This window comes from Aequorivita sediminis (assembly GCF_032080575.2).
Taxonomy (GTDB): domain Bacteria; phylum Bacteroidota; class Bacteroidia; order Flavobacteriales; family Flavobacteriaceae; genus Aequorivita; species Aequorivita sediminis.
On sequence record NZ_JAVLSO020000001.1, the window covers coordinates 346,029 to 403,699 of the forward strand.

The 57,671-nt window shown below is 34.5% G+C and carries 46 protein-coding genes (2 of these 46 cut by a window edge); 23 read left to right on the forward strand and 23 right to left on the reverse strand.

From position 1 onward, the window contains the following. Positions 1–5,228 carry the 5' portion of a T9SS type B sorting domain-containing protein gene (locus tag RT250_RS01630; RefSeq protein WP_313111540.1) on the reverse strand. Its footprint begins 589 nt before the window's first position, so 5,228 of the gene's 5,817 nt are visible here — the first part of the coding sequence; the start codon lies at positions 5,226–5,228; its stop codon lies beyond the left edge, outside the window. Positions 5,229–5,376: 148 nt separating this feature from the next. Here RT250_RS01630 and folE point away from each other — a divergent pair, with 148 nt between their 5' ends. The 5 genes from folE to RT250_RS01655 all read left to right on the forward strand — a co-directional run bounded on the left by folE (position 5,377) and on the right by RT250_RS01655 (position 9,669). Continuing rightward, a complete protein-coding gene (gene folE, locus RT250_RS01635; protein WP_271392579.1) occupies positions 5,377–6,054 on the forward strand; it encodes a GTP cyclohydrolase I FolE in 678 nt (225 codons plus the stop codon). Between the two features lie 284 nt (positions 6,055–6,338). Then, on the forward strand, positions 6,339–7,811 hold the full coding sequence (gene cysS, locus RT250_RS01640) for a cysteine--tRNA ligase (RefSeq protein ID WP_313111544.1): 1,473 nt from the start codon (positions 6,339–6,341) through the stop codon (positions 7,809–7,811). Between the two features lie 25 nt (positions 7,812–7,836). Continuing rightward, positions 7,837–8,070, forward strand: coding sequence for a membrane protein insertion efficiency factor YidD (gene yidD, locus RT250_RS01645; RefSeq protein WP_313111546.1), 234 nt, complete (start codon positions 7,837–7,839; stop codon positions 8,068–8,070). Between the two features lie 61 nt (positions 8,071–8,131). Further along, positions 8,132–9,061, forward strand: a complete 930-nt coding sequence (lgt, locus tag RT250_RS01650) for a prolipoprotein diacylglyceryl transferase (RefSeq protein WP_313111548.1) — start codon at positions 8,132–8,134, stop codon at positions 9,059–9,061. A 113-nt stretch (positions 9,062–9,174) separates the two neighbouring features. Next, positions 9,175–9,669, forward strand: coding sequence for a DUF192 domain-containing protein (locus RT250_RS01655; protein ID WP_313111551.1), 495 nt, complete (start codon positions 9,175–9,177; stop codon positions 9,667–9,669). 145 nt (positions 9,670–9,814) lie between these two features. Here the strand turns inward: RT250_RS01655 and secDF are convergent, their stop codons facing one another. The 5 genes from secDF to RT250_RS01680 all read right to left on the reverse strand — a co-directional run bounded on the left by secDF (position 9,815) and on the right by RT250_RS01680 (position 17,094). Then, on the reverse strand, positions 9,815–12,853 hold the full coding sequence (secDF, locus tag RT250_RS01660) for a protein translocase subunit SecDF (protein ID WP_313111553.1): 3,039 nt from the start codon (positions 12,851–12,853) through the stop codon (positions 9,815–9,817). A 196-nt stretch (positions 12,854–13,049) separates the two neighbouring features. Continuing rightward, positions 13,050–13,664, reverse strand: a complete 615-nt coding sequence (locus RT250_RS01665) for a hypothetical protein (protein ID WP_313111555.1) — start codon at positions 13,662–13,664, stop codon at positions 13,050–13,052. A 95-nt stretch (positions 13,665–13,759) separates the two neighbouring features. Continuing rightward, positions 13,760–14,614, reverse strand: a complete 855-nt coding sequence (locus tag RT250_RS01670; RefSeq protein ID WP_313111556.1) for a hypothetical protein — start codon at positions 14,612–14,614, stop codon at positions 13,760–13,762. A 21-nt stretch (positions 14,615–14,635) separates the two neighbouring features. Next, positions 14,636–16,672 (reverse strand): TonB-dependent receptor, encoded by a 2,037-nt coding sequence (locus tag RT250_RS01675; protein WP_313111558.1) that lies wholly within the window; start codon positions 16,670–16,672, stop codon positions 14,636–14,638. Between the two features lie 80 nt (positions 16,673–16,752). Further along, a complete protein-coding gene (locus tag RT250_RS01680) occupies positions 16,753–17,094 on the reverse strand; it encodes a hypothetical protein (protein WP_313111560.1) in 342 nt (113 codons plus the stop codon). Positions 17,095–17,417: 323 nt separating this feature from the next. Here RT250_RS01680 and RT250_RS01685 point away from each other — a divergent pair, with 323 nt between their 5' ends. Then, on the forward strand, positions 17,418–19,973 hold the full coding sequence (locus RT250_RS01685; RefSeq protein ID WP_313111561.1) for an adenosylcobalamin-dependent ribonucleoside-diphosphate reductase: 2,556 nt from the start codon (positions 17,418–17,420) through the stop codon (positions 19,971–19,973). A gap of 160 nt (positions 19,974–20,133) precedes the next feature. Here RT250_RS01685 and mdh read toward each other — a convergent pair whose 3' ends face one another. Both mdh and gyrB read right to left on the reverse strand, forming a co-directional pair. Further along, a complete protein-coding gene (mdh, locus tag RT250_RS01690) occupies positions 20,134–21,060 on the reverse strand; it encodes a malate dehydrogenase (RefSeq protein WP_313111562.1) in 927 nt (308 codons plus the stop codon). A gap of 221 nt (positions 21,061–21,281) precedes the next feature. Continuing rightward, positions 21,282–23,222, reverse strand: coding sequence for a DNA topoisomerase (ATP-hydrolyzing) subunit B (gyrB, locus tag RT250_RS01695; RefSeq protein WP_313111564.1), 1,941 nt, complete (start codon positions 23,220–23,222; stop codon positions 21,282–21,284). Between the two features lie 301 nt (positions 23,223–23,523). Between gyrB and RT250_RS01700 the strand changes: the two genes are divergently transcribed. After that, entirely contained in the window at positions 23,524–24,066 is a 543-nt protein-coding gene (locus RT250_RS01700; RefSeq protein WP_313111566.1) for a DUF2911 domain-containing protein, read from the forward strand. A 79-nt stretch (positions 24,067–24,145) separates the two neighbouring features. Here the strand turns inward: RT250_RS01700 and RT250_RS01705 are convergent, their stop codons facing one another. After that, on the reverse strand, positions 24,146–24,775 hold the full coding sequence (locus RT250_RS01705; RefSeq protein ID WP_313111567.1) for a 7-carboxy-7-deazaguanine synthase QueE: 630 nt from the start codon (positions 24,773–24,775) through the stop codon (positions 24,146–24,148). 172 nt (positions 24,776–24,947) lie between these two features. Between RT250_RS01705 and RT250_RS01710 the strand changes: the two genes are divergently transcribed. The 6 genes from RT250_RS01710 to RT250_RS01735 all read left to right on the forward strand — a co-directional run bounded on the left by RT250_RS01710 (position 24,948) and on the right by RT250_RS01735 (position 29,627). Continuing rightward, positions 24,948–26,477, forward strand: coding sequence for a helicase HerA-like domain-containing protein (locus RT250_RS01710; RefSeq protein ID WP_313111569.1), 1,530 nt, complete (start codon positions 24,948–24,950; stop codon positions 26,475–26,477). A gap of 60 nt (positions 26,478–26,537) precedes the next feature. Further along, entirely contained in the window at positions 26,538–27,104 is a 567-nt protein-coding gene (locus RT250_RS01715; RefSeq protein WP_313111571.1) for a hypothetical protein, read from the forward strand. A gap of 89 nt (positions 27,105–27,193) precedes the next feature. Then, positions 27,194–27,379, forward strand: a complete 186-nt coding sequence (locus RT250_RS01720) for a hypothetical protein (RefSeq protein WP_313111573.1) — start codon at positions 27,194–27,196, stop codon at positions 27,377–27,379. Positions 27,380–27,439: 60 nt separating this feature from the next. Next, a complete protein-coding gene (locus tag RT250_RS01725) occupies positions 27,440–27,679 on the forward strand; it encodes a DUF7218 family protein (RefSeq protein ID WP_313111575.1) in 240 nt (79 codons plus the stop codon). 365 nt (positions 27,680–28,044) lie between these two features. Then, positions 28,045–29,097: an AI-2E family transporter gene (locus RT250_RS01730; protein WP_313111576.1), complete on the forward strand. Its 1,053-nt coding sequence runs from the start codon at positions 28,045–28,047 to the stop codon at positions 29,095–29,097. An 89-nt stretch (positions 29,098–29,186) separates the two neighbouring features. Beyond that, positions 29,187–29,627, forward strand: coding sequence for a YkvA family protein (locus RT250_RS01735; RefSeq protein WP_313111578.1), 441 nt, complete (start codon positions 29,187–29,189; stop codon positions 29,625–29,627). A gap of 3 nt (positions 29,628–29,630) precedes the next feature. Here the strand turns inward: RT250_RS01735 and RT250_RS01740 are convergent, their stop codons facing one another. Together RT250_RS01740 and ffh are read right to left on the reverse strand one after the other, a co-directional pair. Continuing rightward, positions 29,631–30,512, reverse strand: a complete 882-nt coding sequence (locus RT250_RS01740) for a bifunctional 5,10-methylenetetrahydrofolate dehydrogenase/5,10-methenyltetrahydrofolate cyclohydrolase (RefSeq protein ID WP_313111581.1) — start codon at positions 30,510–30,512, stop codon at positions 29,631–29,633. A 260-nt stretch (positions 30,513–30,772) separates the two neighbouring features. Next, a complete protein-coding gene (gene ffh, locus RT250_RS01745; protein ID WP_313111583.1) occupies positions 30,773–32,101 on the reverse strand; it encodes a signal recognition particle protein in 1,329 nt (442 codons plus the stop codon). A 268-nt stretch (positions 32,102–32,369) separates the two neighbouring features. On the opposite strand from ffh, the gene nhaA reads away from it, so the two are divergent. After that, entirely contained in the window at positions 32,370–33,710 is a 1,341-nt protein-coding gene (gene nhaA, locus RT250_RS01750) for a Na+/H+ antiporter NhaA (protein WP_313111585.1), read from the forward strand. A 52-nt stretch (positions 33,711–33,762) separates the two neighbouring features. Here nhaA and RT250_RS01755 read toward each other — a convergent pair whose 3' ends face one another. Further along, a complete protein-coding gene (locus tag RT250_RS01755; RefSeq protein WP_313111587.1) occupies positions 33,763–34,869 on the reverse strand; it encodes a sensor histidine kinase in 1,107 nt (368 codons plus the stop codon). Next, complete coding sequence (locus RT250_RS01760) at positions 34,869–35,648, reverse strand: LytR/AlgR family response regulator transcription factor (RefSeq protein WP_313111588.1); 780 nt, start codon at positions 35,646–35,648, stop codon at positions 34,869–34,871. The genes RT250_RS01755 and RT250_RS01760 overlap by 1 nt, the downstream gene beginning before the upstream one ends. Positions 35,649–36,002: 354 nt before the next feature. Here RT250_RS01760 and RT250_RS01765 point away from each other — a divergent pair, with 354 nt between their 5' ends. From RT250_RS01765 to RT250_RS01785, 5 genes are all read left to right on the forward strand, one after another. After that, on the forward strand, positions 36,003–37,745 hold the full coding sequence (locus tag RT250_RS01765) for an FG-GAP-like repeat-containing protein (RefSeq protein WP_313111590.1): 1,743 nt from the start codon (positions 36,003–36,005) through the stop codon (positions 37,743–37,745). A gap of 180 nt (positions 37,746–37,925) precedes the next feature. Further along, positions 37,926–38,255, forward strand: coding sequence for an ArsR/SmtB family transcription factor (locus RT250_RS01770; protein WP_313111591.1), 330 nt, complete (start codon positions 37,926–37,928; stop codon positions 38,253–38,255). Between the two features lie 34 nt (positions 38,256–38,289). Further along, the gene (locus tag RT250_RS01775; RefSeq protein ID WP_313111593.1) at positions 38,290–39,180 is read left to right on the forward strand and encodes an arsenite methyltransferase; all 891 of its coding nucleotides are present in this window, start codon (positions 38,290–38,292) and stop codon (positions 39,178–39,180) included. A 256-nt stretch (positions 39,181–39,436) separates the two neighbouring features. After that, the gene (locus RT250_RS01780; RefSeq protein ID WP_313111594.1) at positions 39,437–40,156 is read left to right on the forward strand and encodes a BamP family beta-assembly machinery protein; all 720 of its coding nucleotides are present in this window, start codon (positions 39,437–39,439) and stop codon (positions 40,154–40,156) included. 171 nt (positions 40,157–40,327) lie between these two features. After that, on the forward strand, positions 40,328–42,169 hold the full coding sequence (locus RT250_RS01785; protein WP_313111596.1) for a PLP-dependent aminotransferase family protein: 1,842 nt from the start codon (positions 40,328–40,330) through the stop codon (positions 42,167–42,169). Positions 42,170–42,243: 74 nt separating this feature from the next. Here RT250_RS01785 and RT250_RS13600 read toward each other — a convergent pair whose 3' ends face one another. From RT250_RS13600 to RT250_RS01795, 3 genes are all read right to left on the reverse strand, one after another. Further along, positions 42,244–42,714: a GtrA family protein gene (locus RT250_RS13600; protein WP_353963211.1), complete on the reverse strand. Its 471-nt coding sequence runs from the start codon at positions 42,712–42,714 to the stop codon at positions 42,244–42,246. 100 nt (positions 42,715–42,814) lie between these two features. Further along, positions 42,815–44,083, reverse strand: coding sequence for a DEAD/DEAH box helicase (locus tag RT250_RS01790; protein ID WP_313111597.1), 1,269 nt, complete (start codon positions 44,081–44,083; stop codon positions 42,815–42,817). A 269-nt stretch (positions 44,084–44,352) separates the two neighbouring features. Then, the gene (locus RT250_RS01795; protein WP_313111599.1) at positions 44,353–45,030 is read right to left on the reverse strand and encodes an RNA polymerase sigma factor; all 678 of its coding nucleotides are present in this window, start codon (positions 45,028–45,030) and stop codon (positions 44,353–44,355) included. Between the two features lie 104 nt (positions 45,031–45,134). Between RT250_RS01795 and RT250_RS01800 the strand changes: the two genes are divergently transcribed. Together RT250_RS01800 and RT250_RS01805 are read left to right on the forward strand one after the other, a co-directional pair. Further along, on the forward strand, positions 45,135–45,518 hold the full coding sequence (locus RT250_RS01800; protein WP_313111601.1) for a hypothetical protein: 384 nt from the start codon (positions 45,135–45,137) through the stop codon (positions 45,516–45,518). Between the two features lie 186 nt (positions 45,519–45,704). Continuing rightward, positions 45,705–47,594 (forward strand): tetratricopeptide repeat protein, encoded by a 1,890-nt coding sequence (locus tag RT250_RS01805; protein ID WP_313111603.1) that lies wholly within the window; start codon positions 45,705–45,707, stop codon positions 47,592–47,594. A 195-nt stretch (positions 47,595–47,789) separates the two neighbouring features. Here the strand turns inward: RT250_RS01805 and RT250_RS01810 are convergent, their stop codons facing one another. The 6 genes from RT250_RS01810 to RT250_RS01835 all read right to left on the reverse strand — a co-directional run bounded on the left by RT250_RS01810 (position 47,790) and on the right by RT250_RS01835 (position 52,987). Further along, positions 47,790–48,296, reverse strand: a complete 507-nt coding sequence (locus RT250_RS01810; RefSeq protein ID WP_313111604.1) for a hypothetical protein — start codon at positions 48,294–48,296, stop codon at positions 47,790–47,792. 733 nt (positions 48,297–49,029) lie between these two features. Further along, a complete protein-coding gene (locus RT250_RS01815) occupies positions 49,030–49,836 on the reverse strand; it encodes a T9SS type A sorting domain-containing protein (protein WP_313111605.1) in 807 nt (268 codons plus the stop codon). 9 nt (positions 49,837–49,845) lie between these two features. Further along, positions 49,846–50,001, reverse strand: a complete 156-nt coding sequence (locus RT250_RS01820; protein ID WP_313111607.1) for a hypothetical protein — start codon at positions 49,999–50,001, stop codon at positions 49,846–49,848. A gap of 170 nt (positions 50,002–50,171) precedes the next feature. Further along, entirely contained in the window at positions 50,172–50,726 is a 555-nt protein-coding gene (locus RT250_RS01825; protein ID WP_313111609.1) for a hypothetical protein, read from the reverse strand. A 9-nt stretch (positions 50,727–50,735) separates the two neighbouring features. Beyond that, positions 50,736–51,284, reverse strand: coding sequence for a hypothetical protein (locus tag RT250_RS01830; RefSeq protein WP_313111611.1), 549 nt, complete (start codon positions 51,282–51,284; stop codon positions 50,736–50,738). Between the two features lie 98 nt (positions 51,285–51,382). Next, the gene (locus tag RT250_RS01835; protein WP_313111613.1) at positions 51,383–52,987 is read right to left on the reverse strand and encodes a hypothetical protein; all 1,605 of its coding nucleotides are present in this window, start codon (positions 52,985–52,987) and stop codon (positions 51,383–51,385) included. Between the two features lie 673 nt (positions 52,988–53,660). On the opposite strand from RT250_RS01835, the gene RT250_RS01840 reads away from it, so the two are divergent. Together RT250_RS01840 and RT250_RS01845 are read left to right on the forward strand one after the other, a co-directional pair. Beyond that, positions 53,661–55,178, forward strand: coding sequence for a tetratricopeptide repeat protein (locus RT250_RS01840; protein ID WP_313111615.1), 1,518 nt, complete (start codon positions 53,661–53,663; stop codon positions 55,176–55,178). A 106-nt stretch (positions 55,179–55,284) separates the two neighbouring features. Continuing rightward, a complete protein-coding gene (locus RT250_RS01845; RefSeq protein ID WP_313111617.1) occupies positions 55,285–57,309 on the forward strand; it encodes a ComEC/Rec2 family competence protein in 2,025 nt (674 codons plus the stop codon). Positions 57,310–57,335: 26 nt separating this feature from the next. Here the strand turns inward: RT250_RS01845 and RT250_RS01850 are convergent, their stop codons facing one another. Beyond that, a protein-coding gene (locus RT250_RS01850) for a thioredoxin family protein (RefSeq protein ID WP_313111618.1) crosses the window boundary here: on the reverse strand, positions 57,336–57,671 show its 3' portion. The gene runs 198 nt beyond the window's last position; the window shows 336 of its 534 coding nt (coding positions 199–534); its start codon lies beyond the right edge, outside the window; the stop codon is at positions 57,336–57,338.

Genomic DNA, 57,671 nt, shown 5'->3' on the forward strand with positions numbered 1-57,671 from the left:
CCAGTTTCACCTGGAATCATTACTCCATTCAACATCCACTGGAAAGTATAATTGTTAGGGTTTAGCCCTGTATCGATTAATGGAGGAGAAGTTTGGCCATCTTCGTTTTCAATAGGATTGCCATTCTCATCCACACACAACCTGTATTCGTCTTCTAAATTTACTTTAGGTAATTCTTGCACTTTTAAAATCACCTCAACTACTTCAAAACATTTTGGCTCGTATTGGTTTTCGCTATTGGTAACTCTAGCATAAATTACTTGAGGATTGATTACGTTATAGTAAGGGAATGAAATTGCGTTTACATTATTTAAAGCATTTTCATAAGTTTCAAAATAACTAATTAAATAAATGTTTGGATCTTGTCCAACCAATATTTGATTACGAAGCGTTACAACATCAGGGTTCGTTAGGTCTTCTAAATCAAATTCGGCAATGCCATCATTTGCCTCAAAGTTGTCACACACAATAAGTGGGTTTGGTGTGTTTGCGAGAGCGCCTTCTTGAACAATTAATTCAAAACTTTGATTTCCACCTATAAAACAACCTGTTAGTGAATTTTCAATTCGCGTGTAAATAGTTTGTGGAGATTCTGGGTTACCAGCTAAATCTCTGTTTTGATGTGCAGTTGTATTTACAATTTGATTAATTCCGTTGGCAGCATCAGTAGGATCCAAGTAAAAACTTACCATTAAACTAAAAGGTGATTGTTCTCCCAATATTTCTGGAATCTTAGTGGTTAGATCGAATTCTGCTACTCCATCAGTATTAATTTCACATATCATATATGGTGATACTATAGCACTATCATCTGGTACAGGATCTACAATTAATTCTAGTTTTACAAGTTCAAAACAAGAACTATCTGGATTACTCCCTTTAACATATACAGTCTGTGGATTGCTTATATTTTGATAGCTTTCTGGATTAGGAATTTGATCTATTCCGTTGAATGCATCGTCGTAACTTTCATAATACGTAATATCCCAAGTACCACCATTAAGAATTTGGTCTTCTCTTATAGTTAAATCAAATATTTCAACTTCATCATCAGGACCAGGACCAACCACAATATTCTCATCACACAATCTTATAGGTTCTGGCACTACTAAGTCTGGGTTAGGTAATACTCGTAACAATAATGTTGTGAATGCAACACATTCTGTTGAACCATCTTCTACTCTTACATATAGCGTCTGAGGATTTACAGTATTTACAAATGCAGTATCTGGATCAATTTTGTTAGAATTGTTTAAGGCATCGTTTTCATTTAAAAAGTAACTAACTCCCATTCCTGGAGCACCATTTGCTATTTCGGAATTCTTAAGCGTTAAATCAAATGTCGTAAACCCATCGTTTATAGGACCTAAATCCTCACAAAGCTCAAAAGGAGTAGGATCTACTATAGAAACAGCTCTAGAGACTATAAGTGTAAACTTTCCTACAGTATAACAATCAGATCCATCGATAAAAGCCAAACGAACAAAAATATCTTGTGGGTTTGTAACGTTTGTATAAGTTTCAGGCTCACCAATTGGATTCAGACCAGATTGAGCATCTGCAAGAGTCGTGTGGTACGACAATTCAAGTTGCGTAGGATCTTGTGAGCCATAAATTAATGGCTCTTGCACCGTTAAATCAAACTCCGCAAAACCGTTACCATCAGGATCACAAGCTACCAGGTCTGGTAAATCTAATGGTACTATCGGACTTGGTTTAACAATTAAATCTAATGGCACTACTTTGAAACACCCACTTGTATTGGGAGGTAAATCAAAAGAGGCTCTTGCGTAAATTGTCTGGTTAAAAGCAACAATATTTTGAAATGGAGATGCCAATGGGAAAGTTCCATTATTTGCATCGTTTAAAGTTTCGTGATAAGTCACAACTATAGAAGGGTCCCCTCCTGCAATCTCTTCGCTTTTTAGGGTCAAATCAAATTCAGCAAAACCATCGTGGTCTGTATCACATACTTCTAATGGAGTAGGCTCTACAACTGTAGGAACAGGAAGCACCCTTAGAATCAACTCTGTAGTTGCCACACATCCGGTTTGACCTTCTACAGCCACGTAAATTGTATACGGTGTAATTCCAAATCCACCACCATCAACTGGGTTTGTGTATGTTGTTGGGTTTAGAATTGGATTGTCATTTTGTAAATCGATTAAAGTTTCAAAATACTTAACAGTTAATGTGGCATCGCCATTTGTGATAAATGCGTTATTAGTTGTAAGGTTGAAAGTTGAAATTCTATCCGTATCACTCCCACTTTCCAGATCATCACATAGCTCCATTGCATCAGGCTCTTGAATTATTGGAAATTCACCTAGAATTAAATCAAACTCACTGATTCTTGCACAAAGCGTGATATTATTTTCTAAGCGAACCCATATTGTTTGTCCAGCACTCGTAAAAGCATTTGGAGTTAATATAGGGTTTTGATCATCTATTGCTTCTTGTAAAAGGGTGTGATATGAAATAGTAAAGTCCGTTGTTGATTGAGTTCCATAAACAAAAGGAGTGTTTATAGTAAGATCAAATACTGCCTCACCACTTCCATCTGCATCACAAGCAAAAAGATCTCCAAATTCTGAAGTAGGTTGATTTGGCAATGGGTTTACAATTAGTGTAAGCTCAACAACAGCAAAACAACCTGTAGAGGTATTTTCTACTCGAGCCCAAACGGTATCAGTAAAAGGGATATTATTTAAATATGGACCAGTAATTTCACCAGCTCCACCTGCTTGGGCAAGTGCTTCCAGTGGGTAATACTTAACTATTACATCTGGTTCACCTCCTATTATCTCGTCATCTTTTAAGGTAAGGTCGAATTCTGCAAAACCATCGTTATTATCATCACACACTTCTAAAGGTGTTGGTGCAACAGGTGTAGGTAATTGATCTACTACAAGAGTTAGCGTAACAAGTTTTTTACAACCAAAACCGTTGGAAACACGAGCAATTACAGTTTGCGGATTACTAGGTGCTGGTGGAATTGCTCTGTTTTGATAAGCTTGTGGATTGACAATTGGATTGTCTGCCAATTCATCAGCTGCAGTTTCGTACCAGGTAACAGTTACGTTAGTATTCCCCCCAGTAATTTCAAAATTTCTTGATGTTAAATCGAATGTACTAAGCTGATCGGTTGGGGTACTTCCATTTACCGTATCATCACATAAATGATAATCTTGAGGCTCGATAGCTATAGGCTCTGGATCTACAAATAATTCGAGTTCTACGATATCATAACATCCAAAACTTCCATTATTAGGTGTTGTATTAGTAGCATTTCCTACCCCAAGAACATAAATTATCTGAGTGTTGATTGTTTGATTTGTAAAAGTTTCTGGTGTTGCAATTGCTTGTGAGTAGTTAGGGGCAGTAAGCGCTACCTCCCCAGCGTCAATTGCCTGCTGTTCATTTGTATAATAATATAAATCGTATTGTGTTGGATCTAATGTTCCTAAAATTTCTGAAGCTTTAGAGGTTAAATCAAAAACTGCGTATCCATCTTGGTCATCATCACATATATGATAAGGTGTTGGTTCGGTTAAAATTGGACTATCACGAACTTCTAGAGGCAATTCAACAATGTTATAGCAACTTGTATTTCCACTTATTACTCGTGCATATACGCGGTCGTTATAAGGGTTGCGGTTTTCATAAGGATCCATCAACTCACCTTCATTGGTTTGCGCATCCAAATAAGTGTAGTGATAAGTAACGGTAAGCGCTGGGTCACCACCTGTAATATCCTCATCTGCATCATGAAGTGTAAACAATGTAAACCCATCATTTCCTGGATCACAAGCTATCAAAGCATCAGGAGTAGCATTTACAACTGGAGGACCATCCAAAATAATATCGAATTGAGTAGTTTCAAAACAAGTATTGTCATTGTTATTTTGGACTCGAGCATAAATGGTTGTAGGACTAGCTGCCACTGTATAAGGTTGCGGTAAAGGATTTGTTCCCGCGTTAGCTTCACCTTGCGTACCGTGATAAGTTACTGTATAACTTAAAGGGTTCTGACCATCTAGAATTGTTGCTGAGAATACCGCTTCTAAGTTAATCAATTCTTGACCATCCTCATCTTGGTCGCATAAATAATGTGGTGAAGTTGGTGCAGTAGCTGTAGCACCTTCGTATATCAATTCAAATGTATCAATTGCAAAACAATTTCCCTCTTCATTTTCAATGCGAACCCATATTGTTTGATTTGAACCAACAATAGGATAAGCATTAGCTGGATTAATTGGATTAAGACCAGATTCTGCCTGTAATAAATTTAAGTGATATGTAATTAAAAAGTTAGGATTCTGAGCTCCCAAAACAACGTTGTTATTCTGAGTTAAATCGAAAATACCAGGGGTGGAACCATTATCACAAATTGAGAGATCTAAAGGAGGATTGGCAATGATTGGTTGCGGATTAGTAATAATTTCGAATTCTTTAATTTGATCGGTTCCAAGTGGAAAACTTATTGTAACCCTATAATCACCCCCATCGGTAACTGTGATAGTTGGAAAATCTCCATTAAATATGGTCACAAAACCAGTTCCATCATCATATTCCCATAAATAGTTATTAGCTCCTTGTATCTCAGCATCTATAACAAATTCGTCACCTACACAGCCTGTTTGCGTAGTTACAATTGAACAGTCTGTTGAACCACTATTCGGATTCCCTGCATTGATTTGTTCTAATTTTATAAAACCGGGACTTTGATTATAATTGGTTATAACCAAAACATAAATTTCACCCGGTAGCGCATTTAAAATGGAAAAAGACTCAATAGGTTGAGCAGAATAACTACAAGCAACTTCGTTAAATGATTGAAGTTGTGTATAATCACAAAGATCATCTCCTTCCTGAAAAGGCCCCCAAGCAATAAAATCAACATCTAATCCCTGACCTATAGGGTCACCATTTGCATCAAAAGCTGTATTTTGAACTATCTCAAAATCTAACCTTCCTGCTTGATCTACTTGTAAATAAAACCAAGCTGGATATGGCTGGGTAAACAAACATCCGTAATCTGGACCAGCTTCTGCCGTTGCATTACAATTTGGGTCTTGATTATTACAATTTGGAAATATTAAAGCCTGATCGCCAGCACAAAATGGCTCGATAGTTGCACAAGTACTGCCTTGTGCAAAAGCAGACATTCCGGAAAATAAAAAGGAGATAATTAATACTAATAAATACGGGGAATTTTTCTTTATCATCTTACTAGGGTATAATGGGCGGGAAATTAAGAAAATTTTATGAAACCACCTTGTGAGTTTTATTAAAAATATAAAGACACGCTTTTCATATACAATAACCTATTGTGTATCTTTGCAACCCCAATAAAAACTTATTTTTAAAATACTAATGGGTATAGAAAAAGAACTTAGAGAAATAGAAGAAATGGGTAACGATCATATTGGTAGCTCCACAGAGACGCCTTTACGCCCAGATGCCTTCGAACTTAGCGATATAGAAAAGATTGCGAGCATTAAGAAAGATGTATACAACATCATGCAAACCTTAGGGCTAGACCTAACTGATGACAGCCTAAAAGGTACTCCAAACCGAGTGGCAAAAATGTTTGTACAAGAGATTTTTGGCGGACTACATCCAGATAGAAAGCCAAAAGCATCAACTTTTGACAATAAATACAAATACCAGGAGATGCTGGTAGAGAAAAATATCACGCTTTATTCTACTTGTGAGCACCACTTACTTCCAATTGTTGGGAAAGCTCATATTGCTTATATTAGCAATGGTACAGTTGTAGGCTTATCAAAGATGAATAGAATTGTAGATTACTACGCAAAACGACCACAAGTTCAAGAACGTCTTACAATTCAAATAGTTAAGGAACTTCAAAATGTTCTAAAAACTGAAGACGTAGCTTGTGTTATAGATGCAAAACATTTATGCGTAAACTCTAGAGGTATTCGCGATATCGATAGCAGTACTGTAACAAGTGAGTTTGGTGGTGCGTTTAAAAACCCTGAGACTCGTAGAGAATTTTTAGACTATATTAAATTTGATACTGAATTCTAATTATTGACAAGACACCTCTTAATCGATGTACTATTAACTATATTACACCATTCAGTTTTTTAAGAGGTAGGATTTTCAAGGATTTAAGTAATTCAGCAGAACTCGGACAAAGCAATTTAAAATTTACACATTTTTGCAGACCAAATGAAATAGGTTAAAGCTAAAAAGTAAATTATACCGAAACATATCATCTTGTAAATAAGATGGTTGTACTAAGAAATAAAATCGATTAAATTTTTGGTAACCAAATCGGTCACCTGTCATCCGTCATCTACCCTATAATTATGAATGACTTACACATATACAATTCAATTTCGAAAAAGAAGGAAAAGTTCACTCCCATACACGAAGGTGCAGTAGGCATGTACGTTTGTGGACCAACAGTTTACAGCAATGTGCACTTGGGGAATTGTCGCACCTTCCTTTCTTTCGATTTAGTTTTTAGATATTTAAAGCATTTGGGCTATAAAGTACGTTATGTGCGTAACATTACAGATGCCGGACATTTAGAAAATGACGGTGAAAGCGGCGATGACCCAATTTTAAAGAAAGCACGTCTAGAGCAAATAGAACCAATGGAAGTGGTTCAAAAATATACGGTTGACTTTCATACTACAATGGCGAAATTTAACGCTTTACCCCCAAGTATCGAACCGACTGCTACAGGACATATTTATGAGCAAATTCATATAGTAGAAAAAATCATTGAAGAAGGATTTGCTTACGAAAAAAACGGCTCTGTTTATTTCGATGTATTAAAATTTAACGAAACGAACGATTACGGAAAACTAAGTGGTAGGAAGCTAGAAGACATGATAGCCAACACCCGCGAACTTGCCGCTCAAAGCGATAAGAAAAACCCACAAGATTTTGCCCTTTGGAAAAAAGCTGAGCCGCAACATATAATGCGCTGGCCTTCTCCTTGGAGCGATGGATTTCCTGGTTGGCACCTAGAGTGTACTGCTATGAGCACAAAATACCTAGGGAACAATTTTGATATTCACGGAGGTGGAATGGACTTAAAATTTCCTCATCACGAATGTGAGATTGCACAAGCTGAAGCTTGCAACAACACCTCTCCTGTAAATTATTGGATGCACGCCAACATGCTAACCCTTAACGGGAAAAAAATGTCCAAATCTACCGGAAACTTTATTTTGCCAGATCAAATGTTTACTGGTAATAACGATATATTAAGCAAACCATTCTCTCCTACTGTTACAAAGTTTTTTATGTATCAGGCACACTATCGCAGTATATTAGACTTTAGTAGTGATGCTCTTGAAGCTTCTGAAAAAGGATTTAATAGATTAATGGAGGCACATAGAATTCTTTTAAAATTAGAATCTTCCGAGGACAAAAGCTCTATTGACATTCAAGCGTGGAGAAAATCTTGCTATGATGCGATGAATGACGACTTTAATAGCCCTATTTTAATCGCCCATCTTTTTGAAAGCATCAAATTTGTAAACGCTCTAAAAGAAGAAAAAGAGACTATTTCTAAAGCAGATTTAGAGATTTTCAAAAAAACAATGCACGACTTCCTTTTTGAAGTTTTAGGTTTAGAAGATAACACTTCAGATAACTCTCAAGACAGTGAAAAACTTTCTGCAGCCGTAGAGCTTCTTATTCAATTACGAAATGAAGCACGTGCCAATAAAGATTTCGCATTAAGTGATAAAATTCGCGATGAGCTTGCAGCAAAGGGAATTCAACTTAATGACGGGAAGGAAGGAACAACATTTTCACTGATTTAGGAGCTAAACCTTCAAAAAAAGTTTTATGAAAAAAGTCCTTATATACCCATTTGTCTTACTCATAAAAGGATATCAAGGCTTTATTTCACCTTTGTTACCTTCAAGTTGTAGATACACTCCTACTTGTTCACATTACGCAGTTGAAGCATTGCAAATTCATGGTTTGATAAAGGGTAGTTGGCTCGCAATAAAACGAATAGGTAGTTGTAATCCTTGGGGAGGTTCAGGCTACGATCCCGTACCACCAAAAAAGAAATAAATTAGTTCGGCGTTACTTTTTCGCTTTTGTTATCTTTACGCGACGCAATAAAATTTTCCATATGCATTACTTAAGTTTTACCTGGAATCCTTCTGAAGGAATTGATCTTGGCTTTTTCATGATACGCTATTACAGCTTGATGTTTGTTGTAGCTTTTACGCTGGGTTGGATTCTAACTAAAAAAATATACGAACGCGAAGGTATAGCTCAGGAAAAACTAGATAGCCTTTTTATCTATATGGTTGCAGCTACACTAATAGGCGCACGATTAGGTCACGTTATTTTTTACCAACCAGAATTATTTGTTCAAGATCCGCTTTCAGTATTCTTACCTATAAGCACAGTACCGGAATTTGAATTTACAGGGTTTCAAGGTCTGGCAAGTCACGGGGCTGCAATTGCAATTCTTATTGCTATGTATTACTACACTAAGAATGTTGTAAAAAAACCTTTTTTATGGGTAATGGATCGAATAGTAATTGCTGTAGCAGCAGGTGGTGTTTTTGTAAGAATTGGAAATTTTATCAATTCAGAAATTATTGGAAAACCTTCTGGCGATTTCCCTTTAGGTGTTCGATTTTTACATGAAAGCATTAGCCCACAAGAAGCCGTAAGCGTAACCGGTATACAACCTGTAAGCAAGGCTTATGATGCTATCGCAAATAACCCTCAATTTGCAGAGATACTTCAATCGGTGCCATTACGTCATCCAGCCCAATTATATGAAGCTGCAGGCTATGTTATCGTGTTTTTAGTTTGTTGGTATTTATACTGGAAAACTGAACGCAGAAAACAAATTGGTTACATCTTTGGAGTGTTTTTAATTCTTTTGTTTATGGTTCGCTTTTTAGCCGAGTATGTAAAAGCTAGCCAAGGCGGTTTTGAATCTGTTTTAGGGCTTCTTTCAACTGGTCAATGGCTTAGTGTTCCATTTATTCTTGCAGGTATATTCATTATGTGGAAGGCTTCAAAAAAACCAATTACAGAATAACTAACAATCACAGAAACTCAATTATTAAACCGAATAAAAATCAACCTAACTTAATTCTTTGGTTTATTTTGTTAAAACCATAATTAGAAAAGCTGTGTAAGTATAATAATAAAATGAAAAAACTATTTATCTCTGCCGCAATTGTCGGCGCTATGTTGACATTTTACAATTGCAAAGATGTTCCAGAAACTGAAACTAAAATTCTAACCAAAGAAGTTACTTTTAAAAAAGATGGTGAACTCGAGTTATTAAAGGCAGAAAACGATTCAGTAATCGCAAAACTAGACATCGAAATAGCTGATGACGACTATAAAACTCAAACAGGTTTAATGTATCGCCGTTCTATGGACGAAAGCCACGGAATGTTATTTATATTCAACGATATGCAAATGCGATCATTTTATATGAAGAACACCGAATTTGCTCTTGATATAATATACTTAAATTCAGATATGGAGATTGTTAGCATCCAAAAAAATGCCCAACCTTTTAATGAAACTTCTCTACCATCAGAATCACCAGCGCAATACGTATTAGAAGTAAATGCAGGTCTTTCTGATAAATGGAAATTAGAGAAGGGTGATAAAATTCGATACACTAGAAATTAACTTAAAGCTTCTGTCTTACACTATTTTTAAACTTACTATTACCCTATAACTAACGAGGCTTTCAAATAATACTTGTAAAACTGCTAAAATAAAAATAGCCCTTTTCTATCCGAAAAGGGCTATTTTACTATTATTGAGATTTGAATTAAGCTTCTACAGCAGGAGCTTCTTCTTCTTCTTTTCTATCTAGTAAATCCTCAATGTTTTTACGTTTTACAGTATCATACATAATTGGAGTTGCTATAAACAATGAAGAGTATGTACCTACAAAGATACCCACTATAATTGCAAACAGTAAACCTCTAATAGACTCAGCTCCAAAGAAGAACATACACAACAATACGATAAGCGTAGTAAATGAAGTATTTAAGGTTCTTCCTAACGTACTATTTAAAGCCACATCAATTACTCTGTTCATTTTCCAGTTTGGATGCTCACCGAAGAACTCACGAATACGGTCAAACACAATTACGGTATCGTTTAGAGAGTAACCTACAACCGTAAGGATTGCCGCGATAAACGCTTGGTCAATCTCCATACTGAATGGCATAAACTTATAGGTAAGTGAGAAAACACCTAGTACAATTACCACATCGTGGAAAATTGCAGCTACCGCACCAAGTCCAAATTGCCATTTTCTAAAGCGTAATAAAATATAAAGGAAAACAACAATTAACGAACCAAATACAGCCCAGAAAGAGTCTCTCTTAATGTCGTCTGCAATGGTCGGACTTACTTTATAGTATTCCATCCTACCGATCGATTTTCCTTCTTGATCACCCACGAATTTTTCGAAAGTCATATCTGCAGGCATATCTTTTTTCACAGTTTCAAAAAGCATACGCTCTATTTCATCATCTACTTCTGTACCAGTTTCTTCTACTTTATATTTAGTAGTAATCTTTAACTGGTTATCTCCTCCATAGGTTTTTGCCTCTGCACTTCCAAAAGTTGCAATAAGGTTTTCTTGAATTTCAGCAGAATTAACATCCTTAGCAAAACGAACAGTATAAGTACGTCCACCAACAAAATCAACACCTTGGTTAAGTCCATTAGTAAAAAGTGAGATTGCACTAATTGTAAGCATAATTGCTGAAAAGATATAAGCCATTTTACGCTTCTTCAAGAAAGCAATATTTACATTCGTAAATAGATTCTTTGTAATTGAAGTTGAACAAGGTAAATCCTTTCCATTCTTTGTATAATTATCAATAAATAATCTTGTGATAAATATTGAAGTAAACAATGCTGTTGCAATACCAATTAATAAGGTAGTAGCAAACCCTTGAATAGGACCTGTACCAAATACTAATAGAATTAAACCGGTAAGACCAGTAGTAATGTTAGCATCTAGAATTGAAGAAAGCGCGTTGTTGAAACCATCTCTAATAGCATCTTTTTGCGCCTTACCCTTTGCTAGCTCTTCTTTAATACGCTCAAATATAAGTACGTTAGCATCCACAGACATACCTATTGTTAATACGATACCCGCAATACCAGGAAGCGTAAGTACGGCACCAAGACCTGCCAATATTCCGAATATAAATAGTATGTTTACTAATAAAGCGATATCAGCAAAGATTCCAGCTTTACCATAGTAGAAAATCATCCAAACAAGCACTATCCCTAAAGCTAATAAGAACGATAATACACCACTGTTAATTGCCTCTTGTCCTAATGTTGGTCCAACAACTTCACCTTGTACAATTTCTGCAGAAGCAGGAAGTTTACCCGCACGTAGTACGTTTGCTAAATCCTGACCTTGAGGCACAGTAAAGTTTCCAGAAATCTGGCTACGACCACCAGCAATTGGTCCTGAAGTAACACCTGGAGCAGAATATACGATATCATCAAGAACAATCGCAATCTGACTTTGGTTTTGGTATGCATCACCAGTCATTTGCTCCCATACTTTAGCACCTTGACCATTCATTTGCATAGATACAACTACGCGGCTCATTTGGTCAAACTCTTGTCTTGCATCAACAACTACACTTCCTCCAAGAGGTGGTGTATTGTTTCTGTTTCCTTTTAATACATATAATGAAGAAGTTTCTTCACCGTCTAATTGTGGATTAGCCTCTGGTAATCCCCATACGAATTTTGCAAAACGCAATTCATTTGGCAGTAATGATTTAATTTGAGGGTTGCGTAAATATCCGTTTACAACAGAAGTATCCTTTAGTCTAAAAGTCGCAATTACTGGACTACCTTGACTTCCCAAAGAAACCATCTTAGAAAGAATTGGGTTTGACACACCATCATTCGCAAGCGAATCCTTAACGTCTTGTCCACCTAATAATTTACTTACATCATCATCTTCTGTAGCAGTAGAATCTGTTTCTTCTTGTGTAGTTTCAACCGTTGTTGCAGTTTTTGAATTAGCTGATTCTATTTCACCAGCCTTTAAATCTGCAGCCTGTAAGAAACCTGCCACTTCTTCAAATTTATAAACATCCCAAAATTCAAGTTGAGCTGTACTTTGAAGTAATTTTTTTACACGGTCTACATCTTTAGCACCTGGAAGTTCAACAAGTATTCTCGCAGACTTTCCAATACGCTGAATGTTTGGTTGGGTAACACCAAATTTATCAATACGTTTTCTTAAAACCTCAAAAGCTGAAGTAATTGATTCATCAATTTTCTTTTCGATAATTGGTTTTACTTGAGCGTTAGTCATTCCAACCTCAATTACATCTTCTAGATTTTTATTGAAGAAAATATCTGGCGATGCAAGATTATTTTCACCTGGAAGTGCTTCAAAAGCTTTAAAGAAAGACTCTAAATAAGTGTCTTGACTTGTTTTCTGAAGTTCTTTTGCGTTTTCTAAGGCTTGGTTGAAAGCCGCGTCTTTCGAATTGTTTGCAAGACCTTGCAGGATATCTTTCACAGACACCTCAAGCATTACGTTAATACCTCCTTTAAGGTCAAGACCTTTATTCAATTCTTTTTCTTTAGCAGTTTTATAATCAACTCCTAAAAATACTGGGTTATTTGCCACAGAATCCAGGTAACGTGCCTCAGCAACGTTTCTTTCGTGTGGTTGATCCTCAGTGAACTTGCTGTTTGCAAATTCTTTTGCACTATCCTCTACTTTACTTGTAATAAACGTAAAAGAAAGCTGATAAATACTTACCAATCCAAAGAGGATGGCAAATACCGCTACTAATCCTTTGTTTTGCATAATTTGTTTTTTGGGGTCAGATTTTTACACTCCTATTGCGAAGTTTCGAAATAGGGCCGCAAATATATGGTTTGCGATTTTATCTGACAATATGATATTGTTTAAATAAGTTATATTAAACTTTAAAGAATATTTACCTCTAAAATTTTTAGAAAATTGAAATCTATGGGTAGACTTCAACTATAATATGTAGAAATTAAGAATAAGGACCTGCTCTTACCTCTGGTATTTTGTAGGAGGCATTGTCTATTAAAAGTGAAAGTTTACCAAAATTTTTAAAAGCAACTGCATCATATCCCGTTTTATAAACTACCTCAATTTCTGAAGCTCTTAACGATACAATGGGATTTAAGTACTGATCTTTTAAATGTTTAGTTGCAACTGGTAATCCTTGAAGACCCGAATCTGTATGTAAATCTTTTTGAATTACAACTACCTCTAGCTTGTAAACCTTAGAGTCGGACGAATAAGGAAACTCAGTACTATTATCATTTTTTGTGAAATCTGTCTCGTCAATTTGAAGTTTATTTTGACTGTTAAACAGATTCTTTACTACTGCAACATCAATAGCACTGTAATACGCTACCGTTAATTTGCCATCCTGAAATTTAGATATTTGCACATCTTCAATTCCAATACTCTTAAGCTGCGAAGTAATTTCTGAAATGGCGTGATTTGCTTCATCAGAGTTTACGGAATTAGCATCAAACTGTACTACAATTTCCTGATTAGGAAGCGTAGCTTTGTCTATGCTTATTCCTAAAAAGGCAAGAGCAATTGTTATTCCAGTAAGATACCATCTCCAGTTCACGTGCCAAATATAAAAAAAATAAAGACTGTATTGCTACAGTCTTTAAGTTTTATAATTCCTTAATTGATTTATAGTTAAATCTTCCCGAAATTAAATTAAAATTCTAATTCAAAGTAAAGGCTACTTTCAGGATTATCTTCAGTAACATCTTCACCTTTTAAAATTTCACCAGCTTGGTTTAACAACTTTAAATTAATTTTCCAGTAACCAGTCATCGTTAACGACAGTTTTCCATTGTACATTTTGTTAACTGAATTGTACGTTAAATCTATATTATTTGGCGAACTGTGATTTCCCATACCTGGCATACGCGGATCGATTGTTATTTTAAAATTTTCAACAACAGGAAAATTCATCATGTCCTCCATTTTGTAGAGAACAGCTTGCATATCGTTTAACGCTACTTCAGGATTTTGAGGCCCAACGTATGCCAAAACATATTTAACACCATCTACCCCCATAAATACTTGAGTTTTTACCATTCCGTCATTTGGTTGTAAAATTGTAATCCTAGTTACTCCTTCAACAGATTCACCATTCAAATTATAATTCAGTTTTAGCTCCCAATACTCTGTTTCGTTGCTTGGCATCTGAAAAACAATATGACCTTTGTAAACCGTACTTTCTTCGGCGTTACTCAACATACTATGTGGCGCAGAATGAGTTCTATCCGTCATATTCATCATTGGCATCCAACTTAATTCAGCATCATTTAGGTATTTATCTGTTGTTAAATCTTTAATTCTAATAGAGATTTCATTATAACCAATTTCAAGATTTTGTTTCTCCGAATAGATTTCAACAACGTGATTTACGTCTGAAATTTCATAGATTTTGCTTAAGCCTTCAACTGGGTTAACCTCTATTGAAGTATTATCATCGTCGTCAGAACAACTTACAACTGATATTGATATTAAAAGAAATGCGAATATATATTTAAGTGTTTTCATTTTTATTAAGGTTTTTTAAAATTAATTTATTGCGTAAGAAATTGTTGCGTAAACATTTCTCCCCATCCTCGGAATATTATTCCAATCGGTGTAAGAAGAATAGTTTGTGTCTAAAATGTTTTGAATTCCTGCTTTTACAAAAAGGTCGTTATCATTAATAAAGAAACGTTTTCCGAAGCTAGCTGATAGAGTTGCATAAGCTACAGTTTTCGTTTCCCCGTAAGCAGGATTGTAATTACCTTGCTCACCCGCTCCTTCTATTGAAAGCGATGCCGAATATTGATTTTTATAAAAATCTAGAGCTCCACCATAAGACAGCGGGCTTATTAATGGCAAGTTCTCGCCGTCGTCATCTACGCCTCTGTGATATGAAATATTCCCGGAAAATTTAAAAGCATTCGAGATACTATATCTTCCAGAAAGAGACGCATTAAAGAGTTGTGCAAAATCGAGATTTGAGTATATTTTAACCCCTGAAGCCCCAATAGTCATTGTACTCAACGAATTGTCAAGCTGTCCTATGATATAGTCGAACACGTGAAAATAATTAGTAGCAGCAGTAATTTCAAAAATCGGCTTTTTAAAAGTTATTGAAAGATTTACATCTGTGGATCTTTCAGTATTTAAATTTGGATCTCCAATATAATCGTGGTTATCAAAACTGTTAAACAAATAAAACCCATACCCTTCCGAAACTGAAGGAGCGCGTTCACCATAAGAAAGTCCTCCATTGAAATGGAAATCATCCAACCCCTTATGATATTGAAAAGAGAAACTTTTCAGGAAACGGGTATTAGTTCTCTCCATATTTGGATAAAAAATCTTTAAACTATTCAATCCAAAATCATCCTCCACGGTATTGGAATGGTAAGACAACCTAGTTGAAAGTTTTAATGATGATTCGCTAAAGTCTATATGGTCTTCAGCATAAAACCCAACATTTTTAGTACGAACATCCGGCCAGGTAAGCATAAACATTGGCTGTTCATTCGGGTTAACAGGATACATAGTCATTTCGGCATACGACTTATTGTAATAACCGTCTAACTTAAACATGAAATGATTTTTTTCTTTATTTAAGTTGGCCTGAGTATAAAATCCGGCAGTTTCACTCCAACCTGGCATATCCATATGTATTACAACATCAGGGCGGGTGGTGTCATCCATCACATGCTTTATGGTGTTATAATACACTTTAGATTCCCAATTATTAAACTTGCCAAATAAAGTATCTTGATTATAACCTATAGACCCAATAACCGCACGAGCTAAGGAAACATCCATAGTTAATGCTGGGTAACCAACATCTCTAGCTTCATCATATATTAAGGAAGCAGTTATTGATTTATCATCTGCCAATTTATAGCCCGAATTAATCGAAAAGTTATATTTCTCAAACTGCGAATATTTCACCTCTTGGCCCCCTCCAGCTTCATAATTATCGGCTTTACGGTATATTACATCGGTATTGAAATAGAATTTTTCATCGGAATAATTCAACTCTCCTCCAAAAACTCTCATTTTATTGTTGGTTTCATATCCTGTTTCTAGAGAACCTGTCCAGCCAGTAGGCTTAAAATCACTTTTGTCTAATTTTAAATTTATGCCACCTCCAATTGTGTTTCCAAATGCTGCACCTTGTTGTCCTGAGCCTATTTGCGCTTCAGACAAATTAGACACATCTACATACGATGTAATAGGGTCCATTTTATCGGTACACGCCCCAAAAATCTGCATACCATCTATTGTAATTGCAAGACGCTCAGAGGCCATATCGTTCATGGTTGGCTCCCAAGCATAAGCACCACGTTTTACCATTTTAATACTTCGAGAAGTTTCTAAAAACTCATCGAGTGTCGACAATGGTTTATGTTGCTTTTGGTGATCTAATTGTTTCCCTGCTGAAATAACAATTACCTCACTAAGATTTATTAGTTTCAGGCTGTCGGTAGGATATTCTTGCGCGTGCAATGGCGATACAACTCCGCATAGCATTACACCCACTAGACTACCTACAAGCATTCCCCTAGAAGGAAATACATCTATAGATAATTTCATTTTCTAATGTTTTGATAATTTATAATTGATTTATCGCTAAAAAATATTCCGTCAGAAATAAAAGCGATGGTCAGTAAAAATTATCCCAACTGCGGAGGGTGGTAAATACCTGAAATTAATAATAAGGAATTTAAATTGGGAAAATACCCAATTTCCTGAGTAGACGTATAATCAGTTTGAAATACAAACTCATATTCATATAGATTTTCAGAAATTATAACCTGAGGAATTTCAGTTTTAGAAGTTTTGCTATTTAGCGGATTTTTATCATCAACTCCCGCTTCTTTTGCAAGCTCTTTACTTAAATAACACTTTCCATCACATTCAAGCTCTGGCTTATCTATATTTTCACATAGCACGTTAACGATGTAATCATAATTTGCAATGTAATCCACAACAGGCCATAATGGCTTTGTAAACATTAACACAGAAATTAATATGAGGATTACATTTTTCACACCTCAAAGATAAGACATTTAAACTCTTTCAAAACATGACTTTTATCATTACATCTACACTATTTCAGATAAATTTATCATTTAAAACCACTAATCAATAGCCTTTAAATTAATTTTAAAAATTTGTCAACTTTTGAGTGTTGATAAATTTTTATATCGCTCTATTTCAGATACTTGAGTCTATTTTTATGACAACTTTATTTTTTAACCTCAAAATGAAGTAACTAATTTGTTATATTTACCTACTTTAAAACTCAATACCTACAACCTTCTAATTACCTAAATATATGTCAATTAAAACAGCCGTCCCTACCCGCAAAATTTATAGCCAAGATGAAGCCTTTGAAGCTTCTGTTGAATACTTTAAGGGTGATGATCTTGCAGCCCGCGTATGGGTTAATAAATACGCTCTTAAAGATTCTGATGGAAATATTTACGAAAAAACACCTAACGACATGCACCGTCGTATCGCAAGTGAAATTGCCAGAATTGAGCAACGTTATCCAAACCCTTTAACTGAAGAAGAGGTTTTTGAAGCTATAAAAGACTTTAAATACATTGTCCCTCAAGGAAGTCCGATGGCTGGAATTGGCAATCCATACCAAATTGCCTCACTTTCTAATTGTTTCGTGATTGGCAATGAAGGAGACTCAGATTCCTATGGTGGAATTATGAAAATAGATCAAGAGCAAGTACAGCTAATGAAGCGTCGTGGCGGGGTTGGTCACGACCTTTCACATATACGTCCTAAGGGTTCGCCTGTTAAAAACTCTGCCCTAACCTCAACGGGTATCGTTCCGTTTATGGAGCGCTATTCAAACTCTACTCGCGAGGTTGCGCAGGATGGACGTCGTGGAGCATTAATGCTTTCAGTTTCCATAAATCACCCAGATTCTGAGGAGTTTATAGACGCCAAAATGGAACAAGGCAAGGTAACTGGTGCCAACGTTTCTGTGCGAATTGACGATTCGTTTATGCAAGCTGTAAAAGATGGAAAAAACTACACACAGCAATACCCTATCTTCAGTAACAATCCAAAATATTCAAAAGAAATAGAGGCTGAAAAACTTTGGAAGAAAATAGTACACAACGCATGGAAATCTGCTGAACCTGGAATTCTTTTTTGGGATACTATTATTAACGAATCGGTACCAGACTGTTATGCAGACCTTGGCTATAAAACTGTTTCTACTAACCCTTGTGGTGAAATCCCACTTTGTCCTTACGACTCTTGTCGTTTATTAGCTATCAACTTATTTTCATATGTTGAAAATCCGTTTACTGATAAAGCTGAGTTTAACTTCGAGCTTTTCAAAAAACACATTGTTATCGCTCAAAAAATAATGGATGACATTATCGATTTAGAACTTGAAAAAGTTGATGCTATCCTTGCAAAAATTGATGCTGATCCTCAAACTGAGGAAGTAAAATCAGTTGAAAGAAATCTTTGGTTAAATATTAAAAGAAAAGCTGAGGAAGGTAGAAGAACTGGAATCGGAATTACTGCTGAAGGCGATATGCTTGCTGCTTTAGGTATCAAATATGGCAGTAAAGAAGGTAATAATTTTTCAGTTAAAATACATAAAACCCTTGCTTTAGAAGCGTATCGAGCTTCGGTTTATACAGCAAAGGACAGAGGTGCTTTCAAAATATTTGATAGCGAAAGAGAAAAAGAAAATCCTTTTATTCTTCGCTTAAAAGACGCTGATGAGAAACTTTATTACGATATGTTGGAATTCGGGCGAAGAAATATTGCTTTACTCACCATCGCGCCTACCGGTACAACTAGCTTAATGACCCAAACTAGCTCTGGAATCGAACCAGTTTTTATGCCTGTTTACAAAAGAAGAAGAAAAGTAAATCCGAACGATAAGAATGTACGTGTAGATTTTGTTGATGAAGTTGGTGATAGCTGGGAAGAGTACGTTGTTTTCCACCACCGATTTAAACAATGGATGGAAGTAAATGGGATTGCAACTGATAAAAATTATTCTCAAGAAGAGCTAAACAATATTGTTAAGAAATCTCCATACTACAAAGCAACATCAAACGATGTAGATTGGCTGAGTAAAGTAAAAATGCAAGGTTCAGTACAAAAATGGGTAGATCATTCTATTTCTGTCACCATTAACCTACCTAATGACGCCACTGAAGAATTAGTTGGAAAACTATATTTAGAAGCCTGGCAGGCAGGATGTAAAGGTGTTACCGTATATCGCGACGGCTCTCGCTCTGGAGTTTTAATTTCTAACGACGAAAAGAAAGAGGAAGAAGAACATGAAACTCTTACTGCTTTTCCTACAAAACGTCCTGAAGTTTTAGAAGCTGATGTGGTACGCTTCCAAAACAACAAAGACAAATGGATTGCTTTTATCGGTCTAATAGACGGCAAACCTTATGAAATTTTCACTGGTTTCGCAGATGATGAAGATGGAATCTTAATTCCGCGTTGGGTGAACAATGGTGTTATTATTAAAAACCGTAACGAAGATGGAAGCTCACGATACGACTTCCAATACAAAAACAAAAGAGGTTATAAAACCACTATTGAAGGGTTGTCTCATAAATTCAATCCTGAATACTGGAATTACGCAAAATTGATTTCTAGTACCCTTAGACACGGTATGCCAATTGAAAAAGCTGTGGAATTAATAAACAGTTTACAATTAGACACCGAAAGCATAAATACTTGGAAAAACGGCGTCGCCAGAGCCTTAAAACGTTACGTTGCTGATGGCACTGAAGCCAGAAAACAGAAGTGTGAAAACTGTAATAGCACCTCGCTTATATACCAAGAAGGCTGCTTGACTTGCAAAGACTGTGGATCTTCTAAATGTGGGTAGATAGATTTGAGACGTGAGAACGCTTCGCTTTGAGACTTAAGAATTTTTATTTTAAAATTCCCACGGATTTTAAAAATCTCTGGTGGTTTATCAAAATAAAAAAGACCTGTCAGGTCTTGGAAACCTGACAGGTCTTATATTTTTACAATAAAACTCGGGTTTACAATTCTAACAAATCGTTAGTCTTACGCACTCCTGAAGCACTTTCTTCTATATGTGCTTTTTCTGCATCGTTTAATTCAATTTCAACGATTTCTTCAATTCCATTACGTCCTAAAATAACTGGAGCACCAATACAAATATCTTCCAATCCGTATTGACCATCTAGCATAACTGAGCAAGGGAACATTTTCTTTTGGTCGCAAGCAATTGCTTGAACTAAAGCAGAAACCGCAGCTCCTGGAGCGTACCATGCTGAAGTACCTAATAATTTTGTAAGTGTAGCACCACCTACTTTAGTATCTTCTTTAACTTGATTTAATCTTTCTTCAGAGATAAATTTAGACACAGGAATACTGTTTCTTGTAGCCAATCTAGTTAATGGCACCATACCAGTATCGCTATGACCACCAATTACCATTCCATCCACATCACTAATAGGCGCTCCTAAAGCTTCAGCCAAACGGTATTTAAAACGAGCACTATCCAATGCACCTCCCATTCCGATAATTCTGTTTTTAGGTAATCCTGAAGTTTTATGAACTAAATAAGCCATTGTATCCATTGGATTACTAACTACTATAATAATAGTATCAGGAGAATGCTTTACAAGGTTAGAAGAAACTTCCTTTACAATTCCAGCATTAATACCAATTAATTCCTCACGAGTCATTCCTGGTTTACGTGGGATACCACTTGTAATTACGCAAATATCACTACCAGCAGTTTTAGAGTAATCGCTAGTTACACCAGTGATTTTAGTGTCAAATCCATTTAAAGAAGCTGTTTGCATAAGGTCCATTGCTTTCCCTTCAGCAAAACCCTCTTTAATATCTAATAAAACTACTTCACTTGCAAAATCTTTAATGGCAATGTACTCTGCACAACTTGCGCCAACAGCACCTGCTCCTACAACTGTTACTTTCATATCTTTTTAATTAATCATTATGTGGTTATTGTTAATAGTGGTCAAATCGTTAAAGAAAATTATATTTTGACACCTATTTCAAAGCTCATTCTGAACTTGTCACAAAAGTACTATTATCTGCTTAAATTTATGATAACAAACGGTTAAAAACTAAAAATCCCATTCCTAAAAAATTAGGAATGGGATTTCATTATACTTACAAATTTTTGTAAGCTGACAGATTATGCGTCAATATTCGCATAAATTGCATTTTTCTCGATAAATTCACGTCTTGGTGGAACCTCATCTCCCATTAGCATAGAGAAAACTCTATCTGCTTCTATTCCGTTATCAATAGTAACTTGACGAAGCGTTCTAAATTCAGGATTCATAGTAGTATCCCAAAGTTGCTCAGCGTTCATCTCTCCTAAACCTTTGTATCGTTGAATTGAAGCGCTACCACCAAACTTCTCATTTAGTTCGTCGCGTTCTTTATCACTCCAAGCGTAATCTTTCTTAGCTCCTTTCTTCACTAAGTAAAGTGGTGGTGTTGCAATATAAACACAACCAGCTTCAACAAGTTCTCTCATGTATCGGAAGAAGAATGTAAGGATTAATGTTGCAATGTGGCTACCATCCACATCCGCATCACACATTATTACTACTTTATGATAACGTAATTTTGAAAGGTTAAGGGCTTTACTATCATCTTCAGTTCCGATAGTTACACCTAGAGCCGTGTAAATATTTCTGATTTCTTCGTTTTCAAAAACCTTGTGATGCATCGCTTTTTCAACGTTCAGAATTTTACCTCGAAGTGGAAGAATAGCTTGGAAATCGCGATCACGACCTTGTTTAGCCGTACCACCTGCCGAATCTCCCTCCACAAGAAATACCTCACATTTTTCAGGATCTTGTTCAGCACAATCTGATAACTTCCCTGGTAACCCACCACCGCTCATTACAGTTTTACGCTGTACCATTTCACGAGCTTTTTTCGCTGCGTGGCGGGCTTGAGCTGCTAAGATTACTTTTTGAACAATTGTTTTTGCATCATTTGGATTTTCTTCCAAATAAATTTCAAGCATTTCAGAAACTGCCTGGCTTACTGCTGCAGTAACCTCACGGTTCCCCAATTTTGTTTTGGTCTGACCTTCAAATTGAGGTTCTTGCACTTTCACAGAAATAATTGCAGTTAATCCTTCACGGAAATCATCACCTGCAATTTCAAATTTAAGTTTGTCCAACATTCCTGAAGCATCTGCATACTTTTTTAATGTTCGCGTTAACCCTGAACGGAATCCCGAAAGATGCGTACCTCCTTCGTGTGTATTAATATTGTTTACGTAAGAATGTAAATTCTCACTGTAAGAAGTGTTATAAATCATAGCAACTTCAACAGGAATATCATTCTTTTCGCCTTCCATAGCAATCACCCCACCAATAATTGGCTCACGATTTCCATCTAAGAAGCGAATAAATTCTTCTAAACCTTCTTCACTGTAGAATTTTTCGGTTTCAAATTCACCTTTTTCATTTTTATGACGCTTATCTGTAACATAAATAGTTAACCCTCTATTTAAGAAAGCAAGCTCGCGCATTCTACTTGCAAGTGTATCATAGCTATATTCAAGTGTTTGTGTAAATATATCTCCGTCAGGTTTAAATGTAACTATTGTACCACGTTCCTCTGTTTCACCAACAACCTTAACAGGTTGCATTGCTTTTCCACGCTCATAAGACTGTTCGTAAATTTTACCATCGCGATACACAGTTGCAGTTAACTTTTCAGAAAGTGCGTTTACAACAGAAACCCCAACCCCGTGAAGTCCTCCGGATACTTTATAAGAATCTTTATCGAATTTACCTCCAGCTCCAATTTTGGTCATTACAACCTCTAGCGCTGAAACCCCTTCTTTTTTATGGACATCTACTGGAATTCCACGACCGTTATCCTCAACAGATATCGAATTATCTTCATTAATAACAACCTTTATGGTATCGCAATAGCCCCCCATTGCTTCATCAATGGAGTTATCAACCACCTCGTAAACCAAGTGGTGCAACCCTCGAACACCTACGTCCCCTATATACATCGATGGACGCATGCGCACGTGCTCCATTCCCTCTAACGCTTGAATCTGGTCGGCGCCGTAGCTACCTTTTTTCTGTTCTTCGCTCATATAATTATTTGAATGATTTTCAGTTTTTTTCGTAATGAACAAATATAACGAAATCCCCTATAAAATCAGGGGTTTACGCTAAATATATACGCTAAGTTATTAACAAATAACTGTGAAAAAACATTGTTATTTAAAACACAATATTAAGTTCTGAACTAACATCTAAAAAATAAACACTAATTATGTAATATGTTACGTTAAACATATTGAAAACCTGTATTTTAATCGTTGTTTTTATATATTATATGAAACAAACTTTTAATTCAATCGTCTAAACAGTAAGAATTCTGAAAATCAATACATGAAAAAATCATTCTTTATATTTTTAATAACACTAACTGCATTTGGTTTTCAAAAATTAAATGCCCAGAGTTTTCCTAATCGGGATGCTTCACCAATGGACTTAGCAATCGCTAGACCATCCAAAAATGCGCCTCCATTAGCAAGAGTTATATACAGTAGGCCAGAGAAAAACGGAAGGGATATTTTTGGAGGACTAGTGCCTTATAACGAAGTTTGGCGTACAGGAGCAAACGAGGCTACAGAACTCACAATATACGAACCACTAATGTTCGGAAAAACTTTACTTCAACCTGGCTCATACACTCTTTATACAATCCCTAATAACGATATTTGGACTATTATAATTAATAGCGAAACAAATGTTTGGGGTGCTTTTAACTACCAAAAAGAAAAAGATGTTGCACGACTTGAAGTTCCCTGTGTACAAGCAGTTGCGCCAATAGAGACACTGTCAATGATTTTTAAAACAGACAACAAAGGCACAGTTCTTCTTATAGGTTGGGATGATCATTATGTTGAGATTCCTTTTAAGAGGATTTAAACAAGATTTTATACATAAAAAAGCGCCAAATTTCAGAATTGATATTGAAATATGGCGCTTTACATTTATAAAATAAACCTTATGGAATATTTAAATATTTATGTGTTTGAAGTGAAACTTTCCACTGTGGATTCTGCATAACGTATTCCACAATTAATGGACTCATTTTTTCACGTTTACTCCATTCTGGTTGTAGGTAAAGAATACAATCTTTATTTACCTTGGCTGCTTGTTCTTCAGCAAATCTAAAATCATCTTTATTAAAGACGATTACTTTCAATTCGTTTGCTTTCTCATAAACTTCTTCAGTAGGCAGTTTCATTTTTTTGGGTGAAAGGCAAATCCAATCCCAAGTTCCTGTAAGCTTATATGCCCCAGAAGTTTCAATGTGAATTTGCATTCCTCTTTTCTTTAACATTTCGGTTAATGGCCCCATATCCCAAGTAAGTGGCTCTCCACCCGTTATTACAATGGTTTTTGAATATTTATCTGCATTTTCAACAATTGTTTCAATTGCTGTAGGCGGATGTAAATCTGCATTCCAACTTTCCTTAACATCACACCAATGGCAACCAACATCGCAACCGCCAACTCTTATAAAATAAGCAGCAGTTCCTTTGTGAAATCCTTCACCTTGAATAGTGTAGAATTCCTCCATTAAAGGAAGCATAACTCCCTTATTAACCAAATTTTGTATTTCCTTTTTCATCGCTGCAAAAATACCTTATTTGTTAGCAAAAACCCTAAAAACCAAAAATTAAAAACTTGAATTTACTAATATGAATTAAATTTAAAAGATTTTTAAAAATTTTGCACTTGGAATTAGTTGTGTTAAATGATTTGGCGCTTATATTTCTTACATTTGAACAAAATTTATGAAGATGGATAGAAAGCAAGCTTTTATAGATAGCATTAATTCTGGATACCAGACTAAAGGTGACTTTATAAACCTAGGTTCAGCGATGCTGGATGGAGCAACTATTAAAGATACTTTTATAAAAATCCCATTAAAAACACTTAACCGTCACGGGCTTATAGCTGGAGCGACAGGTACAGGAAAAACCAAAACGCTTCAAATTCTCGCAGAAAATCTTTCTGAAAAAGGAATTCCTGTTTTGTTAATGGATGTAAAGGGTGATTTAAGTGGGATTGCACAACCTGGAGAAAATAATGCCAAAATTGAAGAACGCCATAATGCCATTGGCTTTCCCTACGAAGCAAAACAATTTCCTGCTGAAATTCTTTCTCTCTCAGACCAAGAAGGAGTTCGTCTACGAGCAACCGTAAGCGAATTTGGTCCTGTTTTACTTTCGAGGATTTTAGATTTAACCGATACACAATCGGGGATTGTTTCAGTTATATTTAAGTATTGCGACGATCATAAAATGCCTCTTCTTGATTTAGAAGACTTCAAAAAAATATTACAATACACCACCGAAGAAGGTAAGGAGGAGTTTAGCCAAGAGTACGGAAGAATTTCAACTGCATCAACTGGAGCTATTCTTCGTAAAGTAATTGAACTTGAACAACAAGGAGCCGATTTGTTTTTTGGTGAAAAATCATTCGACCCACAAGACTTACTTCGTATTGATGAAAATGGAATGGGATATATTAACATTATCAGACTAACTGATATTCAAGATCGTCCAAAATTATTTTCAACATTTATGCTTAGCCTTCTAGCTGAAATATATGCCACTTTTCCAGAACAGGGAGATAGTGGAAGACCAGAGTTGGTAATTTTTATAGATGAAGCACATTTAATTTTTAAAGAAGCAAGTAGTGCCTTACTTAATCAAATAGAAAGTATTGTTAAGTTAATTAGATCAAAAGGTGTTGGACTTTACTTTGTTACTCAAAATCCTACCGATGTGCCAGACGCAGTTTTGGGTCAATTAGGATTAAAAATTCAACACGCACTTCGAGCATTTACCGCAAAAGATAGAAAAGCAATAAAGTTAACTGCTGAAAACTATCCACTTTCCGATTATTATAAAACCGATGAAGTTTTAACAGCTTTAGGAATCGGAGAAGCTTTAGTGAGTGCATTAAATGAAAAAGGAATCCCTACTCCACTTGCGCGTACAATGCTTCGTGCTCCAATGAGTAGAATGGATATTCTTTCTGAAAATGAATTAAAGAGTTTGTTGAAGAAATCAAAACTTATTCCTAAATACAACGAATTAATTAATAGGGAGAGTGCATATGAAATGTTGACTGAAAAGATAGAAATCGCCAACAGAGAGGAGGCAAAAGCAAAAGCAGAAAAAGAAAAGGAAGCTGCAAATAAATCTAGTAGCAGACGTTCATCTTCAAGAAGTAGTAGCACTACAAACCCTTGGATTAAAACAATTTCTAGTCCAACTGTGATAAGAAGTGTACTAGGAATTTTAAGCAAAATGATGAAATAAAATTCTTTTTAGAATTGAATAGTAAAAACAACTTATAAACCAGAATAACAAAAAAAATAAATGAAAAAGACATTAATTTTAGGTGCTGTAGCGGCATTAATATTTGTACAATGTAAAGAAGAGAAGGATCCGTATACCATTAATAAAGGAGCTATTGGGAGTTTGACGAGTGAAATTAAAATAAAGCAGATCGATTCCATTTTCGCAAATGATTCTATTGTAAAAATAAGTTCTTCTCCTAATGCTTTGGAAACTCAAGGAGAAGTAGAAATATATGAAAAGGGAGGAAAGAAATTAATGCTACTTTCACCTAAAAATGAATCTGACCCAAATTCACCAATAACTAATATTCAGGTTTTCGATTCACGTTTTAAAACAGCCAAAGGATTAAATTCTGCAAGTAAGTTTAAAGATGTAAAAGCAAACTATACGGTTGAAAATATCCAAACTACTATTAATTCGATAGTTGTATTCTTAAAAGACACCGACGTATATCTAACAATCGATAAAAAACATCTACCTGAAGAATTGAGATACGATCCAGAAGTTAAGGTGGAGGCAACACAAATACCAGATGATGCGCCTTTTAAATATTTTATGATTGGATGGGAAACAACCGCAGAATAATTTATAGCTGTAAAGGTTTTGTTAACAATCATTAAGTATTGTTTTGTTTCCTTTAATTTTAATCCTGTTAACTATTAAAAAACTGAATTATGATTAAAATTTTAGGCTTTATATTAACAATAGCTGGAGGTATTGCACTCGTTATGGGTGTTCTTGGAGCGTTTGGCAGTCTTGATGTTGGCATGAGCCCGTGGGCATTAATAATTTTAGGAGTTGTATTTTTTCTCGCTGGCATTGGTCTCTTAAAAAACCGAAAAGATACCGATCAAACATAAATATTAAAGTAATAATTTAAACCCTTTGCTTGTCAAAGGGTTCTATTTTTAAAGAATATTATGGCAAAATCAAGAATTAAAAATGAGGAACAATACGAAGCATTACGTGAAAAAGGATACAGCAAAGAAAAATCTGCGCGTATAGCAAATACACCCGATTCCGGAAAGAAAGGAGGTGAGGCAAAACCTTATGAAGAGTGGACCAAAGAAGAGCTATACACCCAGGCAAAGAATGTTGGTATTAATGGCCGTTCTAAAATGAATAAAGACGAGCTTATTCATGCACTCAGGAATAATTAATCAATAGATATTAATAAAGAAGAAGCTTTTAAGGCAAATCCTTTTTTAAAAACTATTTTAATGCCTGTCTGTTTAAAGTTGTACTAAATCTTATTTACCGCAATAGTTTTATATTAGATGACATTGTTTTTAAAAAATATATCACTTAAACGAAGAAAAACTTTGATACCTGCCCGCTGCCTCGAATTTATAGCCTAAGCCGTAAATAAAAAAATCAGCTTAGAATAATTCGACATATAATTTATTCTCATGATAATTTTGGATTTCAAACAACTGCAGGAAAGTTATTACTATAAATTCTGAGCTTTCAATGCTACAGGGTATAAATTAACCCAATACAAAATCATTAACTAACAATATTCTAAATGATTAAAGAAATACCACCGCAAATAATTAGACAGGTTTTTGTCATCTTACTCATTCTATTAATGGGTACGCTTATTTTTCGTGAACTCTTACCATATCTCACTGGCGTTTTGGGAGCCATTACAATTTATGTACTTATGCGTAAATGGATGACAAAGTTAGTCAAAAAGAAAAATTGGAATCCTTCTTTAGCGGCTACTTTCTTAATGATAATATCCTTTGTTGGAATTTTGATTCCCATAACAGGAATTATTTGGATGCTGACTAATAAAATAGGAAAAGCAGCCAAAAATTCAGCAGATGTAATCAACGCACTTAAAAACCAATTAAAAGATGTGGAAGAGAGGTTTGGTTACGATTTTGTTTCAAATATAGATACATCTGCAATAACCGGATGGCTTACTGAAAATCTACAAGGTTTCGCTGGGGGTACTTTCAATGCCTTTATAGCAATTGGATTAATGTATTTTATACTCTTTTATATGTTCACAAACCGAAGAGATTTAAAAGAATCCCTGAAGGAATATATACCTATGGATCGTGAAAATATAAAGGAAATTGGAAAAGAAATACAGGCAATGGTGCGTTCTAACGCTTTGGGAATTCCTCTAGTTGCTGTAGCCCAAGGAATAGTTGCCTTAATAGGTTTCCTAATCTTTGGAATTGAAGACCCATTTTTCTGGTTTGTTATAGTAACTATCGGAAGTATGATTCCTTTCGTTGGTACTTTAGTTGGTATTTTACCCGTGTTTGTACTTACTCTATCATCTGGAGACAACTTTCAAGCTTGGGGTATTTTAATTTATGGCTTTGTAGTAGTAGGTTCTACTGACAATATTATTAGACTTTATGTTCTTAAGCAACTAGATGATGTACATCCCTTGGTTACCTTAATAGGGGTTATAGTTGGAGTACCACTCTTTGGATTTATTGGGCTAATTTTTGGTCCTCTCTTAATTAGCTTATTTATGGTGATTGTTAAGATTTACAGAAAAGAGTACGGCAAATCGGTTAAAATTTATAATCACAAAGAGGAAGCTCAAGAACTGTAAATTAAAAACTTTGTATGACCCTTAATTTTATAACAAAATTTTAAAACTTTCAACCTCAGCAATATTGTATCTTTAAAATAAAAAAATTTATGTCATTTAAAGGAATATTTTCAAAAAAGAACTTCAATCCAGGTAATCGAGATTCAGGTGTTACGGAAGATTATTTAGAGGAGGAAGTGGCTAAAATCAACGATGACGACGTTGAGATCGTTCTTCAAAACGAAGATGAGATAAATAAAAAATTTAGCGGAGCTAATTCCTTATCAAAATACGCCGAGCTAGGTAAAATCATGATAGGAATGATTAAAGATATCAAGAATAGAGTCTACCCTGAAATCCCGTGGTTTACTTTTGCAACAATCGTATTGGCATTACTGTACGTTCTTAACCCTTTTGATATTATCCCAGATTTTATACCAGGGATAGGATACATAGATGACGTATCTGTATTAGCTATAGGAACGGGTTGGATAGAAAGTGACTTACACAAATATCTCGATTGGAAAATAAAAGAAGGCAAAGGCCTTTAAGCATTAATTATGACTTCTTCTCTCTCGTGCTAATAATGTGTTTTTAAGCAACATTGCAATAGTCATTGGCCCAACTCCACCAGGAACAGGTGTAATAAATGATGCTTTTTTGCTTACATTTTCAAAATCTACATCACCAGTAATTACATATCCTTTTGGTTTGCTTGGGTCTTCTACTCTTGTAATTCCTACATCTATAATTACAGCGTCATCTTTAATCATTTCAGCTTTTAGAAAGTTAGGAACTCCAAGTGCTGAAATAATAATATCTGCTTGCGTGGTAATTTGAGAAATGTTTTTGGTATTACTGTGGGTTAAGGTTACAGTACTATTTCCTGGCCAACCTTTACGACTCATTAATATACTCATTGGACGCCCTACTATATGGCTTCTTCCAATAACAACGGTGTGTTTCCCTTTAGTATCAACTTTATAACGTTGAAGTAATTCAAGTATTCCAAATGGCGTAGCTGGAATAAATGTACTCATATCCAAAGCCATTTTTCCAAAGTTTTCAGGATGGAAGCCATCAACATCTTTAGAAGGATCTACAGTAAGTAATACTTTTTGTGTATCAATTTGTGGAGGTAATGGAAGTTGAACAATAAATCCGTCGATATTATCGTCTTCATTTAATTCTTTAATTTTTTTCAACAACTCTAGCTCGCTAGTTGTTTCAGGCATTTTTACTAATGTAGATTCAAAACCAGCACGTTCACATGCTTTAACCTTACTACCAACGTAAGTAAGACTCGCACCATCATTTCCTACAATAATTGCAGCTAGATGCGGAACTTTTTCGTTTTTTGCCTTCATCTTTTCAACTTCGGCAGCAATCTCATTTTTAATATCGTTACTTACTTTTTTTCCGTCTAGAATAGTCATGGTTGAATTTAATGTGTTCAGCGGCTGTTGCTGTTAGTTTTAAACCACACTCCAACTTTGCCTGGTTATCAAAAAAATATAATTATATACTTACTTAATTTTTCACTTTTAGCTTTAAAGCTGTTTTTATCTTTAAAAATTTTAGACATCTACATTATTTGCAGTGGCTATAAAAAAACAGTAAAAAAAATTAGCAAAGCGATAAATAAACAATCGGAAAACTTTTAAAAAAGTAGTTCTTTCTGAAAATTTTTGAAGGTTTAACGCATTTTACTCATAGCTTGCATCATCTTTCTTCCGCCGCCACCTTGCATCATTTTCATCATTTTGCTCATCTGATCAAACTGCTTTAGCAATTGATTTACTTGCTGAACGCTAGTTCCACTACCTTTAGCTATGCGCTTTTTCCTACTTCCATTAATCACAGACGGCTGAGATCTTTCAGTTGGTGTCATTGAATGAATAATAGCTTCAATTCCTTTAAAAGCATCATCATCAATATCAACATCTTTTAGGGCCTTCCCAGCTCCAGGAATCATCCCTACAAGATCCTTCATACTACCCATTTTCTTAACCTGTTGAATTTGGTTAAGGAAATCGTCAAAACCAAATTGGTTTTTAGCAATTTTCTTCTGAAGTTTTCTTGCTTCTTCTTCGTCAAATTGTTCTTGTGCTCTTTCAACTAAGGAAACAACGTCTCCCATCCCCAAGATTCGATCTGCCATACGTTCCGGGTGGAAAACATCGATGGCATCCATCTTTTCACCAGTACCAATAAATTTAATTGGTTTATTTACAACACTCTTAATAGAGATGGCAGCACCTCCACGAGTATCACCATCTAATTTAGTAAGTACCACCCCATCAAAGTTTAACCTTTCGTTAAAAGCTTTAGCTGTATTTACAGCATCTTGACCTGTCATGGCATCAACAACGAAAAGGGTTTCCTGAGGATTTATTGCTTGGTGAACATTCGCGATTTCTGTCATCATCGCTTCATCTATAGCCAAACGTCCAGCAGTATCGACAATAACAACATTAAATCCGTTTGTCTTAGCATGTTCAATTGCGTTTTGCGCTATTTGAACAGGGTTTTTATTTTCAGGTTCACTATAAACCTCAACACCTATTTGGTCTCCAACTACGTGCAACTGATTAATTGCTGCAGGACGATAAACATCACAGGCAACCAATAGTGGTTTCTTAGTCTTTTTAGTTTTTAAGAAATTAGCAAGTTTTCCAGAGAATGTGGTTTTACCACTACCCTGAAGACCAGACATTAAGATAACAGTAGGCGCACCACTTAAGTTAATACCAGCAGTTTCACCACCCATCAATTGAGTAAGTTCGTCTTTTACCAACTTAACCATCAATTGACCAGGTTGAATTGTAGTAAGTACGTCTTGACCTAATGCTTTTTCTTTTACTGTATTGGTAAACTCCTTAGCAGTTTTAAAGTTAACGTCGGCATCCAAAAGAGCGCGACGCACCTCCTTTAAAGTTTCTGCTACGTTTACTTCGGTAATACTACCGTGACCTTTTAAAACGTGTAACGCTTTGTCCAGCTTATCGCTTAAATTATCGAACATATTGTTGCTTTCTTTATATTATTAACTCTTTAGCTAAAGCTATTGAATTGGAGTGCAAAGATAACACTATGGAAGGGAGTATCAAAAAAGTACACTGTATTATATATGTCTTAAACTAGGTTTTTTACTAATTTTAAATATATTCGTGTTGTGAGGTTGTACTTAAAAAAATCATAATTTTTTCATAAAACGATTTAAAGCACCCTTCTACACATAACAAAACCACCTCGAAATTGGTATATTGCCCCCTATACATAAGAAATAGAATATGAAAGAAGCTATACTCTCCCCTTTTCAAAAGTTTGTTAAACTCCAAAGTGCTACTGGTATCCTATTACTAGCTACTACTATAATTGCTTTAATTTGGGCAAATAGCCCCTTTGCAGATAGTTACTCATCACTTTGGGAATATGAATTGGGTATAGTTACCGATAATTTTGAATTGAAAAAACCCTTGCTACTTTGGGTTAATGATGGGCTTATGGCCATTTTCTTTTTCTTGATTGGTCTTGAGATTAAAAGGGAGTTTTTAATTGGGGAACTTAATTCCACCAAAAAAGTTATGTTCCCTTTGTTTGGGGCACTCGGAGGAATTGTATTGCCCGTATTACTGTTTATTTTAATAAACCAAAACCCCGAAACCCTTAAAGGTTGGGGAATTCCTATGGCTACCGATATTGCTTTTTCATTGGCAATTTTAAAAGTTCTTGGAGACCGTGTTCCCTTAAGTTTAAAGATTTTTTTAACCGCATTTGCTATTGTAGACGACTTAGGTGCTGTACTTGTAATTGCTATCTTCTATAGCGGTAGTTTAGACCTTGTGTTATTGGGATCTGCACTTGCATTTTTGGCCTTCGTTTATTTCATTAGCTACAAAGGTTTTTACTCTAAGTATTTAACTATGCTCTTTGGATTTATAGTTTGGTTGCTGTTTCTAAAAGCTGGACTACACCCAACTTTAGCGGGTATTTTAATGGCTTTTGCCGTACCAGTTCGTCAAAAAATTAGCACGCACGAATTCTCTCATCAACTTGAAGGAATTGTAAATTCTATAAAACAAAGCACCATTCTTCAGAAACCAGTACTTTCAGCTGAACAGCTAGTACTGATTGACGACTTAGAGGATTGGGCAGACAAGTACCGATCACCTTTACAGGCTTTAGAACACGAACTTCACAATGTGGTTGCATTTATTGTAATTCCAATTTTTGCTCTTGCAAATGCTGGAGTGGCACTTTCAAGTGATACTGGACTTGAGAACACCTTGGTTATAAATATTATTATATGCTTAATTCTAGGGAAGAGTATAGGAATATCAACGACAATCTTTTTAGCTAGAAAGTTTAAAATTATCACTGTACCTAGCGATATTACAAACAAGCAAATAATTGGAGTATCTTTCTTAGCAGGTATCGGATTTACAATGGCTATTTTTATCGCCAGCTTGGCATTCAATACACATCCTGAGTATATAGATTCTGCTAAAATAGGAATCCTTATTGGCTCATTCCTTTCAGCTATTATTGGCTATGGATTACTTTACTACAAATCCCATAAAGGGCAGTTTAATCACAATCCAAACGTTGTGAAAACAACAGACGAAATTTAAATTTAAGGTCGAGTGTAAAATATTTTAAATGAAATATGTAGTCGATTCTTAATTATACATTTAAAGGAATTCTCATAAAAGTGACGACCGTGTTGTCACTTTTATTGTTTTCCACAAAAAACTCTATTTCGTTTCCGTATAGCGTATTTAGTCTATCTTGAGTGTTTTTTAGACCAGTTCCTTTATGTAACAAAGCTTTAAAAGAATCTGTAAGTGGCTCACCATTATTTTTGATTTCAATAAAAAGATAATCAATATTCTTATAAATTTTCAATTTTACTTTTAGCTCGGTATTATTATAACCATAACCGTGCTTTATTGCATTTTCGAAAATAGGTTGTAAAAGCATATGGGGCACTAGTACATCTTGCACATCGCTATTAATATCCTTCTCCACCAATAGATGATCTGAAAATCTGATGGAAATAATTTCAATATACTTATCCAAAAGAGCGAGTTCTCTGTGAAGAGGTATCAAATTCTCATCTTTATAATCCAATATATCTCTAAAAAGATCTCCGAAATCAGCTATTAGGTTCTGAGCTTTTTCTTTGTCAATTTCTATTAATGCTGAAATACTATTAAGGGTGTTAAAAATAAAGTGAGGGTGTAGTTGCGCCTTCAACATATTGAGTTTGGCTGTTGCCAAATGCGTTTCCACCTGTGCTTTTTGGATTTCGATATTGCGAACTTTTTTAATGTAATAATAGACGTTTATTATTCCTATCATAGCAAAGTAAACTAGAAAGTTCACTTCTACTACTGAAACAAAATAATCAAAAGACAGATATCGTGATGCTTCAGAAAAAGAGGTTTCTCCAATTAATAATGATATTACAGCAGTCATAAAAAAGATGAAGTATCCAATAAAAAAAGAAAAAAAAACATGCACCCAAATAATCTTCTTCCATCCCTTAGCGCCCCATTTCTCGAACATCAACTTTGTTAATATGCTAATAAAAGTCATAAACAATATAACCACAACCCAATCTATAAGAACACCGTAGTTAAAAAGTTTCCCCCAACTTAGTGGACCATAACTAGTTGTACCCATAATTTTCCAATAGCTTTTTTTTAATTGTACCAATAGCACAACTATGGTATAAAAAAGAGCTAAGTATTTAAGGAGATTAATATCGATGTGTTTTTTTAATCCCATTACACTCCCATGTTTTTTAATAGGTCCTTACGATAGCTTTTACTAACTCTAAAAAGTGAAGCGTCCTTCATTAGCACATCAATTTCACCAAAATTTGAATGTATTACTTTATCTAAGAAATGAGTATTTATTATAGTAGATCGGTGAATTCTAATCATTTGATTACTATTCATTTTACTCATCAAGTTTTGAAGAGAATCCCGAAGAACATGTTTTTTCTGCGCCGTACAAATTTCAACATAGCTTCCTGAAGCTAACATATATTGAATATCTGAATAATTAATAAAGGACACGGTATTGCCAATTTTAATCGGAAATTTATCCTTTAAAATATTCTTACTTTTTTGAGAACCTTCATTATCAATATATTGAAAGAGTTTTTTGAATTTGTCTTCCAAGCTGTTTTCGGTTTCTTTAAAAAATTGCTGTTTTGCTCTAGCTACAGCTTGCTGAAACCGTTCTTTTTTAAATGGTTTAAGTAAATAATCTAAAGCGAAAGCATCAAAAGCTTTTACCGCATACGCATCAAAAGCTGTGACAAAAATGACCATTGGTTTTTTTTCAGTTTTTAAATTCTTTAAAACATCAAAACCATTCATATCCTTCATTTGAATATCTAAAAAAATAATATCTGGCTGTAATTCTTCTATATTTAAAATTGCCTCCTTACCTGTTTTGCACTGCCCGAGAAGTTTTAAAACGTTCTCCTCCTCTACCAATGAAAGTAATCGCTTTCTAGCTAAAGGTTCATCATCTATTATTAAGCAACTAATTTTCATTCGATAAGGTAGTTTTAAAATTCAGTAGAATATTAAAAAAGTAAATGTAGTAAAACCTAGCTGTTATTTTAGTTGCATAAATTATTTCCACACTTAAAAGACTATACTTCGAATTCATTTTTGGGCTATTTACATCAAATATTAAGCGATTCACATCTTATTGTGAAAGTTCTAAGAACTTAAGCTATTATAAGGTTTCAATATGTGTCATTTAAGTTTTTAAAACAATTTGAGGGTAGTTTAAAACAATTTTCATCTGTTCACAACAAACACTGAATAGACGAGGCTTTTAAAAATTAATTTTACACCTGTAAAGTGCTTGCTCAATCTATAAAAACCCAAAACCAAACTGTTATGATTAAAACTATTATACCTTTTAGCTTTTGCTTCATTGCATTATTTTCAGAGTACACCAATGCCCAATCTTTTGAAGAAGCAACTCTAGACGATATTACTACAACTCCATCTGCTTCGCGAAGTGCTAACTTTGTTGATATAAATGGGGATGGTTGGGACGACATTTTCTTTACCAACGGACCGGCATCAGGTCAAAACAATATGTTGTACATAAATAATGGTAACGGCACTTTTACCACAGTTACAACAGACGACATAGTTTTAGACAACGACCGTTCAGATGGCGCGAGTTTCGCCGATGTTGATAATGATGGAGATTTGGATGCTTTGGTAGTAACCTATGGTAGAAATGGTGTTGGAAAGAAAAATTATTTCTATAGAAACAATGGCGATGGCACATTTAACTATGAACCGAGTAACGCTATTGGAGCGCCTTTAACCTACTCTGAAATGGCAAATTGGATAGACCTCAACAACGACCAATATATGGATGCCTATATCACAAACAGTATAGTTTCTACTAGAAACCTATACTTCGAAAATCAAGGTGATGGATCTTTTGAAGCGGTAACTGGTCTATCGATTACTAATGAAACTCTTACTTCCCGCTCAATTAATTGGATTGATTATGATGGTGATGGCGACAGTGACTTATTTATAACCAATGAAAACAATTCTACAAATTCGCTATACAGAAATGATGGACCTAACAACTTCACACAAATGACTAATCTAGCTATCACCCAAAACGGAAAAAACTCTGCTGGAAGCTCTTGGGCAGATGTAGATAATGATGGTGATTTTGACTTATTTGTGGCTAACTGGAACGGACAAGCAAACCAGTTATTTATCAATGAAAATGGCACTTTTATAGAACAAGTAAATTCTGAAATCGCTTCGGAAATTGGAAGTTCGTTTGGTTCTGCCTTTGCCGATGTTAATAATGATGGTGATTTAGATTTACTTGTTTGCAATGCATATTATACCGGACAAACTAAAAATTCACTTTATATAAACGATGGTTTTGGAAATTTCACAAAAGATACAACTAGTAATTTAGCCAACCACCAAGGAAATACTTTTGGTTGTGCTTTTGGAGACTACAATAATGACGGTTGGCTAGATGTTATTTTAGCAAACACTCTAAACGAAAACCAAAGCAATTCTTTATTTAAAAACACAGGAAGTGGCAATAATTGGATTAAAATTAAATGTGTTGGTAATCCGTCTAACGGTTCAGCCATAGGTGCAAAGGTTAAAGTAAAAGCTACGATTAATGGAAATGAAATTTGGCAGATTCGCCAAATTGAAGCAGCAAGTGGATATTGTAGTCAAAATAGTTACACCAATCATTTTGGACTGTGTGATGCTACTAATGTTTCTGAAGTAATCATAGAATGGCCTTCAGGCGCAGTGCAAACTTTTAATGAAATTAATAAAAACAAAACATATGAAGTAGTTGAAGGAAACGATATACAATTGAGTACAAACTCTCAAAATACTCTGGACTATGTAGTTTTTCCAGTGCCTGCAGATGATGTTTTAATAATACATTTTCCTATTAACGCATTGAAATCGACAATCTCAATTTTTGATATAAACGGTAGAAAAGTAAAAAGTGAAATTAATAATAATCAAACTTCTAAAACTATTGAAGTAAGTGACCTAAGTGCAGGCGAATACATTCTGAAAATATCAAATGAAGATAAAATTTCCTCGCAAAAATTAATTATTAAATAGAAATATACTTTCTTCTATTTTAACAAGCGTAAAAACGTGTAAGGTTTTCTTTGTGAAACTCTACACGTTTTTTTGTTTTACTATCAATTCACTTTGCCAAATTTATAATAAAAATTAAATGTATTAGTAATATATCAATCCTTTAATCGTAATATTGCAATGTATTAATTAACTCAAAAAATGGGAATCACTAAATCTGAAAAATTCACGGAACAGCAAAATCAAATTGCAAACTTTGCAAAAGCATTTGGTCATCCAGCTCGCGTAGCTATTCTTCAACATTTATTTAAAATCAACACCTGTATTTGTGGCGATTTGGTTGAAGAGATTGGACTAGCACAACCTACTATTAGCCAGCATTTAAAAGAGTTGAAAAATTTAGGACTGATTAAAGGAAATATAGAAGGCACAAAAGTTTGCTATTGCATTGATGAAGAAAATTGGACCAAAATGAAGTTAGTTATGCACGAGTTTTTAGACCAAGACATTCTTACAACAGAATGCTGCTAAACAAATACGCATCATCACACCTAAAATATATATTATGAAAAACGAAAAAGAATTAAAAGATATCGTCAAAGAACGCTACACAAAAATTGCAGAACAAGACAAAGCTGAAAATGCAGCTTCCTGTTGTGGCGCCACCACTCCATCCAATAAAGTTTACAACATCATGATGGACGATTACTCCGAAACTAAAGGGTATTCAGAAGATGCTGATTTAGGGTTAGGGTGTGGTCTTCCTACAGAATTTGCGCACATTAAGAAAGGTGATACTGTAATCGATTTAGGCTCTGGCGCGGGTAATGACTGTTTTGTTGCTAGACATGAAACAGGTGCAGAAGGAAAAGTTATCGGTATTGATTTCACACCTATTATGATTCAAAAGGCGCGTATGAACGCTGGTAAATTAGGTTATAACAACGTTGAGTTTAGAGAAGGTGATATAGACGCAATGCCTGTTGGTGACGACACCGCCGACGTAATTGTAAGTAATTGTGTATTAAACCTTGTTCCTAACAAGCAAAAAGTTATTGGCGAAATCCATAGAGTTTTAAAGCCCGGAGGACATTTCAGTATTTCCGATGTTGTATTAGTTGGCAACCTTCCCGATGCCTTAAAAGAAGACGCCGAAATGTATGCAGGATGTGTGGCTGGAGCAATTCAGAAACAAGAATACCTTCAATTTATTCAAGATGCTGGTTTTGTAGATGTTCAAATTCAAAAGGAAAAACCAATCGTTATTCCTGATGATATTCTTAAAAAATATCTTTCGACTGAAGAAGTAAACGCCTTTAATAATTCGGATACAGGAATATTTAGTATTACTGTTTATGCGGAAAAAGAAGGTGAGAAATCAAATAAACCTAAATTAAATCTAGCTGATATTCAAGACAACACTTCTTGCTGTGGTCCAGCTTCAAGCTGCTGCTAGTAACTAGTGATAATTCAATAAAAAAAAACGCCACTTTTCAAACTTCGGAAAGTGGCGTTTTAAGTTAATTTTGGACCGAAATAAAATTAAACTGTTTTAAGTAAATACTAATTCTTAGTTAAAAGAATTAAAGTCTAAAAAACCTTTCTAATTTTAGAATTAAATTCGATAATTAATCGATTTATTAATGACAGGGGTTTTCAAAATTCATCACACATCAAAAACAAAAACCTTTTTTAGATTTTTAACGGTACTTATGACTATCCTTTTGAGCAGCAGTTTATATTCTCAAAGACAACAATTAGAAGGAAATATTAATGCAGCTGACGATATTGACGTTGAAGGAATCAACATCTTTAATGTTTCTACAAATAAAGGAACGGTAACCGATGCAAATGGAAGGTTTTTAATTTCGGTAAAAGAAAAAGATACCCTTTCTATTTCGGCTATTCATATTCAAACAACTACCCTGGTTATCGGTGTCGAACAAATAACTAACAAGAAAATCATAATTCATCTCAATGAAAAGATGAACGAATTAGGCACCGTTACTTTACGGAAACCCCTTACTGGATATATAGGTTCTGACGCTAAAATAATTCCAATACAGGAAACAATAACGGCAACTAGCATGGGGCTTCCAAATGCCGATAGACCTAAACTTACTAAAACCCAAAGGCAATTGTACGCAGCAAATTCTGGACCTGTAGATGCAGTGGTAAATATGATTTCAGGAAGGACTAAAATGCTAAAAAAACGTTTAGAGTTCGATAAAACCGCCGCGTTAACCCTAACACTCCTTGATAAATTTCCAGAAACCTATTTTACAGATGAACTAAATATCGACAAATTGAAAATTTATTCATTTATTTTTTTCTGCGAGGCTGATCCAGACTATCAAAAAACACTTAAACAAAGCACCATTGAAATTCTTCACTTTCTAAAACGGAAGAACAGAGAGTTTAAAAACCAATAATCCCCAAAAGCTAAATTTGTATTAAAAGAGCTTTCAAAAATGTATTACGGTTTTTCCTTTTTAACTTTGTTCCAGATTTAGCCAAATGCTAAACAAATTATAAATTGTAGCTAAAAAGGTTTTAGAAGAAATCTAGTAACCTTATACTACTGCTTACCTAAAATGAAATATATGAATAACGATAATTTATTGAATTATATAGACACCGTAATAAAAAATATGCCAGCCGACTGGTTAAAACTAACAACACATCGGCTAGATATTTACAATGAAGATTTAGCGAAAACACAGTTTTTAGAGCAGTTTGAAAACTTATATGCCGCAAATAATGCTGATGCCAAGGCACTTTCCGAATTACCTACGGCTTACGATTATATTAGATTAGGGCATCCATTATCTTGTGTTTTAGAGTGGGCCATTGCTAAATTCGATAACTTGAAATCTGAAAACGTAATAAGTTTTCAATCAAATACAATTCCTGTATTAGCTATCCTACGCAAAAACCATTTCGATAATAAAAGCACTCAAATAATATACACAGATGAGCTACCTGGAATTTTTAATACTGAAATTTTAAAAGAAGTTTATGGTTATAATTTCGAGGTAGAGAAAGTAGAAAACGCAGACGATATTTCTAAATTTGACGGAAGTACTGTTTTAATTTCACATCGAGATAAAATTTCTAAAACCGACCTTAACTCAAATGTTGATTTCTACATTAACTTATATGGAGATCTAGGAAGTGTATTAATAGTAAACGGCGAAAACAATGAAAGCTATATTTCCGAAATACAACATGTAAGAAGAAGAGAGACTGTTGCTATGACGCCGAATAATTGTTTGATAGCCTTAAAAGCAATAGTTAAAAATTCTAAAGTTGAAACCAACGACATCAGTCAAACTGATAAGGAAAAAGTATTAGAATCGATTAAAGAAATTACCGGTACAAATTCAAAACCTTTAGTGGCAACAAGTGGCTTATCTATTCAATATGCAATTATGATGGGGCTAGTACACGATGCTCTTAAAAACCATAAGGGAAAAGACATCAGGTTTATTGTCCCACCAAACTGTTATGGAGGAACAAACGACCAAGCAAGACGAGTTGCTGCAAGTATCAAAAATGTTAAGATTGAAGATCTATTAGTTGATGGTGATAACGATATGGTTCAGAGTATTGACACCGTGTTGGCTAAAATCGCTAAAGAAGATGCTGTTCCGTATATCATTGCAGAAATCCCTACAAACCCAAGAGTTGAAGTTCCAAACCTTCAAAAGCTAAAAGAGGTTTTAAGTAAGGAAAGAAAAACCTCATCGGGAGAAACTGCTATCGATCCTGTGTTTATATTAGACCAAACTTTTTGTCCGAACGTTCACTTCTTAGGAAAAGGTGAAATGCTTTCAACAGTAAGAACAATTTCCTTTGCTAGTGGTTCTAAATTTCCAAGTGGCGGACTTTGTACAGCAGGATATTGCGCAGGTAATGACAAAACGGAAGCTCTGATGCAGAAGATTAAAAAACATCTAAGCTTATGTGATAACGAAGCTACGCAACTTCAATATGAAATACTTGCAAAACAATTGCCATCTATGAATCAACGAATTCACCATGCGTACGAAAACACACGCGAATTTGTAAACTTTATTCACGAAGCACTACCTGATGCTAAAATTAATTTTGTTTCGGAAGAATTGGCTGAGCAAGGTTTTACTCCTTCTGTTTTCTCATTAGATTTACCTACAAAAGGGAATACTGCTGAAGAAAAAGAAACATATAAACGAGCTTTAAACCACAAACTCATCAATTTAATGATTACTGAAATTCCAAACGAGAGTAAATATTGCGTGAGTTATGGGCAATTAAAAGGGTGTTACTGGACGATTCCGGCAACCTCAACTCAAGGAACAACTAAAGAAGGTGATAAAGACTATATCGCTCGTGTAGCCCTTTCTCCAAATTTAAACCTGGATCTACACAAAAAGGTGTTTTTAAAATTTGTAGACAGTATGTAAATCTAAAAATAAAGAATTGATAAAAGGCACGTTTATTTTGGTAGATGTGCCTTTTGTATTTAGCAAAAACCCAATTAAACTACCTTAAAACTAAATTTATTTTGAAGAATGTAACTGTATGCAACAGCTATAAACACAGTGAGTATTTTTGATGGCGTAGGATAAAAACCGAGCAAATCAACAAAAAACTTCATACAGATATAACTAAGCACTAGCGCTCCCATGGCAACTAAGAAATACCTAAAAAACTGAACTTTCCACGGCAAATTAGACTTCTCGAAAGTGATAAATTTTTGAAGTAAAAACCCAGTCACAAAGGTTATAGGAAACACAAAAAATAAAGAAGCAATATGTGGGCTTAGCACTACAAAAAACAAATCGACATTTTGTTTTGCTACTATGAAATTGTAAAAAATAAAATATAGGAATGTATCAAACACCAAATTCCCTCCTCCACAGACCGCATACCGATATGTTTTTAAAGGAAGAAAACGCCGAAACAAAAAGTAAAAGGCGTCGATAAATTTGATAAGGCTTTCTTTCATTGCAATTAGGGCGCAAAGTTAAGATAAGAAAGCGGAAGTAACGAATTAGAATATAATGAAAAAAGGGAAGCTAAATTTAGCTTCCCTTTTTAGGTTTAATTTATCGTCTATTACTAGATCGGGTGCTCTTCCCTTTTGAAGGGACTTTACCTCTACCAGGATTTCGACCGCGACTATGATGGGCCGCTTTCTGTCTTTTCTTTTCTGCTTCAGCTTCTTTAACATCGGCCATAGTCTCAGTAGGTTCAAAATCGGGAAGAGTTTTCGCTTGTAGGCGTTCTCCTATCAATTTTTCAATATCTTTTAAATATCCAACCTCATCAAGACTAACTAATGATAACGCTTCTCCACTAGCTCCTGCTCTACCTGTTCTTCCTATACGGTGAACATAATCTTCAGAAACATTTGGTAATTCATAGTTAATTACATGCGGAAGTAATGGAATATCTAGCCCTCGAGCTGCAATATCGGTAGCAACTAACACGCGAACCTTTCCTTCCTTAAATCCTGCAAGCGCTTTAGTTCTAGCTCCCTGGCTTTTATTTCCGTGGATAGCAGCTGAAGTAATTTTCGCTTTTTCAAGTTTTTCACTTAAGCGATTGGCACCGTGCTTAGTTCTAGTAAAAACTAAAACCTGTTGCCAATTACCTTCAGAAATAAGTTTTATAATTAAATCAGTCTTAAGATTTTTATCAACTCTATAAACTGTTTGATCAATTTTCTCTACTGTAGTATTTTCTGGAGTTGCTTCAACTAAAACAGGCTGATGAAGAAATTCATTAGCAAGTTTTTTTATTTCCTTTGAAAAAGTTGCAGAGAACAAGAGATTCTGCCTTTTTGAAGGAAGTAGTGCAAGTATTTTTTTGATGTCACGAGCAAAGCCCATGTCTAACATTCTATCCGCTTCATCCAAAACTAAGACTTCAACTTTTGAAAGTGAAAGCGCACGTTGATTATGAAGGTCTAAGAGTCGTCCTGGTGTTGCCACCAAAACATCTACACCATTACGCAGTGCATTAATTTGAGGATTAGCTCCTACTCCACCAAAAATAACAGTTGATCGTAGGTCTGTAAATTCGCTATAATCCTTAAATTCTTGCTGTACCTGAGCAGCTAACTCACGAGTTGGAGTAAGTATAAGCGCACGAACTGGTCGTTTGTGCAAGGTTGGTTGGTTTTGTAAAATTTGTAATAATGGCAAGGCAAAACCAGCAGTTTTACCACTACCTGTTTGTGCTGAGGCCAACACATCTTTTCGTTCTAAAATTAAAGGAATTGCTTTTTGTTGAATAGCCGAAGGCGTTTCATATCCCTTTTTGCTGATTGCTTTCAGCAGGGCATCGGATAGCCCAAGTGATTTAAATGTCATAAATTTATTTAAGGACCGCTGCGCTTGGAGATAGTATATCGCGGCGCTTTTAGAATGTGGTCTTTTCAAGAACCTTTAAAACTAAGAAGACGGTTTTAATATGCGGCGAATATACGTCTAATTTTCTCCGTGGGGGTTTTTCGCAGCTATTATCTCGATTGGGAGACTGTTTTTGTGATAACATTCACAGTTAAGCATCATAAAATCAACTTATAGACCTATGAACGCAAATAAATTCTAACTTCATAATAGTTCAAGACAAGGACTAATTATGGTAAATATTGAATGCGCTCCATGACGTGTTCTACCATTAAATCGCATTTCTTATTTCCAAATTCATAAATAGAAGAATCGAGTGTTGTTTTAAAAAGCTCATCTCTCAACATATTCTTAGCACGATGTAACCGCACTTTTATATTGCTTTCAGACAATTTTAAACAGTCGGCAATTTCAGAATTAGACAATCCTTCCACTTGATGAAGAACAAAAACAATTCTATATTTTTCTGGTAACAAATCGACAGCTTGTTCAACTAAAATGCGCGTTTCAGATTTTATGGCTTGTTTTTCTGGATTCATTGTATTGGTATCTGGCAAGTGAATTATATTATCAAGACTTTCTGTTGAACCATAATTGGTAGACTGGCGTTTCTGTTTTCGAATAAACTGTAATGCCTCATTAATTCCAATTCTAGTTAACCAAGTTGAAAAGGAAGATTCACTTCTAAATTGATACAACTTTAAATATGCCTTTACATAAGCTTCTTGCATTATATCGCGAGTATCAGCTTCAGAATTAATATAACTTCTTATTACCCTAAAAAAACGTTGATTATAACGTCTCAATAGAATTTCATACAATTCTTTTTCACCTGCTAAAACCCGATTTACAATCTGAGTATCAGAAAGTTTAGTTAATGCGAATCTGTCCGTCTGAGTTGAGTTCATTGTTTCCTTTTCTTTTTAGATGCCGCAAGTATTATAAAGTTACAAAATATGTAACCACTTGTGGTTTATTGCATCAAAACAATAGAACATAAATATTAATAACCATGGCAACAATAACAAACAACATTGAAATCAATAAGTTACAAACCTTATTAAAGTACACCTTTACAATAGTTCCTCTTGTGGCTGGATTGGATAAGTTTTTAAACATTTTAGTACAGTGGGATACCTATCTTTCACCTTCTACTTTGGATATACTCCCATTTAGCGGAGCAACATTTATGATGGTTGTAGGCGTAATTGAGATAATTGCGGGAATTATCGTTTTTACTAAAACTAAATTAGGGGCATATATCGTTTCTTTATGGCTTATACTTATAGGGTTAAGTTTACTCCTAACCTGGCACCATCCTGATGTGGCTGTTCGAGATATGGTAATGGCTATTTCTGCCTATGTTTTGGCTAGATTGAGCACTTCTAAAAGCTAAAAATTACATCCTCTAATTCAGAAGAAGACCCTTCCCTTTATTTAATTAAGTACAGGAAGGGTTTTTCGTATTTATTTAATAGATTTACTTGTATATTTTTCATTTTCAACAAATTAAATGAAATAAAACAGCTTTTTCACTAATAAAAAATATTTTAGTCGTAAATTTAAGTTCTAATAATATACGATGAAACCACTATTACTTTTTATAGTATTAGCTTGCGTTTCGTGGAGTAGTCTTCCTCACACTCCTTCTCAAAACCAAGAAGACACGCTTAAAAATTCGTATTTAAATTCGGAAAAATCTATTCCGAAGAATAAAGACACGCTATCAGAATTCATTAATTTCAAAAAATCTATTTCAATTTCAACAAAAAGCAAGGATTATAAAACCCTTGCAAAGTTGTTTATCGGTTTGGCAAAATGGCATGAAGACCACACCATCCTCGACTCTTCAATTGTTTACTTAAAAAAAGCTATATCGATTTACAAAAAGCAAAAAATGCCAAAAGAATTGGCAAACACCTACCTACTTTTAGCAACAAATTACAGTGGAACTGCAGAGTACGACGAAGGGTCTAAAGTTGTTTATAAAGCATTAGCTGTCTATGAAGAAATAGACGATCAGCGCGGCATAGCACAGTGTTACACAAAAATAAGCGACCTACTTTACTACTCAGACAGCTATGCTGAAGGCGCAGAATACTGCAAGAAGGCAATAGCAATTCAAGAAAAATACGATTATAAAGATGATCTACCTCTCTCCTATCGGCGGCTTGCGGAAAATCAATTATTCTTAGGTGACTTAGGTAAAAGTCTAAGCAGTATGAATCGTGCTATCAACCTTTATAAACAATTAGGAGTTGTTGATGCCCCTCTTTTAGCTTGCTACAACGGTCGCGGAAATATTTACAAATACATGCAACGTTATGAAGATGCTATTGCAGATTACAATCGTTGCTATGAGGGTGCAAAAAAAATTGGACTGCTGCGGTATACCATGCCACCAACTGCAAATATTGGTCACGTGTATATTTTGCAAGGTAAATATGCCGAAGCTTTACCCTATAATTTAAGAGCGATTGAAATAATGAAGCAAATAGGCAATACCAAAAACCTTTGGGAAAACTATATGCATCTTTCAAATATTTATAGTGAATTGGGTGATTATAAAAACGCGCTTAAATATCACGAGCTTTACGAACAAGACCATACAGAATACTTAAATACCATAATTGCTCGCAAGGATAGTGAACTTCAAGTAAAGTATGAAACTGCGCAGAAAGACATCGAAATTCTAAGCCAGCAGGAAAAAATTACACAACAACGAAAAACTCAATGGCTTTATATTGGCATTGCTGGGTTGCTGGCTATAATTCTCTTCGGAATGTATTTTACACTAAAGAATATTCGTAAAAAACGAAAGGTGCTTTCGCAATTAAACACTGAGTTGGATGCGAAGAATAAGCAAAACGAGTTATTGCTAAAAGAAATTCACCATCGGGTAAAAAACAATCTAGAATTGGTGAAAAGCCTCATCGCTTTACAATCAGCAAAATTGGAAGATGGGGCTAGTAAAGAAGCAATGATTGCAAGCGAAAACCGTGTGCAAAGTATGGGTATTATTCATCAAAAGTTATATCAAGGAGAAAACTTAGGTAGTATTGAGATGAAAGATTATTTTATGAATTTAAGCGAAGGCGTGCTTGACACTTTTGATGCTGAAGAAAAAGTGAAAATAGAATGTGCCATGGACGATTTAAATTTAGATGTAGATACTGCCGTGCCCATAGGTTTAATTGTAAACGAACTTTTGACAAATGCATTAAAATACGCCTTCCCCAAAGGAATGAAAGGAAAAATAAAAATTAGCCTTAATAAACAAAATGAGGCATTATTTCTAAAAGTTTCAGATAATGGAATTGGTAAAATCAAAAATTCTAAAGCAAAAGGCACTGGATTCAAAATCCTGTGTTTTAGGACGTGCGGGTTCGATTCCCGCCTCGAGTACAAAAGGCTTCAGCAGAAATGGTGGAGCCTTTATTTTTTGTGGGTACAACATAGGTACAACATTTGAATAGTTTAATAGTGTTTTAATACAATTTGTACAAAATTGATTTACAATGCATTTTTTCTCTAATTTTTATATTAATCTCATAACCCAAAGGTCACTGGTTCGAGTCCAGTTCCCGCTATTAAATAAATAAAGGAAAAGCCAAGAATATTCTTCTTGGCTTTTTTTTGGTTAAGCATAGATATAACAAATTCTAGTTTAGGTAGTCTTATAATAATGGGTTATACCTAACGAGACGGCATCAAATAAAGCAGTTAAATATTTTTGTGAACCTGGATATTTAGGTTTTGGATATAATAGCATCTCAAAACCTTTGATGTTTTTAGCAATTACTTCGGCAATTTCATATTTCGTCTTCGCTCTCCAAATTTCAAAAACAAATCGGATATCTTCACGTGCATACGAATATACTGAAATGCCCAGATACTTTGCACTCAAACATAGACTCCTTATTAGTTGTTTTCCTCTTCCGCCTTTTCTTGAGAATTTACCGTTAGTATCTTCAAGTATTAAGGCTTGGGGAGTATGGGTTTTTAAAAGATCGGTAATCTCCTTCAGTATTTTTGTGTTATCGACCGGACTGATGCTGACCATTTTCTGTTCTAAAACCTGAGTAGGACCTTCCATAAGTACATAAGCATATCCTTTGGCTTTTGGGTAGACGGCTAATACTTTTTCAAACTGTTCATCGAGTCTTTTATTCATAATTAACGGGCTCGCTTATAGACTTGACAAATCTCTTTAGGTATGCTATTCTATTGATACTCTTTGGTGGTTGTTCAGTTTCCAATTGCGCAATGAGCTTATGGCTTCGCTCTACTAACCGTTCAGCACTTTCCCCTACATTCCGCGAAAGGCTCCATTCCTGGAAAAGAACTTCTCTACAAAAATCTTGGACACAAACCCAAAATTTTATTTTCTTAAATATTCAACTATTGGAAGATTAAATTTTGAAATTGAGTCCGCTTGATTCTGCTGCTATTGAAGTTCGGAATTTCTAATGAGCATTTTAAAACGTTCCCAATCAAATTTATAAATCCATAAACCCCATTACCTTTCCGATACCAAGATCTAAAATTTAAAATGGAGCAGTATCGGAAAGGAAACGCGATGGCGCTATGGGAAGTAAATCTAGAATAGGATTCGGAAGAATGTTTGTTTTGAGGGAGGTGAATTCTACTGTTATTTGAGATTCTGCTATAGATCAAAAAGGAAAGGAAAACGCTCAAGATATAATAAGTAAATCGTTTGGCTTCAAGCTATAAATACCGAGTTGTTTCAATTATTTTGAAAGTTTTTCAGTTTAAGAATATACTTACGCTAAACAGCATATTAAGAATTCAAGGATTTTTGCGCAAACAAAATGGGATAAACGCAAACGTTTATCCCATTTTGTTTACTTCTGAAAATTTTTAAGCCTACAAAAATTATAGGTTTATTATTGCTTTATGAATTTTTTGGTAGCTGAACTTGTTTCCGTTTCTATCATAATGTAATAGATTCCGTTGGACAGGTCAGATATGTCTATTTTATTAGTAGATAAGCCTGCAATCATTTTTTGCCCAAGAGAATTATAAATACTGAAATTGTAATTGTCTAGGTTTGACTTAATATTCAAGAATTCCGAAGCAGGATTTGGATAGATTTGGAAATTATTCTGTGTGAAATCCTCTACTGATAATGGTTTGGGCGTAAACCTATAAACCATCCCGTCAGGTATGGAAGCTTGTAAATAATCACCGTCATAAAAATTACCCGGCGTAACAACAGCCACTGTTGGATTCGCGGGATTCCCCTCTACAACATATCCATTGTCCACTAATTCGTCGTCCTCAATATTTAAAGATGTTGCCAAGGTAACCAAAGGACCCGAGAGACCTTCAAAGGATTCGTTTGGATTGTTTATTGTATTGGGCCCACACCTATATTCAATGACATTTGTCCCTTCATACAACCACATTTGTATGTTTATAAAATCATTCTCTGTGGTGTCATCATAAAACCCGACATTATTCCATTCTATTTTTAAAATTCGACTTCCAACGGATCCATCAGTTTTATATGAAATGGGGGAAGTTGAGATACCGTTACCATCCATCCTACTCACTATATCTTGACCTATTGGTATGAAAAGTGGAAAGATTCCAAAGTCTGTTGGTGTTGCGGAAAGAACCCCTCCAACACTCCAACCTACTATATAAATAGTGCTAAAAGTATGGGAGCTGATATTAAAATCAAAACCCATCGGTATAGTTTAGGATGGATCGTCCCAAACATCCCCATTATTTAAGGAAGTACTGCCAACCAAATTTTGGTAAGCAATATTTTCGGTTTCAAACTCATACACGCTCTGGGCATTCGAAAAAATTGCACAAAGGAGTAACAACGTAAGTAGTAATTTCTTTATCATATTTTTTATTTTAACTTATTGATTTATAGCGCGCAAATGTGTACTGAAAATAATTTACTCACCAATTTATTTATAAATATTAAGACGCAATTTGTAACTAATAAAAAAATAATCGTAAAAAATGGGATAAAAGAAAACACTTGTCTCTTTATAGATTTTGAAGCGTAACTCTACATTTTGTTTGAGTTTAAATTCAAACCAATATTTAGTTGTGCCATTAATGGCCAAAAACCATTATTTCCATTAATATCTAAATAAAATTGTGGTCCTAAATCAAACAATATGTGAATATTTCCAAATTCTCTTTGAATTCCCCAAGTTGGGCCTATTGCAATATCAAAATCTGACTTTCTGATTACATTGTCCGCAATTGAAGGGCCTATTGAAATTATTCTTGCAGAAATAAAGTTGCCGGAATTACCAGAAATACTTTTACTTTTTTTACCTCTCTTTTCGAAATTATAAAACTGCTTGAACTGTAAATCCACAAACGGTGCTATGATATAAATGATTCCGTTTTCTTTGCCATAAACCAAGTCCGGATATGCACCATTAAATCCAACACCCAGATTTGATGAAAAAATGCAATTTTTAGTAACGGGCAATTCAAACTCCACACCTGGATTAATAAAATTAACACGCCAGACTTTCTGAGCTGAAACATCTTCCTGTCCTTGAGACGTGAAGATTGTGAAAAATAAAAATATAATTATTAAATTTTTCATTAGTTTATTTTAAAATTTTATTCCAAAAGAAACTCCAAAACTGGTGACTTCATAAAAACCTGTTTCACCAACAAATACTGCTTCTTTAAATTTTTTGAAAATCTCCAAAACATATTGCAAATTCTTGTCTTCACCCAAGGTAATGCCTGCACCGATTTTTACAGAACGTCCTTCTACAAAAACATCTCCAATTTTTACATTTTTACCCATTTGTAAAAATACAAAAGGAGAGTTATCGAAACCGTGTACGTGAAAATAGATACGCAAATCGCCTAAAATGGGCATCGACCAAAATGTTCTGTTTGAGTTCCAATCAATTCCTAAGCCCGTTGATAAGGAAAGATAATCGAACAAAAAGATGCCGTGAAGGGTAGTCATTTCAACCGCCACTCCTTTCTGTATCTTGTCTTCTCTGTCATTGCCGAAACGGCTGTCATAATTTCCATTTATGCCCATTGTTGTGACCGAGTTATAATTATCAGACCACCAACTATCATTATCCCTTGATGTTTGAGAAAATGAAGAAAAAGACAGTAAAAAAAATATAAAAAATCTCATTTTTAATTTAATCCTACTTCTATTTTACTACCGTGCCATACTCCATTTCTTTTCGCTACTCCATACATTTTCACTTTCATAGATTTTGGTAAGACCAACTATCCAGCACCTCCAGAATATAAAAACTTCTTATTATTTGCATTAAAACTTATCCCGACCTGGGCAGCACCGTCAAAATCAAATGTTCTTTCTTGATTAGAACAATTTGAGCAATTTGAATAATAAGATTTTTGTACGAAGAGTTTCCCATACCCTGGATGATTAGATATTAAAGTTATACCCTTTGGCATCTGGAAGTTATTATTATTAGTTAAACTTTTAAGTTGACTTACAGCATTCTTATATAACTCTTTCCAAAATAACTTATTTAAATTATCACTAGTCAACTGTTTATTTGCGAGACCCAGAGCATAATCAACTGAGTTGTTATTTCCATAACTTTCAAAAATTAAGTCATCCCAAAAAACTCTTGGATATATATTACTACTTATAAAGGTTTCAGAACTTAAAAACGTATAAGGTGCATTTCCATTTGGATAATTCCATATAGAAGTGTTCACATTATATCTAATATTTAAAGGTTTGTAGGCGTGTTTAAAATCAGTTTGAGTAATTTGACCTAATTTCGGTTGCAATATTTTTGTGTAATCATATTCAAATTGAGCCATTTCAATTCCTGCAGCAACTATATTTGTGTCTTCTTGTCTCCAAATTCCGGTCCAACCCTTCTTTTGATGTTTTACTTTTGCACCGATGTGGTAAACCAAATAATAATTATAATTAAAAACTTTAGTTTTTACTCTTCTATCACTTTCGTATTTATCTATACATATCTTATTAGTCCCAAAAAGAGTTCCAAATAATCCATTGCGACTATCGCAAACACTTAAATTATCTAAATAAGGTTGTAGCCCGTCTAAAGGTTGAGTTTGGCCACCTCCACCGCCAGTACCTCCACCTCCACCGCCAGGAGCGCATCTATTTTGACTATATGGGTCTGTACTGCAACGAGCTATAAAATAAAACAAAGTGCCATTTTCAAGGATTGTTTCACCAGTATTGGGAATATCATTTTCAACCCCTTGTCTCGCTCCTTCGTCTGTGGGCACTAATAAATTTTTCGATATATTTTTTACTTCTAAATATTGATCAAGTACGCTATAATTATCAAGAGTTGCATAAAAAAGTCCAACATCCGTGTATTTATAAATTGTATTTCCTACTTGAATCTCTGCCTGTTCATTTAAAAAGGCAGAAAATGCTTCATCACCAATAACTTCTTCTAAATCGTCTATATCATCATAAATATCTCCTTCGGGTCTATTAAGGCCATATTCATTTGATAATCTTTCAATTCTTTTCTGATATCTCTCCAAGACTTTTTCTTCATTGGATTCCGTAACAGGGATTCTTAATGACGAAAAATCATCGTTGTAAAATTTATTCACGTATGTAAAAATTTCATCATTAGATTCATCAGCATATTTTTTGAAGGTTTCCACAAAAACTTCCTTACTTGGGAAATACATTCTTCCATTTACAACTGCAATTTCTTTATTCGAATTAGTACCTTGAGGTTTTTCCTCTAAATAATCCTCTTCACATGATATAAGCAGTAAAGAAATAATGATTAAAAACTTAAAGAGATTTAGACCTTCAAGCAGATGTTTTTTATTACTTAATAAATTTTTTATTTTTTCCATTTTATAGATTAACAATGTGCAAAAGTCAATTAATCATAATTTATAAAATAACCTAAAAAGTTTTTTTTATTAAAATATTTGTAGGAATTTGCCGAATTCGAAAGTAGGTAAAATATGGAGGTGAGATGTTTAATTATAGGCTCACTGTTAGGCCTATAATTTTTTTATTTTTAGAAATTACTCCTTGCAGTTATCACTCAAATAGCTATTTTGAGAATTAAAGCTAAAACTTATATTATTACCAATTTATTCTATTTAAAACATTAAAATCCCTAACATTAAATTTATAGGGACCAATGTTTACGAGTGTTGAACTTAATAAAGGTTTACTTTTTTGGAGCGGAGCGGAAAAAATTTATAAAGTAAGAGAATAACACGCTGCGCGATGTTATGTTTTTTAGATCACTTGTTTTTAGCGTTTTATAAATGTTTGCAAATTTGTTTTTTAGTAATTTTCCGTGAAAAAACTTCAAACCCCCTATTAACAGGCAAATTTTTCACGGATTTTTTAATAAAATGCCAATTTTGGCCCCTGGGAAATTGATCAATAATTCCCGACAGTTTTTTATTTCGATAAAAATTTTGCCTCATTTAAAATAAGAGATTAAATTATGTTCACTTGAGATAGATATAGGAAATCACTATCTTTAAACTACCCTGTAAATAATTTATTATGAAGTATTTAGTCCCTTTATTATTACTTTTAATATTATCCTGCAAACAGCAAGAAAAAGAAACCGGTCAATTAGGTGTGGTTAACATTTCTGTGAGCGGGAAAAAAAGTGCTCAACCCCACTTTAAAAATGGCCTTTTACTATTACATTCCTTTGAATACGAAGATGCGCGTGATGCTTTTAAAATGGCTCAAGAGGAAGATTCAGAAATGGTAATGGCTTATTGGGGAGAAGCGATGAGCTATAATCATAGTCTGTGGCAAGAACAAGATTACAAGGCTGCAACAACTGCCTTAAATAAGCTGGATAAAATTAATTTTATTAATGACGAATACGAAATTGAACAGGATTTAATTAAAGCTGTGCGTATACTTTATGAACCAAGAATTGATAAAACACAACGGGACATCAATTATTCGAACTATATGGAGGAACTGCACAACAAATATCCTGATAACCAAGAAATCTCAGCCTTTTATGCTTTATCATTATTAGGTTCGGTAGCTGAGGGAAGAGATGATGGTATTTATGGAAAAGGTGCCAAAGTCGCAAAAGGTATTTTAAACGAAAATCCAAAACATCCAGGAGCATTACATTATCTAATTCACTCCTATGACGATCCCGAACACGCCAACCTTGCTTTAAACGCTGCTAATATATATTCAAAAGTAGCTCCAGATGCTAGTCATGCGCTACATATGCCTTCACATATTTATGTTGCCATGGGAATGTGGGATAATGTTATTTCTTCAAATATAGACTCTTATCAAGCCAGTTTGAACCGAATGGAGAAAAAGGGATTAGATAATGATGCGCGTGGATATCACGCTTTTCATTGGCTAGAATATGGATATCTTCAAAAAGGAAATTATGAGGAAGCGAGAAAAATGGTATTAGATATGCAAAAATACGCTACCGAAAAACCCTCAAAAATGGCAAGAACTCACCTCGTATTTTTAAAAGGAACGTATCTAGCCGAAACAGATGAATGGGATAGTGATATTGCAAACATAGCATTAGATATAAACGATTTAAATATTACCATTCGTTCAGAGTATCACTTTATAGAAGGAATGAAAGCATATACTAACGGCAATCTAAAAAAATTAGATAGCGTAATCGATGTTATGGAGCAAGACTATAATAGAGAGTCTTTTGTAGTTTCAGAAGGGAGTTCTAAATTGTGTTCTGCTGTTACTCGAGATGAGGCCAATGAAATGGTTTTAAAGGAAGCTAAAATTAGACAAAACCAACTTCTGGCACTTCATGCCAAGCTAAAGGGTGACTCTAATTTAGCCGAACAACATTTTAAAGAATCCATTAGTATTGAAAACAGTATCAGTTACAGCTTTGGCCCGCCTACAATTCACAAGCCTACCCACGAACTTTATGCAGACTGGTTACTCTCCCAAAACCGAAATGAAGAAGCAGCAGCACATTATAACCTAGCGCTACAAAATGGCCCGGGCAGGCTACGCGTTTTAAAAGGTATTGAAAACTCAAAACAAGTTATATAAATTTGTAAACAACTGTTTTACTGAATATTAGTGTTTTAAAAAATTGAAAATCACGAAACTTCTTATATCTTTATAAGAACTTATTTTTTACTTAAAAGCCAAGCTTATGAAATTCATAAACTTCGCAATAGTTCGGTTTTCAATTTTTCTTACAATAGGGATTCTTTCTGCACACTTTTATCCTATTACAACATTTTTATTGCCCTATCTTTTAGCATTAATCTTTGTTTTTGTGCTATTCTGGTTTCGGGCACGTAAACAACTTTTTCAAACTGTAGAATTAGGAATTGTAACATATTTATGTTTTTTCGCCATTGGATATGTGAGTTATCAGATGCGCTTGCCAATGTTCCAATCAAATCACTATTCACACAATTCAACTACAGATACTCCTGAAACGCTTCAGTTAAAAATTACTGAAACCCTAAAAGATGATAATTTTAACCATAAATATTTGGCCGAAATTTATGAAGTAAATGGAAAGCATTCAAAAGGAAATGTTTTAGTAAATGTTTCTAAAGACTCCATAGAAAACAGATTTCTGGTTGATGATCTTATATTGGTTTATTCAACCATATCTAATATCCCTAAATCTTTAAATCCACATCAATTTGAATATTCCAAATATATGAAGTCATTAGGGGTTTACGGGCAATTGCATATATCTAAGAAAGAAATTATAAAACATCAAATTGGGGCCTCAACATTAAGAGGTTTTGCTCAAAATCGTCGTGCTAGGATTATAGAAAAACTTAAAAAAACAAAATTAGAAACAGATGAACGAGCAATCATGCAAGCATTAGTTTTAGGAGAAAAGAAAGATATAGATAAAAACCTATACGAAAAATATGCAGCGGCTGGAGCAGTGCACATACTTGCTGTTTCGGGCTTACATGTAAGTATCATCTATTTTATACTAAGCTTTGTATTAAAACCTCTTTCAAGATTTAAGTACGGTTCATTAATACAAGTAATAGCTATAGTTTTATCTCTTTGGGGGTTTGCTTTGCTTTCAGGTTTGTCACCTTCTGTTACAAGAGCTGTAACGATGTTTAGCTTCTTCGCCTTAGCCGAAGTGTTAAACCGCGATACAAACGCTGTAAACACTTTATTTCTTTCTTATTTCACTTTACTAGTTTTTAATCCGTTTTTACTATTTCAAGTTGGATTTCAACTAAGCTATTTAGCCGTTTTCTTTATAATTTGGTTACTACCTGTTTTTCAAAATATTGGTTATTCCAAAAATAAAGTCATTCGTAAGGTTTGGACATTAATTGCAGTAACAATTTGTGCCCAAATCGGCGTTTTACCATTAAGTTTATTCTACTTTAATCAGTTTCCTGGCTTATTTCTTCTTACTAATATAATTATCCTTCCTTTTTTATCAATATTAATGTGTGGTGGCATATTAATAGTGATTTTAGCAAGTTTTGATTTCTTGCCAAATTGGTTAGCAGAAAGCTACAACTACCTAATAGAAAAATTGAATTGGTTTATTAACTGGATTGCTACTCAAGAGCACTTTTTACTTGGCGATATACATTTTTCTACATTAAAAACTTTAAGTGCCTATATGGTAATAATAGCCTTTACGTTATACCTTAAAAAGTTAAGCTACCCTAGATTAATAGCATCATTAGCGACAGTTGTGTTGTTAATTTCAGTATATATTTATGATGAAAATAGATATTCGAGAAGTCAATTAGTGGTATTTCAAAAAAACAGGCAAACTCTTCTAGCTTATCAAAATGGTAAAGACCTTAGCATTTTTAAAAGTGACTCAACTGAAAGCTTATCTCATAATTATCCAATAAGAGGATTTAAAACCAAACTGAATATAACATCATATTCTGAAAAGACACTACCTTCTATTTTTAAATATAAAGACAAGAAAATATTGATAGTCGATAGCTTAGGTGTTTATCCATCGCACAAAAACATTCATACAATCATATTATCCAATAGCCCGAAAATAAACCTCAACAGACTTATCGATAGTATTAATCCAAGCCAAATTATTGCCGATGGAAGCAACTACTACAGTTATGTAGATAGATGGGAGCAAACTTGTAAATTAAAAAAGCTCCCATTTAGCCATACTGCTAAACAAGGAGCTTTCCTATTAGAATAACCCGAATATGAAACCAAATGGTTATTCTAAAATGTATATTTAAAATTCTTTTGATATTCTTCCCAAGCTGAAGCTGTTGTTATTTTTAAATAATCATCGCTTTGAATCATTTTAAGAAATATTTCCAATTGCTTTGGAGTTCTGTATCCTGGCACTGCTTGAATTAATTCACCATCTTCTTTAAAGAAAACTACTGTTGGATAAGCATTGACTTTAAGAGCGTGTGCAAATAAATGCTGTGAGTTTCTACCTTTTCTATCTGGGTTGTAGTTAGGATTAGTATACGTAAAATCTTTATACTTTACCTCTTCTGTCCCTTCTGCATTAAATTTTACAGCATAGTAGTTTTTGTTTACATATTC

Bases quoted from the DNA above. Each gene is read 5' to 3' on its own strand.
- RT250_RS01805 (WP_313111603.1), top strand. From the start codon at position 45,705: ATGAAACCACTATTACTTTTTATAGTATTAGCTTGCGTTTCGTGGAGT.
- RT250_RS01685 (WP_313111561.1), top strand. From the start codon at position 17,418: ATGTCAATTAAAACAGCCGTCCCTACCCGCAAAATTTATAGCCAAGAT.
- RT250_RS01825 (WP_313111609.1), bottom strand. From the start codon at position 50,726: ATGAAAAATTTAATAATTATATTTTTATTTTTCACAATCTTCACGTCT.
- RT250_RS01830 (WP_313111611.1), bottom strand. From the start codon at position 51,284: ATGAGATTTTTTATATTTTTTTTACTGTCTTTTTCTTCATTTTCTCAA.
- RT250_RS01845 (WP_313111617.1), top strand. From the start codon at position 55,285: ATGAAATTCATAAACTTCGCAATAGTTCGGTTTTCAATTTTTCTTACA.
- RT250_RS01840 (WP_313111615.1), top strand. From the start codon at position 53,661: ATGAAGTATTTAGTCCCTTTATTATTACTTTTAATATTATCCTGCAAA.
- RT250_RS01835 (WP_313111613.1), bottom strand. From the start codon at position 52,987: ATGGAAAAAATAAAAAATTTATTAAGTAATAAAAAACATCTGCTTGAA.
- gyrB (WP_313111564.1), bottom strand. From the start codon at position 23,222: ATGAGCGAAGAACAGAAAAAAGGTAGCTACGGCGCCGACCAGATTCAA.
- RT250_RS01730 (WP_313111576.1), top strand. From the start codon at position 28,045: ATGATTAAAGAAATACCACCGCAAATAATTAGACAGGTTTTTGTCATC.
- RT250_RS01775 (WP_313111593.1), top strand. From the start codon at position 38,290: ATGAAAAACGAAAAAGAATTAAAAGATATCGTCAAAGAACGCTACACA.
- folE (WP_271392579.1), top strand. From the start codon at position 5,377: ATGGGTATAGAAAAAGAACTTAGAGAAATAGAAGAAATGGGTAACGAT.
- RT250_RS01725 (WP_313111575.1), top strand. From the start codon at position 27,440: ATGGCAAAATCAAGAATTAAAAATGAGGAACAATACGAAGCATTACGT.
- RT250_RS01740 (WP_313111581.1), bottom strand. From the start codon at position 30,512: ATGACTATTCTAGACGGAAAAAAAGTAAGTAACGATATTAAAAATGAG.
- lgt (WP_313111548.1), top strand. From the start codon at position 8,132: ATGCATTACTTAAGTTTTACCTGGAATCCTTCTGAAGGAATTGATCTT.
- RT250_RS13600 (WP_353963211.1), bottom strand. From the start codon at position 42,714: ATGAAAGAAAGCCTTATCAAATTTATCGACGCCTTTTACTTTTTGTTT.
- ffh (WP_313111583.1), bottom strand. From the start codon at position 32,101: ATGTTCGATAATTTAAGCGATAAGCTGGACAAAGCGTTACACGTTTTA.
- yidD (WP_313111546.1), top strand. From the start codon at position 7,837: ATGAAAAAAGTCCTTATATACCCATTTGTCTTACTCATAAAAGGATAT.
- RT250_RS01815 (WP_313111605.1), bottom strand. From the start codon at position 49,836: ATGGGTTTTGATTTTAATATCAGCTCCCATACTTTTAGCACTATTTAT.
- nhaA (WP_313111585.1), top strand. From the start codon at position 32,370: ATGAAAGAAGCTATACTCTCCCCTTTTCAAAAGTTTGTTAAACTCCAA.
- RT250_RS01735 (WP_313111578.1), top strand. From the start codon at position 29,187: ATGTCATTTAAAGGAATATTTTCAAAAAAGAACTTCAATCCAGGTAAT.
- RT250_RS01780 (WP_313111594.1), top strand. From the start codon at position 39,437: ATGACTATCCTTTTGAGCAGCAGTTTATATTCTCAAAGACAACAATTA.
- RT250_RS01720 (WP_313111573.1), top strand. From the start codon at position 27,194: ATGATTAAAATTTTAGGCTTTATATTAACAATAGCTGGAGGTATTGCA.
- RT250_RS01820 (WP_313111607.1), bottom strand. From the start codon at position 50,001: ATGATAAAGAAATTACTACTTACGTTGTTACTCCTTTGTGCAATTTTT.
- RT250_RS01710 (WP_313111569.1), top strand. From the start codon at position 24,948: ATGGATAGAAAGCAAGCTTTTATAGATAGCATTAATTCTGGATACCAG.
- RT250_RS01705 (WP_313111567.1), bottom strand. From the start codon at position 24,775: ATGAAAAAGGAAATACAAAATTTGGTTAATAAGGGAGTTATGCTTCCT.
- RT250_RS01810 (WP_313111604.1), bottom strand. From the start codon at position 48,296: ATGAATAAAAGACTCGATGAACAGTTTGAAAAAGTATTAGCCGTCTAC.
- RT250_RS01700 (WP_313111566.1), top strand. From the start codon at position 23,524: ATGAAAAAATCATTCTTTATATTTTTAATAACACTAACTGCATTTGGT.
- RT250_RS01755 (WP_313111587.1), bottom strand. From the start codon at position 34,869: ATGGGATTAAAAAAACACATCGATATTAATCTCCTTAAATACTTAGCT.
- RT250_RS01770 (WP_313111591.1), top strand. From the start codon at position 37,926: ATGGGAATCACTAAATCTGAAAAATTCACGGAACAGCAAAATCAAATT.
- RT250_RS01715 (WP_313111571.1), top strand. From the start codon at position 26,538: ATGAAAAAGACATTAATTTTAGGTGCTGTAGCGGCATTAATATTTGTA.
- RT250_RS01790 (WP_313111597.1), bottom strand. From the start codon at position 44,083: ATGACATTTAAATCACTTGGGCTATCCGATGCCCTGCTGAAAGCAATC.
- RT250_RS01675 (WP_313111558.1), bottom strand. From the start codon at position 16,672: ATGAAATTATCTATAGATGTATTTCCTTCTAGGGGAATGCTTGTAGGT.
- secDF (WP_313111553.1), bottom strand. From the start codon at position 12,853: ATGCAAAACAAAGGATTAGTAGCGGTATTTGCCATCCTCTTTGGATTG.
- RT250_RS01785 (WP_313111596.1), top strand. From the start codon at position 40,328: ATGAATAACGATAATTTATTGAATTATATAGACACCGTAATAAAAAAT.
- RT250_RS01680 (WP_313111560.1), bottom strand. From the start codon at position 17,094: ATGTTTACAAAGCCATTATGGCCTGTTGTGGATTACATTGCAAATTAT.
- RT250_RS01760 (WP_313111588.1), bottom strand. From the start codon at position 35,648: ATGAAAATTAGTTGCTTAATAATAGATGATGAACCTTTAGCTAGAAAG.
- RT250_RS01800 (WP_313111601.1), top strand. From the start codon at position 45,135: ATGGCAACAATAACAAACAACATTGAAATCAATAAGTTACAAACCTTA.
- RT250_RS01765 (WP_313111590.1), top strand. From the start codon at position 36,003: ATGATTAAAACTATTATACCTTTTAGCTTTTGCTTCATTGCATTATTT.
- RT250_RS01795 (WP_313111599.1), bottom strand. From the start codon at position 45,030: ATGAACTCAACTCAGACGGACAGATTCGCATTAACTAAACTTTCTGAT.
- RT250_RS01670 (WP_313111556.1), bottom strand. From the start codon at position 14,614: ATGAAAACACTTAAATATATATTCGCATTTCTTTTAATATCAATATCA.
- mdh (WP_313111562.1), bottom strand. From the start codon at position 21,060: ATGAAAGTAACAGTTGTAGGAGCAGGTGCTGTTGGCGCAAGTTGTGCA.
- cysS (WP_313111544.1), top strand. From the start codon at position 6,339: ATGAATGACTTACACATATACAATTCAATTTCGAAAAAGAAGGAAAAG.
- RT250_RS01655 (WP_313111551.1), top strand. From the start codon at position 9,175: ATGAAAAAACTATTTATCTCTGCCGCAATTGTCGGCGCTATGTTGACA.